Annotated in this window: 46 protein-coding genes; 29 read left to right on the forward strand and 17 right to left on the reverse strand. The window is 32.8% G+C overall.

Annotation, left to right across the window (positions count from 1 at the left end):
• Positions 1-204: 204 nt before the first annotated feature.
• From Z053_RS0125485 to Z053_RS0125500, 3 genes are all read right to left on the reverse strand, one after another.
• Positions 205-414: a hypothetical protein gene (locus Z053_RS0125485; protein WP_025667785.1), complete on the reverse strand. Its 210-nt coding sequence runs from the start codon at positions 412-414 to the stop codon at positions 205-207.
• Positions 415-638: 224 nt separating this feature from the next.
• Positions 639-1,856: a lanthionine synthetase C family protein gene (locus tag Z053_RS0125495; protein ID WP_025667787.1), complete on the reverse strand. Its 1,218-nt coding sequence runs from the start codon at positions 1,854-1,856 to the stop codon at positions 639-641.
• A gap of 136 nt (positions 1,857-1,992) precedes the next feature.
• A complete protein-coding gene (locus Z053_RS0125500; RefSeq protein WP_025667788.1) occupies positions 1,993-4,404 on the reverse strand; it encodes a zinc-dependent metalloprotease in 2,412 nt (803 codons plus the stop codon).
• Positions 4,405-4,508: 104 nt separating this feature from the next.
• Here Z053_RS0125500 and prfB point away from each other — a divergent pair.
• From prfB to Z053_RS0125515, 3 genes are all read left to right on the forward strand, one after another.
• A protein-coding gene (prfB, locus tag Z053_RS0125505) for a peptide chain release factor 2 (RefSeq protein WP_152538397.1) occupies positions 4,509-5,607 on the forward strand; the annotation gives its coding sequence in 2 pieces (ribosomal slippage) (positions 4,509-4,571 and positions 4,573-5,607; 1,098 coding nt in all).
• 14 nt (positions 5,608-5,621) lie between these two features.
• Positions 5,622-5,963, forward strand: coding sequence for an arsenate reductase (glutaredoxin) (gene arsC, locus Z053_RS0125510; protein WP_025667790.1), 342 nt, complete (start codon positions 5,622-5,624; stop codon positions 5,961-5,963).
• A 190-nt stretch (positions 5,964-6,153) separates the two neighbouring features.
• Positions 6,154-8,598 carry a TonB-dependent receptor domain-containing protein gene (locus Z053_RS0125515; RefSeq protein ID WP_025667791.1) on the forward strand — a complete coding sequence of 815 codons (2,445 nt, stop codon included), beginning with the start codon at positions 6,154-6,156 and terminating at the stop codon, positions 8,596-8,598.
• A gap of 67 nt (positions 8,599-8,665) precedes the next feature.
• Here the strand turns inward: Z053_RS0125515 and Z053_RS31795 are convergent, their stop codons facing one another.
• The gene (locus Z053_RS31795) at positions 8,666-8,842 is read right to left on the reverse strand and encodes a hypothetical protein (protein ID WP_165583327.1); all 177 of its coding nucleotides are present in this window, start codon (positions 8,840-8,842) and stop codon (positions 8,666-8,668) included.
• A 190-nt stretch (positions 8,843-9,032) separates the two neighbouring features.
• On the opposite strand from Z053_RS31795, the gene fumC reads away from it, so the two are divergent.
• The 3 genes from fumC to Z053_RS0125535 all read left to right on the forward strand — a co-directional run bounded on the left by fumC (position 9,033) and on the right by Z053_RS0125535 (position 11,754).
• Positions 9,033-10,430: a class II fumarate hydratase gene (gene fumC, locus Z053_RS0125525; RefSeq protein WP_025667792.1), complete on the forward strand. Its 1,398-nt coding sequence runs from the start codon at positions 9,033-9,035 to the stop codon at positions 10,428-10,430.
• A 140-nt stretch (positions 10,431-10,570) separates the two neighbouring features.
• On the forward strand, positions 10,571-10,990 hold the full coding sequence (locus Z053_RS0125530; RefSeq protein WP_025667793.1) for a DUF2147 domain-containing protein: 420 nt from the start codon (positions 10,571-10,573) through the stop codon (positions 10,988-10,990).
• A 221-nt stretch (positions 10,991-11,211) separates the two neighbouring features.
• Positions 11,212-11,754: an SRPBCC family protein gene (locus tag Z053_RS0125535; protein ID WP_025667794.1), complete on the forward strand. Its 543-nt coding sequence runs from the start codon at positions 11,212-11,214 to the stop codon at positions 11,752-11,754.
• Between the two features lie 103 nt (positions 11,755-11,857).
• Here Z053_RS0125535 and Z053_RS0125540 read toward each other — a convergent pair whose 3' ends face one another.
• Complete coding sequence (locus Z053_RS0125540; protein ID WP_025667795.1) at positions 11,858-13,123, reverse strand: cystathionine gamma-synthase family protein; 1,266 nt, start codon at positions 13,121-13,123, stop codon at positions 11,858-11,860.
• Between the two features lie 240 nt (positions 13,124-13,363).
• On the opposite strand from Z053_RS0125540, the gene Z053_RS0125545 reads away from it, so the two are divergent.
• Positions 13,364-13,819 carry an Lrp/AsnC family transcriptional regulator gene (locus tag Z053_RS0125545; protein ID WP_035096872.1) on the forward strand — a complete coding sequence of 152 codons (456 nt, stop codon included), beginning with the start codon at positions 13,364-13,366 and terminating at the stop codon, positions 13,817-13,819.
• A gap of 79 nt (positions 13,820-13,898) precedes the next feature.
• Positions 13,899-14,627, forward strand: coding sequence for an SDR family oxidoreductase (locus tag Z053_RS0125550; RefSeq protein WP_025667797.1), 729 nt, complete (start codon positions 13,899-13,901; stop codon positions 14,625-14,627).
• A 1-nt stretch (position 14,628) separates the two neighbouring features.
• On the opposite strand, the gene holA is transcribed toward Z053_RS0125550, so the two are convergent.
• Entirely contained in the window at positions 14,629-15,633 is a 1,005-nt protein-coding gene (gene holA / locus Z053_RS0125555; protein ID WP_025667798.1) for a DNA polymerase III subunit delta, read from the reverse strand.
• 26 nt (positions 15,634-15,659) lie between these two features.
• Between holA and Z053_RS0125560 the strand changes: the two genes are divergently transcribed.
• The 3 genes from Z053_RS0125560 to Z053_RS0125570 all read left to right on the forward strand — a co-directional run bounded on the left by Z053_RS0125560 (position 15,660) and on the right by Z053_RS0125570 (position 18,207).
• Positions 15,660-16,103, forward strand: coding sequence for a type I restriction enzyme HsdR N-terminal domain-containing protein (locus tag Z053_RS0125560; protein WP_025667799.1), 444 nt, complete (start codon positions 15,660-15,662; stop codon positions 16,101-16,103).
• 150 nt (positions 16,104-16,253) lie between these two features.
• A complete protein-coding gene (locus Z053_RS0125565; protein ID WP_025667800.1) occupies positions 16,254-17,246 on the forward strand; it encodes a glycosyltransferase family 2 protein in 993 nt (330 codons plus the stop codon).
• Positions 17,247-17,346: 100 nt separating this feature from the next.
• Positions 17,347-18,207 (forward strand): OmpA/MotB family protein, encoded by an 861-nt coding sequence (locus tag Z053_RS0125570; protein WP_025667801.1) that lies wholly within the window; start codon positions 17,347-17,349, stop codon positions 18,205-18,207.
• Between the two features lie 81 nt (positions 18,208-18,288).
• On the opposite strand, the gene Z053_RS0125575 is transcribed toward Z053_RS0125570, so the two are convergent.
• From Z053_RS0125575 to Z053_RS0125585, 3 genes are all read right to left on the reverse strand, one after another.
• On the reverse strand, positions 18,289-19,440 hold the full coding sequence (locus Z053_RS0125575; RefSeq protein WP_025667802.1) for an NAD(P)/FAD-dependent oxidoreductase: 1,152 nt from the start codon (positions 19,438-19,440) through the stop codon (positions 18,289-18,291).
• Positions 19,440-21,542, reverse strand: a complete 2,103-nt coding sequence (locus tag Z053_RS0125580) for a LodA/GoxA family CTQ-dependent oxidase (protein ID WP_152538398.1) — start codon at positions 21,540-21,542, stop codon at positions 19,440-19,442. The genes Z053_RS0125575 and Z053_RS0125580 overlap by 1 nt, the downstream gene beginning before the upstream one ends.
• A gap of 149 nt (positions 21,543-21,691) precedes the next feature.
• Positions 21,692-22,558, reverse strand: a complete 867-nt coding sequence (locus Z053_RS0125585; RefSeq protein ID WP_025667804.1) for an AraC family transcriptional regulator — start codon at positions 22,556-22,558, stop codon at positions 21,692-21,694.
• Positions 22,559-22,642: 84 nt separating this feature from the next.
• Between Z053_RS0125585 and Z053_RS29350 the strand changes: the two genes are divergently transcribed.
• The gene (locus Z053_RS29350; RefSeq protein ID WP_025667805.1) at positions 22,643-23,365 is read left to right on the forward strand and encodes a phytanoyl-CoA dioxygenase family protein; all 723 of its coding nucleotides are present in this window, start codon (positions 22,643-22,645) and stop codon (positions 23,363-23,365) included.
• Positions 23,366-23,382: 17 nt separating this feature from the next.
• Here Z053_RS29350 and Z053_RS0125595 read toward each other — a convergent pair whose 3' ends face one another.
• Together Z053_RS0125595 and Z053_RS0125600 are read right to left on the reverse strand one after the other, a co-directional pair.
• A complete protein-coding gene (locus Z053_RS0125595; RefSeq protein WP_025667806.1) occupies positions 23,383-24,003 on the reverse strand; it encodes an L-threonylcarbamoyladenylate synthase in 621 nt (206 codons plus the stop codon).
• Between the two features lie 75 nt (positions 24,004-24,078).
• A complete protein-coding gene (locus tag Z053_RS0125600; protein ID WP_025667807.1) occupies positions 24,079-26,409 on the reverse strand; it encodes an ATP-dependent helicase in 2,331 nt (776 codons plus the stop codon).
• 428 nt (positions 26,410-26,837) lie between these two features.
• Here Z053_RS0125600 and Z053_RS0125605 point away from each other — a divergent pair, with 428 nt between their 5' ends.
• From Z053_RS0125605 to Z053_RS0125625, 5 genes are all read left to right on the forward strand, one after another.
• Positions 26,838-27,125, forward strand: coding sequence for a hypothetical protein (locus Z053_RS0125605; protein ID WP_051473707.1), 288 nt, complete (start codon positions 26,838-26,840; stop codon positions 27,123-27,125).
• A gap of 269 nt (positions 27,126-27,394) precedes the next feature.
• Positions 27,395-29,770 (forward strand): PKD domain-containing protein, encoded by a 2,376-nt coding sequence (locus tag Z053_RS32100; RefSeq protein ID WP_025667808.1) that lies wholly within the window; start codon positions 27,395-27,397, stop codon positions 29,768-29,770.
• A 137-nt stretch (positions 29,771-29,907) separates the two neighbouring features.
• Entirely contained in the window at positions 29,908-30,447 is a 540-nt protein-coding gene (locus Z053_RS0125615) for a DsrE family protein (RefSeq protein WP_025667809.1), read from the forward strand.
• A 140-nt stretch (positions 30,448-30,587) separates the two neighbouring features.
• Positions 30,588-31,841, forward strand: a complete 1,254-nt coding sequence (locus Z053_RS0125620; protein ID WP_370540764.1) for an amidohydrolase — start codon at positions 30,588-30,590, stop codon at positions 31,839-31,841.
• 10 nt (positions 31,842-31,851) lie between these two features.
• Positions 31,852-33,414 carry an FMN-binding glutamate synthase family protein gene (locus Z053_RS0125625; RefSeq protein WP_025667811.1) on the forward strand — a complete coding sequence of 521 codons (1,563 nt, stop codon included), beginning with the start codon at positions 31,852-31,854 and terminating at the stop codon, positions 33,412-33,414.
• Positions 33,415-33,464: 50 nt separating this feature from the next.
• On the opposite strand, the gene Z053_RS0125630 is transcribed toward Z053_RS0125625, so the two are convergent.
• Together Z053_RS0125630 and Z053_RS0125635 are read right to left on the reverse strand one after the other, a co-directional pair.
• Positions 33,465-34,556 (reverse strand): trypsin-like peptidase domain-containing protein, encoded by a 1,092-nt coding sequence (locus tag Z053_RS0125630; protein ID WP_035096876.1) that lies wholly within the window; start codon positions 34,554-34,556, stop codon positions 33,465-33,467.
• 19 nt (positions 34,557-34,575) lie between these two features.
• Positions 34,576-35,733 (reverse strand): type III secretion system chaperone family protein, encoded by a 1,158-nt coding sequence (locus Z053_RS0125635; RefSeq protein WP_035096878.1) that lies wholly within the window; start codon positions 35,731-35,733, stop codon positions 34,576-34,578.
• A gap of 379 nt (positions 35,734-36,112) precedes the next feature.
• Here Z053_RS0125635 and Z053_RS0125640 point away from each other — a divergent pair, with 379 nt between their 5' ends.
• Positions 36,113-36,631, forward strand: coding sequence for a DUF7935 family protein (locus Z053_RS0125640; protein WP_025667814.1), 519 nt, complete (start codon positions 36,113-36,115; stop codon positions 36,629-36,631).
• Positions 36,632-36,666: 35 nt separating this feature from the next.
• Here the strand turns inward: Z053_RS0125640 and Z053_RS0125645 are convergent, their stop codons facing one another.
• Genes Z053_RS0125645 through Z053_RS0125655 form a run of 3 tightly spaced genes read right to left on the reverse strand, consistent with a single transcriptional unit; the run spans position 36,667 to position 40,614 of the window.
• A complete protein-coding gene (locus Z053_RS0125645; protein ID WP_025667815.1) occupies positions 36,667-37,590 on the reverse strand; it encodes a patatin-like phospholipase family protein in 924 nt (307 codons plus the stop codon).
• A 1-nt stretch (position 37,591) separates the two neighbouring features.
• The gene (locus Z053_RS0125650) at positions 37,592-38,485 is read right to left on the reverse strand and encodes a patatin-like phospholipase family protein (protein ID WP_025667816.1); all 894 of its coding nucleotides are present in this window, start codon (positions 38,483-38,485) and stop codon (positions 37,592-37,594) included.
• Between the two features lie 8 nt (positions 38,486-38,493).
• Positions 38,494-40,614, reverse strand: a complete 2,121-nt coding sequence (locus Z053_RS0125655; RefSeq protein ID WP_025667817.1) for a M1 family metallopeptidase — start codon at positions 40,612-40,614, stop codon at positions 38,494-38,496.
• Positions 40,615-40,716: 102 nt separating this feature from the next.
• On the opposite strand from Z053_RS0125655, the gene recG reads away from it, so the two are divergent.
• The 6 genes from recG to Z053_RS0125685 all read left to right on the forward strand — a co-directional run bounded on the left by recG (position 40,717) and on the right by Z053_RS0125685 (position 46,278).
• Positions 40,717-42,819, forward strand: a complete 2,103-nt coding sequence (gene recG, locus Z053_RS0125660) for an ATP-dependent DNA helicase RecG (RefSeq protein ID WP_025667818.1) — start codon at positions 40,717-40,719, stop codon at positions 42,817-42,819.
• A 121-nt stretch (positions 42,820-42,940) separates the two neighbouring features.
• Positions 42,941-43,468 (forward strand): hypothetical protein, encoded by a 528-nt coding sequence (locus tag Z053_RS0125665; RefSeq protein WP_025667820.1) that lies wholly within the window; start codon positions 42,941-42,943, stop codon positions 43,466-43,468.
• 146 nt (positions 43,469-43,614) lie between these two features.
• Entirely contained in the window at positions 43,615-44,145 is a 531-nt protein-coding gene (locus Z053_RS0125670) for a GNAT family N-acetyltransferase (protein ID WP_025667821.1), read from the forward strand.
• Positions 44,146-44,190: 45 nt separating this feature from the next.
• Complete coding sequence (locus Z053_RS0125675; RefSeq protein ID WP_025667822.1) at positions 44,191-44,850, forward strand: LysE family translocator; 660 nt, start codon at positions 44,191-44,193, stop codon at positions 44,848-44,850.
• A 106-nt stretch (positions 44,851-44,956) separates the two neighbouring features.
• A complete protein-coding gene (locus Z053_RS0125680) occupies positions 44,957-45,733 on the forward strand; it encodes a glycerophosphodiester phosphodiesterase family protein (protein ID WP_025667823.1) in 777 nt (258 codons plus the stop codon).
• 14 nt (positions 45,734-45,747) lie between these two features.
• The gene (locus Z053_RS0125685; RefSeq protein ID WP_025667824.1) at positions 45,748-46,278 is read left to right on the forward strand and encodes a hypothetical protein; all 531 of its coding nucleotides are present in this window, start codon (positions 45,748-45,750) and stop codon (positions 46,276-46,278) included.
• A gap of 63 nt (positions 46,279-46,341) precedes the next feature.
• On the opposite strand, the gene Z053_RS30530 is transcribed toward Z053_RS0125685, so the two are convergent.
• Positions 46,342-48,915, reverse strand: a complete 2,574-nt coding sequence (locus Z053_RS30530; RefSeq protein WP_241459857.1) for an endonuclease — start codon at positions 48,913-48,915, stop codon at positions 46,342-46,344.
• A gap of 443 nt (positions 48,916-49,358) precedes the next feature.
• Between Z053_RS30530 and Z053_RS0125695 the strand changes: the two genes are divergently transcribed.
• The 5 genes from Z053_RS0125695 (at position 49,359) to Z053_RS31685 (ending at position 50,936) form a co-directional block, all read left to right on the forward strand.
• Positions 49,359-49,544 (forward strand): hypothetical protein, encoded by a 186-nt coding sequence (locus Z053_RS0125695; protein WP_025667826.1) that lies wholly within the window; start codon positions 49,359-49,361, stop codon positions 49,542-49,544.
• Positions 49,545-49,697: 153 nt separating this feature from the next.
• The gene (locus tag Z053_RS31675) at positions 49,698-49,874 is read left to right on the forward strand and encodes a hypothetical protein (protein ID WP_160111903.1); all 177 of its coding nucleotides are present in this window, start codon (positions 49,698-49,700) and stop codon (positions 49,872-49,874) included.
• Between the two features lie 184 nt (positions 49,875-50,058).
• Positions 50,059-50,235 (forward strand): hypothetical protein, encoded by a 177-nt coding sequence (locus Z053_RS31680; RefSeq protein ID WP_160170149.1) that lies wholly within the window; start codon positions 50,059-50,061, stop codon positions 50,233-50,235.
• A gap of 185 nt (positions 50,236-50,420) precedes the next feature.
• A complete protein-coding gene (locus tag Z053_RS0125705; protein ID WP_131248769.1) occupies positions 50,421-50,606 on the forward strand; it encodes a hypothetical protein in 186 nt (61 codons plus the stop codon).
• A gap of 153 nt (positions 50,607-50,759) precedes the next feature.
• A complete protein-coding gene (locus Z053_RS31685) occupies positions 50,760-50,936 on the forward strand; it encodes a hypothetical protein (protein WP_160111903.1) in 177 nt (58 codons plus the stop codon).
• The last annotated feature ends 94 nt before the right edge of the window (positions 50,937-51,030 follow it).

Raw genomic sequence — 51,030 nt, forward strand, 5'->3', positions numbered from 1 at the left:
ATTTTGTTTTTTCATAAAAAAATGACTGAAAACATTTCAAGTATTATTTCTCTAAAAAAAGAAAGTATTTTATCGTCTAATAATCATAAACAAAAAATCGTCTGAAATATATTTTTCAGACGATTCATCTCAACTTTCGAAAAACTGTGTGTTTACAAATCAGCTAAAAATGTATTAGCAAAGAATCTCGATAAGTATTGTTATTTACTTGTGAGCATTAACACATACCTGGCAGCTCATAGGTGTTTGTGAGTATTGACATGCCAATCCTTGCGTACCATTTCCACAACCAAATGGATCTGCTGTTGGTAAACCAGGTCCTGTTATTGGATGAGGCCAGTTTATTCCCCCCTTAATGCTATCTAATTGTGCAACATTCATTTTCTTAAGACTCAATTTCTTTTTACTTTTCATGATATCTAATTTTAAGTTATACAAATATCAAAGCGCTTTGATAGAAACAAACATAGCTTGCTCTATAAGCTTAATGCAAATAGTAGTATTGAGTATTCTGGAAAAACGAACGATTTTCCAGAATTTCGACTTTGTTTTTAGATTAAATGGCAGAAAATCTTATCATGAGGCGGTTAAAATGCCTCTATGAAATTGTAGTTTTTGAAATTATAAAGGAAAAAGAATTAGCTAATCAAAAGGCATTCGTCCCATTTGGTGTCAAAAGGAGCCAAATAGGATATTATAGATAACCCGATACCCGCAACACCTTCAAGCAAACTTACTTCGGTTTTCCATTTTTCTTCATCTGTTCCTCGCCATACCATATATCCCGCGTATCCTTGTTCATGTATCGCCATACCAAGTGCTTTCTGGGCCCAAAAATCAGAAGCTTCCTTAAATGCTATATCGTTTGTTTTTCTATATAAATAATTATAAATATGAAGTACTCCATATGCTCCATGGCACAATCCAGCATCCTGAATTCCTGCTTCTTCAATATTTTTTCGTTGCGTAGAATATTTTAAAATAGCTATTGCTTCATCACTAATTTGGGTATCTCCTAATATTGTACCCGCTCTAAATATCGATATTCCTATCCCTAAATCTCCATAGCACCACGCTAATCTCGAATTATTATCCTCTACATTCTCTTCAATAATCCAATTAGGAAATGTAGCGGTTAGTGTTTTATCTTTATTTTTACAATGCAATATATAGCGCACCGACTGTTGTAACATCTCTCTAACATCATCATAAAATTCTTTATGTTCGGCTATTCGGGATAGGAAATTAACCATACTTGATATTCCGTGAGACAAACTTAAATTACACCCCTTAACTCCTTCTTCCTGCCTTAGAACAGACTCCCACCATACTCCGTGGTCATTCTTTTTTGATGATTTTTTTAGTGCTGCAATTAATTCATCAAGGTAGTTCTTATAGTGCTTTTTTGACTCTTCTGAAGCCAGATTTTGATAACGCTTTAAAAAATAATATCCATATCCCATTGCACCATGTAGAAAATCATAATTCTCTGTTTTTATATCAGCTCTCATTGCTTCTAACAAATAAGAATCTAAATCAGACGAAAGGAAGTCATCATCTAACTCTACAAACTCTTCTTCTTTAAGAATTTCGAGCACCCAACATGCTCCTGCAATTCCAGTACAAAAAGTGGGAAAAGTAAAACCATTATTAATAAGTTCTACAGCTCTTGTAATTGTTTCTGCTCCTTTATCTGCATGAATATCCTCATCTAAAAATTTTGAATAATAAAACTGAAATAAAGCAACTCCAGAAACTCCTGATAAAACCCCTACTTCCTGATTATTTTTTGCTTTAGCATCTAAAACCTCACTTATTTCCTTTAATTTATTCCTTAGTTGAATTTCAATAGTCATGTAGTGTTTAGTATTTCGAATTTGTAAAGTGGTAAAGATAAAAAGTAAAATAGTAGGGCTTCAAACAATATCAGTCTAAATTCTAGAATTTAGACTGATATCTATTTTATAGTACCCAAAATGATAAGGTATATATTTAAAAACCACAACTAAAACTACCTATAGGAGACCCATCTGGTATTTTGGGAGATGGTAATACTTTAAAATCCTCTGGCTTCTCTATAAATTTATTAATTTGATTGAGATAATATTCATTATACATTTTATCTGTAACATCGCCAGTCTTGCTTTTAAGAAGGGGAATTAAACCTTTAATTTTTGCATATGCGATAGCGTTAACTTGCGAATACGTTTGTGTATTCTTACTAAGGTTCATTAAATATTTTAAAATATTAGCTTTTACCATATGTTGAATTTCTTTATGGTAATTATTTTTAGCTTTGGTTTCAAAAGAGAATCTTAATAATTCATCTAGAGTTTCTACTAATCCTAATTGATTTTGATCTAAACTTTTTTGCTGTACCAGTCGAGATGCTCTCTCGGGATGCAATAACAAAGAAAGACTCATATCACTTGCTGTAGAAGCTACGCTTAGAGCATCAAAACCAACTCCTGTTTTTCCTTTAAAAGATTCTCTGGTTCTACCATATCCAAAAGCTCTTGGTGGAAATAATTTTAATTTATCTTCTGGAATAGCCAAAATTTCAGGAGATAATGTCTTTAAAACTGCTTCAAGTGCTTCTTTTTGTTTTTTTGAATTAACTGTTTCTACAATCGTTTGTTGATCACCCTTAACTGCATAATTATAATTTAGTCCTCCAATAAGCTTTACTGTAGCCTCCGTTTGATACCTGTGGAAAAAATACAATGGTACAAAAACATCTTCTAAAACCGAATATGGTTCATTACTTCTTATGTTATCTGAAGAAAAATTGCGTATCGCAACTTCTCTAATTTTCAGCATATTATCTAGTTCTTCGGTAACACTTTTACCATTATCCCATAAATGAGCTAATTCATGTGCTCCTCCTTGAGGTCTGGCATCACTATCTGAAATAAAACGAAGACCCGATTGATAAGCGGTATTCAAAATCTTGTTAAGTGCTTCTTTTTCATTAGTATTTTTATCAAATTCTGAATAACTGTATGCTACTGTTACCTTATCCCATTCTCCTATATTGGTATCATAAGCATTCGACAAATCTATTTTGCCATTCTTAAGTGCCACTGTTGGGTGAGGATAATCCATTACCGATGCTCTTCCGTTTGTACTTGCGGTAAAATTATGCGCAAAACCAATAGTATGGCCTACCTCATGCGCAGATAATTGGCGAATACGAGCTAGTGCCATTTTCAACATAGGTTCATAATTATCATCACGAGTAGCAAAAGGTTGATTTAGTAATGCCTGAGCTATTAGAAAGTCCTGACGTATTCTTAAACTCCCTAAACTTACATGTCCTTTAAGAATCTCTCCTGTTCTGGGATCAACAACACTTGCACCATAACTCCACCCTCTGGTAGAACGATGTACCCATTGTATTACATTATATCGTAAATCCATAGGATCTGCATCTGCAGGTAACATCTTAACCTGGTACGCATCTTTAAAACCAATTGCTTCATATGCCTGATTCCACCATCTTGCTCCATCCAATAATGCAGATCGCACCGGTTCTGGGGTACCAGGATCTAAATAATAAACAATAGGTTCTTTTGCTTCACTTATATCTTGATTTGGATTTTTTTTCTCTAATCGATGTCTAATAATATAGCGCTTCTTTATAGGATCTTGTACAGGTGTTGCATAATCCAGGTAGGAAACAGATATAGCTCCACTTCTGGGATCAAACTCTCTTTTCTTATATCCATCATCTGGTAGTTCTACAAACGAATGATGCTGAATAACAGTTAAGAATTTTGAGTCTGGTGCTACGGATCTAATATTTTGCCCCGTAGGTGAGCCTTTATAGGTAATCAAAGCCTCAAATTCTACATTTTTAGGAAAAGCTTTGGTTCTTTCGAGACTCAAACTGCTTCTGGTTTTGTCAACACTGTACGTTCCTTCTTTTTGATACTTTAATCGATTAATGATGTTATGAGTATCCTGTAGAAGAAAAGGAGTTAAGTCAATAATATATGTATTAGACTTCTCTTCTTTAATAGGAAATCCAAACAGTACAGATTTTGCAAAAGCCTGTTCTACACTTCTTTTCTCTAGTGTATTGTCTGTTATAGCGCGGTATCGTTGATTGGGTTGCACCAGTAACAGCTTACCACCTGCTTTTTGAAACTTTACTACTACGCCGTCTCCAATCTGTCCTCTATCTAATCCTATATCATTTGATCCTAACCCTGTAGCCAACGAATGTACATATAAAAACTCTGAGTCGAGCTTATCTACTTCTAGATAAATCTCATCTTTTGATTCATTATAATAGAACTTAAAATAGCCATCAAAAGATGCCAAATTTTTCTGTTTTTCTAAAAATTGAGCCGAAATGATATTCCCCGCTAGAAAGAATAAACAAATGAAGCGTAGTTTCATAGACTGATGATTTATGTGATAAAATTTCTAAATCTATAAAATAACACAAAAATTACTTCTTACTGAACTGTTAAATCTTATTTTTGTCAAAAATAAATTAGATTATGATCAATACTGAGACTTTACAAGATCTTAGGGAGCGCCTGGTTGCGTTAAGGAGGTATCTTTGACATTGATGCCAAACTTATAGAAATAGCTAATCAGGAAGAAAAAACATTTGCTCCGGATTTTTGGGATAATGCCCAGGAAGCCGAAAAACTAATGCGCATTCTAAATGCTGAAAAAAAGTGGGTTTCTGAATACGAAAAAGGAGTTACACTGGTTGATGACCTCGAAGTACTTTATGAATTTTATAAAGAAGGTGATGCCACCGAAGCAGAAGTTTCTGAACGTTATGATGAAACCAAATCGTTAATTGAAGATTTGGAATTTAAAAATATGCTTAGTGATGAAGGGGACAATATGAGTGCCGTACTACAAATCACAGCAGGCGCAGGAGGTACCGAAAGTTGTGATTGGGCTAGCATGCTCATGCGCATGTACCTGATGTGGGCAGAAAAACAAGGCTTTAAAATTAGAGAGCTTAATTATCAAGGAGGTGATGTAGCAGGTATAAAAACAGTTACTCTCGAAATTGAAGGAGACTATGCATTTGGATGGTTGAAAGGAGAAAATGGTGTGCATCGATTAGTACGTATCTCTCCATTCGATAGTAATGCAAAACGTCATACTTCGTTTGCTTCTATTTATGTGTATCCTCTTGCCGATGATAGTATAGAAATAGATATCAACCCTGCTGATTATGAAATCATCACATCTCGTTCTAGTGGAGCAGGTGGACAAAATGTAAATAAAGTAGAAACCAAAGTACAGCTCACCCACTTCCCTACCGGAATCCAGATTTCATGCTCAGATACAAGATCACAACAAGAAAATAGGTTAAAAGCATTACAAATGCTTAAATCACAATTGTTTGAAATTGAACTTAAGAAGCAACAAGCGCAACGTGATGAGATCGAGGCCTCAAAAATGAAAATAGAATGGGGATCTCAAATTCGTAATTATGTCATGCACCCTTATAAATTGGTTAAAGATGTAAGAACTGCAGAAGAAACAGGTAATGTAGATGCTGTAATGGATGGTAACATCAATCAATTCTTAAAGGCTTACCTTATGGCAATGGGACAAAAAAATGACGATTAAAAAACAAAACCAAAATGATCACAATTTATCATAATTCGAGATGTAGTAAATCAAGAGGATGTCTTGCCATACTCGAAGAGCAAAAAAAAGACATTACTGTGGTTAATTACCTACAAAATCCACCTTCAGAAAAAGAATTAAAAGAAATACTTAAACTTTTAGATATCTCTCCTATAGACCTGGTTAGAAAAAATGAAGCCATCTGGAAAGAAAATTTTAAAGGTAAAGATTATACCGATTCTGAATTGATCACTATACTCTCTAATAATCCAAAATTAATCGAACGCCCTATTGTTGTTAACGAAGGTAAAGCAATAATCGGACGACCACCAGAAAAAGTTATTGATATTATATAAGTAATCCCTCTCTTATAAAATATTTTTTGCTTAAGATTAAACCTTTTACATTTCTTCATGTCTAAATGCAAGTAATTGAATTAGGTGATACTACGTATCATCCATTTTAAATACATCACATTTAACACATCATTAACCGCCTTCTCGTATCTGCTTCGATACTTTTGGCCAGAATTATTCAATTTTAAAAATGAAGAAATTTTTATTCTTACTATTTTCGGCATTAACACTTACACTATCTGCTCAAAATCGAAACTTTACAAAGGGGCCTGTAAACATTACTGGTTTAATCTTAGATCAAGACACTAATAAACCCCTGGAATATGCTACAATAGCTTTTTTTAGCCCCAGGCTACAGAAAATTGTTACTGGCGGTATTACCGATAAAAATGGAAAATTTGCTATCGAAGTAGATGCTGGAGTATATGACGTAAGTGTCGAATTTATCTCATTTAAAACCAAAAAGCTTCCCAGGCAAAAGTTATTCAAAAACACAAACTTAGGTACAATTACTCTTGGATTAGATACCGAAACACTAGACGATGTTGTCGTCATAGCAGAAAAAACTACTGTAGAAATCAAATTAGATAAAAAGATTTATAATGTAGGCAAAGATCTCACAGTGAGTGGCGGTACGGTGAGTGATGTTCTGGATAATGTACCTTCTGTTTCTGTAGATGTCGAAGGAAATGTTGCACTTCGTGGTAACGATAATGTAAGAATCCTTATTAACGGAAAGCCATCGGGTTTAGTTGGTTTAAACAGTACAGATGCATTAAGACAACTGCCTGCAGAATCTATAGAAAGAGTCGAAGTAATCACCTCGCCTTCTGCTCGTTATGATGCAGAAGGAACTGCAGGGATTTTAAATATTATTCTAAGACGAAGTAAATTACAAGGTATGAACGGAGCCATTACAATTAATGGTGGTTATCCCCTATCTGCTGGTATTTCGGGAAATCTAAATTATCGATCTGGAGATTTTAATTTTTTTACAACTTCAGGATATAACTATAGAGAAGTCCCAGGGAATTCTTTTTCACAAACTCAATATCTTTTTAGTGGCTTACCTAGCTCTTTTTTAAGAGAAGAACGGGATTTTGATAGGATACGTAAAGGATTAAATTCTAATATAGGAGTCGAATGGTATATCAACGAAACTTCATCTGTCACAACATCTTTTTTATATAGATCTAGTGATAAAGAAAGTAATACAACAAATAGAATTACAGAATTAAATTCTAATGGAGATATTTTAAGTCAAAATATTCGTTTTGATCCAGAAATCGAAGATGATATTACGAAACAATACTCTCTTAATTACACTAAAGATTTTGATACCAGTGGTCACAAATTAACTTTCGATTTTCAGATAGAAGATAGTAATGAAGATGAAAGATCAAAAATTACACAAGAAAATATAACTGCTGTAGAGCTTGTAGAAACAATAGAAGAACAAAATCGTATTCTGTTGCAAGCTGATTATGTATTACCTATCGGTGAAAACACTCAATTCGAATTAGGATATAGAGGTAATTTTAATGAGTTGGATACTGATTATCTGGTACAGTTAGAAGATAATGGATCCATAACAACAAATTCTGATTTATCAAACACCTTATTGTATACAGAACAAGTAAATGCTGGGTATACACAATTAGGAAGTAAATGGGGAAAACTATCTTATTTATTAGGACTTAGAATGGAAAGTACTCGAATTACCATTGATCAGCAAACTAGTAATGATTTAAGCAAAAAGAATTATACCGACATATTTCCTACGGTTAATCTGGGATACGAAATCTCTAAAAAACAAAGTTTAACTCTTGGTTATAACCGTAGAATACGTAGGCCTAGGTCCAGATTTATTAACCCTTTTCCTTCTAGATCTAGTGCTACTAATTTATTTCAGGGAAATCCAGATCTTGATCCAAGTTACTCTAATGCATTTGATTTAGGATATTTAAATAGAATGGGAAAGCTTACTTTAAATACATCTATATATTATAATCACTCTACACAAATATTCACTTTTATTTCTGAAGATACAGGTGATACTACAACTATTGGAGCAGATGCAAATAATCCTGGTACAGAAGTTCCTGTTATTAGAAGAACACCTATAAACTTAACTAGTTCTGATCGATATGGTTTTGAGTTTACTCTTACTTATAACCCAAGTAGAAAATGGAGAGTGAATGGTAATTTTAACGCATTTCAGAATAGTGTTCGAGGAGAGAATAATGGAGAAAATCTTGATGCAGATAATTTTAGTTGGTTTGCAAGACTTAATAATAAAGTTACACTACCAGCAAAAATAGATTGGCAAACCAGTATGTTTTATAGAGGGCCAAGTGAAAATGCACAAACAAAAAGTGATGGTATTTTTAGTATGAACTTTGCATTCAGTAAAGATCTTTTTAAAGAAAAGGCTTCGATAACTTTTAATGTTAGTGATGTATTTAACTCTCGAAAGCGAATAAGCACCTCTACTACTACTACATTTATGTCGGATAATGAATTTCAATGGAGAGAACGTAGCTTTAATCTATCATTTACCTACAGGTTTAATCAGAAAAAGAAAAGACAACGCCCTCAAAGAGGTATTAACGGGGATGAAGAATTCGAAGGATAATACTTATAGAATTAAAACAAAAAAAGGAAGTCAAAATGACTTCCTTTTTTTATAATGTTATAAACAATTATGCTTCTTCTTTCGCTTTGCGTTTAGCTTCTCTTCTCAATTTGAAGTTCTCAACATTAGCTCCTATAATCCAATAAGGAATAACAAAAGTTAACAAAAAGATCATTAACCAAAATCCAATGGTAAGGATAGTTAAGAACGCTAAAAAACCAAGGTACTGATCGAATTCAAACATAACAATATTCTAATTTTCAAATTTTGTCAAAGATAATAACTCTTACTTATATCTCATAGCAGAAATATAATTTATTTTTAAATCTCTTATGATCTCAATTTATCTACTAAAAAGTAGCTACTTTATTCAAAAATAGTGAGGCAAATGCTTAAATTTGCACTCTTAAAAAAAACAAATCATCTTACCACAAATGGAATATAGAATAGAGAAGGATACGATGGGCGAGGTAAAAGTACCTGCTGATAAGCTTTGGGGAGCACAAACAGAACGCTCCAGAAATAATTTTAGAATTGGTGCATCAGCATCTATGCCATTAGAAATTGTATATGGTTTTGCTTATTTAAAAAAAGCTGCAGCATATACAAATTGCGAATTGGGCGTATTACCGATAGAGAAAAGAGATCTTATTTCGCAAGTATGTGATGAAATACTAGAAGGAAAACATGATAACCAATTTCCTTTGGTAATCTGGCAAACTGGTTCTGGTACTCAAAGTAATATGAATGTGAATGAAGTTATTGCTAATAGAGCACATCAATTAGCTGGTAAAACAATTGGTGAAGGAGACAAAACATTACAACCAAATGATGATGTTAATAAATCTCAATCATCAAATGATACTTTTCCTACAGGAATGCATATTGCAGCCTATAAAAAAATAGTAGAAATAACTATTCCGGGGATAATTCAATTAAGAGATACTCTTAAGAAAAAGTCTGAAGAGTTTAAAAATGTAGTAAAAATTGGTCGTACTCACTTTATGGATGCTACACCACTTACGATAGGACAAGAATTATCAGGGTATGTTTCTCAATTGGATCACGGAATTAAGGCTTTAGAAAACACCTTACCTCACATGGCAGAATTAGCCTTAGGAGGAACTGCTGTAGGAACTGGGTTAAATACTCCAAAAGGATATGCAAAACGAGTTTCAGAATTTATTGCACAATTTACCAGTTTACCATTCATTACAGCTGAAAACAAATTTGAAGCGTTGGCTGCACATGATGCCTTTGTAGAGAGTCACGGTGCTTTAAAACAATTGGCCGTTTCATTAAATAAAATAGGAAATGATATTCGTATGCTGGCTTCTGGGCCAAGAAGTGGAATTGGTGAACTAATTATTCCTGCCAATGAACCAGGGAGTTCTATTATGCCTGGTAAAGTAAACCCCACACAATGTGAAGCATTAACTATGGTATGTGCACAAGTTATGGGTAATGATGTAGCTATTAATGTTGGAGGAATGCAAGGGCATTTTGAATTGAATGTATTTAAACCTGTTATGGCTTCAAACTTACTTCAGAGTGCTCAACTTATTGGAGATGCCTGTATTTCTTTTGATGAGCATTGCGCCCAGGGAATCGAACCTAATCAAAAGAGAATTACTGAATTATTGAATAACTCATTAATGCTGGTTACTGCTTTAAATACTAAAATCGGATATTATAAAGCCGCCGAAATCGCTAATACTGCTCACCAAAATGGAACAACTCTAAAACATGAAGCTGTAGCTTTAGGATATGTAACCGAACAAGAATTTGACGAATGGGTAAAACCAGAAGATATGGTAGGTAGTTTGAAATAACAACACCTTATCTATTTCAAAATAAGAAAGCCTTACAATTTGCTATAAAACAGAGAGTAAGGTTTTTTTTATGCAGTATATTATAAATCATTTTAGTTTTTTTTAAGGATTAATCTAATTTAATTGCTAAGTTTACGTTAATGAAATTTATCATATTCTTAGTATTACCCCTTCTTTTTCTAACATCTTCTGTAAGTTCTGATACTTATATTGGAAAATGGAAAATTAAAGGAGGATCGATTATCGAAATCTATAGAGATGGAGACTATTTTTTTGGAAAAATTGATAAACGAGCAGAACGCCCCTTATCCAATCTTAATGGTTTGGATAATAAAAACCCTCAAAAAAAGCTTCAAGGTCGTCCTTTACTTGGGATGAATATTTTAGAAAACTTAAGATATAAAGATGGGGCATTATCTGGCGGAACTATTTATAATGCAGATAGTGGTAAAAGCTATATTGTAAAAGTTTGGATTAATAGTGACAATACTGATCTTTGTTTTATAAGAGCATATAAAAGTTTTCTATTTAAAACCTTTGAAGCCAGAAGAGTTAAATAAGTATAAATATTCTATTATGGCATTTCACTTATTCTTCATCAAAATGCTAATTAGATGAACTTATAGAATCCTACTGGTTTTTAAAAACATACATATTTATAAAAAACTTTTAAATTTGTATACTCCCCTTTTTCAGAACTAACAAACTATGAATCTAACTGTATGTTGCTATACGTATTATATTCTGAATTTAATTTTAACTATAAATAAACAGCAACAACATGAAAATTTTAAAAAAAATAGGAATTCTGCTTATTGCACTTATCGCTATTATCCTTATAGCGGCAGTCTTTGTTTCTAAAGAAGTAGTTTATGAAAAATCTATTGGTATCGATGCTCCTATAGAGGTTGTGTGGGAAAATGTAAATAGTCTCGCTGATTTAGATAAATGGAGTCCATGGAATGATTATGATCCAAACATGGCAAAAGAATTTACAGGTACAGATGGGAAAATTGGCGCAACAGCTAGCTGGGATAGTGATGTAAAAGAAGTAGGCAAAGGCAGTCAAACTATTGCCAAAATTGAAAAGCCAAATCTTTTTGAAACAGATCTTAAATTTTATGAACCTTATGAAAGTGAAGCAAAGGGATATATTAAAGTACTGAAAGAAGGCAATACCACAAAAGTAACATGGGGATTTCAAAGTGAAATGCCTTATCCTTTTAATCTTATGAATTTATTTACCGATATGGAAGAAATGATGGGTAAAGATTGGAATAAAGGTTTATCAACGCTCAAAAATATTTGCGAAAATAAAGGGTAATATATTAATCAATAATACAGAGTATTTACTTATAAAAAGCACAGTTAAAAATTAACTGTGCTTTTTATAAGTAAAATTCTAATTTTTATAATTTTTCTAGCTCTCATTTAGAATTGATTTTTACTTTTTCTAATGCCTGTTCTAAATCCCAGACCAAATCTTTGGCATGCTCTACTCCTATAGACAACCTTACCAATTGATCTGTAATATTCATTTGTTGTCTTTGTTCTTCATCTACACCTGCATGTGTCATAGTTTTGGGATGTTCGGCTAAACTTTCTGTACCTCCCAAACTTACTGCTAGTTTCATTAGTTTAAGGTTGTTAAGGAATATAAATGCTTCTTCTTCTCCACCTATGATATCAAAAGACACCATTGCTCCAGGAGCAGAACATTGCTTTTGAAATGTTTTATACCCTTCTGTTTCTTCTTCTAATAATCCCAAATAGTATACGTTTTCAATCTTAGGATGATTATTTAAATAATCAGCAATGATCTGAGCATTTTTTGTTTGCTGATCCATTCTTACTTTTAAAGTTTCTAAACTCCTAAGCATTAACCACGCTGTATGAGGGCTTACCATATTTCCTAGAAAAGTACGAAGGGTTTTTACTCTTAACATTAGTTCTGCATTCCCTAAAACTGCTCCTGCAATAAGATCACTATGTCCTCCTATATATTTTGTAGCAGAGTACAGTACCAAATCTGCTCCACATTGTAAAGGGTGTTGCCATAATGGTCCCATATACGTATTATCTACAGCTACCAAAGCTTTTCTGTCATTAGTACTAAATTGTTTAGCAACCTGGCTATATTTTTCGATATCAACAATATCATTAGTTGGATTGGCGGGAGTTTCGAGATAAATCATTGCTAATCGATCTGATTTTCCAGAATCTTTGATCATTTTAATCACTTCGTCTGTACTTTGATTTGGCATTACTCCTATCGTATGTACTCCTATTTTATCTAAAAAATGATGGATAAAATGATCTGTCCCTCCATATAATGGATTACTATATACTAACAAATCTCCAGGTTTAAGAAATTCTAACAATACTGTACTTATTGCAGACATTCCACTTTCAAAAACTGCACAATCATCTGCTTTATCCCACAAACATAGGCGGTTTTCCAGGATTTCAAGATTGGGGTTATTAATTCTACTATAAATAAGACCAAGTTCTTCTTTTGGAGATTTCTCCCTTAAACCATAGGCTAATTCAAAAAAAGCTTTTCCCTCTTCTGCAGTTTTAAAAACAAAGGTTGATGTTTGAAAAATAGGGCACTTTATGGCTCCTTCTGATAATTCTGGCTTATAACCATGAGTCATCATTAAACTCTCGGGGTTAAAATCGTGTTTCTTCATCTATACTATTTTATTCTTTTTTTAGTAGTAGAGCTAATGCCAATATAGATCAGCATGTTTACTATTATTTTCAATATTGAATTGATATCCTAAATACTCTTTTCAATCTTTAAAACTACACCTAAAAGAATTAAAAACCTTATTCTTATCAATTTTAAGAAAAAATAATCTTCATTTATTATTCAAATAGAATTTTATTCTATATTTGATATAATATCAAGCTTTATATAGAAAATTATTATGGATAAAATAGATCGGTCAATATTATTGTTATTACAAAAAGAGGGTAAAATCACGATTAAAGAAATTGCAGAAAGATTAAACCTAACTACCACTCCGATTTTTGAGCGTGTCAAAAAATTAGAACGTGAAGGCTACATAAAATCATATAAAGCTATTTTAGATCGTAAAAAGACTGGATTACAATTGATGGTGTTTTGTAATGTTACCTTAAATCTTCATCAAACCGATTACCTAAAAAAATTTGAAAAAGATATTCAACAATTCCCCGAAGTTGTAGAATGTTATCATGTAGCGGGTATGTTTGATTACTTAATTAAAATCTATGCAGAAGACATGGAACGTTACCAAGATTTTTTATCTAATAAACTAGCTTCTCTAGAAAATATTTCTAAAGTACAAAGTTCTTTTGTGATGACCGAAGTAAAAGATTTCTCATATCTGCCAATTCCATAAAAAATATATTTAGGCTTAACAAAAGATTTAGAATACATACTGTATTTTTGATATTCAACTAAAGAAAATTGCACAGATTATGAATATTAAAAATGCGAAAGTATTAATCACAGGTGGTAATTCTGGAATAGGAAAAGCTACTGCTAAGCTTTTAAAAGAAAAAGGGGCTCAAGTAATCATTTCTGGAAGAAACGAAACTACATTACAGGAAACTGCAAAAGCATTAAACATTGAGTATATAAAAGCAGATGTAACCGAAGAAAATCAAGTTCGGAATATGGTGCAGGAAGCCAAAAATAAAATGAATGGACTTAATGTATTGGTTAATAACGCTGGTTATGGATATATTTCTAAACTTGTTGATATCGAAGCTGATAAATTTATCGATCAATTTAAAACTAATATCCTAGGTGCTACACTATGTGCCAAAGAGTCGGCAAAGCATTTTGTTTCACAAGAATATGGCAATATTATTAATATAGGATCTACTTCTTCACTAAAAGGTTCACCAACGGCGTCGCCATATGTTGCTACCAAATTTGCTCTACGAGGTATGACCGAAAGTTGGAGAAACGAATTACGTCCTCATAATATTAGAGTTATGCAGGTAAATCCTAGTGAAGTTATGACTGGTTTTGCAGATAATAGAGTAGATCATAATTCTAAAACAAAACAATACACCGAAGCAGAACAGCAAACCAAACTTAGAGGAGAAGAAATTGCCCATACTATTAGTAGTCTTTTAGAAATGGACGATCGAGGGTTTATTACCGAGGCTACCGTTTTTGCAACAAACCCCAAGGTATAAGCTACCTCATTATTTTTACCAGAAGTTCTTTAAGAATATCACCTTGTGGAAGATTTGTTGCTCCTACTCCTTTACTTTTTACATCGGCATCTCTTAGGTAAGCAATAATCCCACTAACTTTTTTCATAGGATAATTATGAGCTGCTTCTGAGTAATCTTTTACAAAATATGGATTGATCTTTAAAGCACTGGCAACATTACGCTGCGATTTATCGGTCAAGCCATGATATTGTAATACTTGAGAAAAAAAGCTATACAGTAAAGAAATCGTAACAACTAATGGGTTGTCTTTGGGGTTTTGTGCAAAATAATTTATAATAAGATGTGCTTTAACTCCATTTCTGGTTCCTATTGCCTTTCGAAGTTCAAAATTATTAAACTCTTTACTAATCCCGATATTCTCTTCAATTTGATCGGCGGTAATCTGAGTACCTGAAGGAATAATTAATTTTAGTTTTTCTAGCTCATTATTTATTTTGCTAAGATCGGTTCCTAAAAACTCTACCAGCATTTGAGACGCTTTGGGTTCTATAGTATATTTAGCTCCACCAAGAACCCTTCTTATCCAATCAGAAACCTGGTTTTCATATAGTTTTTTACTTTCAAAAATAACCCCATTCTTCGCAACTACTTTATAGAGTTTCTTTCTTTTATCTATCTTTTTATATTTATAACATATCACCAAAACAGTAGAAGGTTGCGGGTTTTCTACATAATCTGCAAGTTTTTCAATCGTTCTGGATAATTCCTGAGCTTCTTTAACAATAACAACCTGTCTCTCTGCCATCATCGGAAAACGTTTTGCATTAGCCACAATATCTTCTATACTTACATCACGACCGTACAATACCATTTGATTAAATCCTTTTTCTTCTTCGGCAAGTACATTCTTATCAATAAATTGAGAAATCCTATCTATGTAGTATGGTTCTTCTCCCATAAGGAAATAGACAGGTTTAATATTTCCATTTTTTATATCACTTACGATTTGTTTTACTTCATCCATTCAGAAAAAATCATCAAATTTGTGTTATGCAAAAGCTTAACTTTCCAGGGTATCAGTTCAGGTTCAAAAATAGCGAAAATAAAGTTTCTATTTTTGACAGAATTCGTAAAAAATTTATCATTCTTACTCCAGAAGAATGGGTACGACAACATACTATCCACTTTCTTATTGAAGAAAAGAAATATCCCGAAAGCTTAATTAATGTAGAAAAATTAATACAACTCAATGGACTCAACAAACGTTATGACATTATTATATTTAATCCAGATGGTAGTATTTTTCTTATTGTAGAGTGTAAATCTGCTCGTATAAAAATCACACAAGAAGTATTTGATCAAATTGCGAGATATAACCTTGCTTTAGACTCAGAGTATTTAATGATCACCAATGGTTTAGAACATTATTATTGTCAAATGAATTATACCGATCAACAGTATACTTTTCTAAAAGATATCCCAGATTATAAATAGTTGCTTCCTTCATTACTTATGGTAATACAGTTACTTAACTCAAAAATTTAATATTTCATATACATAACCAGACATGGTACTAATTTAATAGGATATACTTTATTCTTTTTTATTTGAATTTATCTCAATTATTCCTTTTACTTTGCAGACGTGAATATCGCAGTCGTCATATTAAATTGGAATGGAAGATCTTTATTAGAGCAATTTTTACCTTCGGTGATCAAAAATTCTAAGGAAGCTACTATTTATCTTGCTGATAATGCTTCTACAGATGATTCTGTTGCTTTTGTAACGACTACTTTTCCTGAAGTTAAAATTATTCAAAACAAAGTCAATGGAGGCTATGCTAAAGGATATAATGATGCTTTATCAAAAATTGATGCAGATATTTTTTGCCTTCTAAATAGTGATGTTGAAGTTACCAAAGATTGGTTAGTTCCCATTCTTAAAACGTTTAAATCTCATACAGAAGTTGCAGCTATACAGCCTAAAATCCTTGATTATAAAAAGAAAACTCATTTTGAATATGCGGGAGCTGCAGGTGGGTACATCGATAAGCTGGGATACCCATATTGTCGAGGAAGAATATTTGATACTCTTGAAGAAGATAACGGACAATATGATGATACTACTACTATATTTTGGGCGAGTGGAGCGTGCATATTTATAAGAAAGCAGGTATTTGAAGAGGTTGGAAAACTAGATGAAGATTTTTTTGCTCACCAGGAGGAGATCGATCTTTGCTGGCGTGTGCATAGCAATGGCTATACAATACTTTATGAAGGTACGTCGACAATTTATCATCTAGGAGGAGCAACTTTGGATGCTATGAATCCTAGAAAAACATTTTTAAATTTTAGAAACAACCTATACCTTCTGATTAAAAATGTACCTGGAAACAACGTTTGGTTTTTGATTTTTATACGAATGATTCTAGATGGGCTTGCTGCAATTAGATTTATTACACAAGGAAAATTTTCTCATTTTGCAGCTATTTTCAAAGCACATATTAGTTTCTATACTAATTTTAACACTTTTAATAAAAAACGTAAAAAACTTTTAAAAACGGGGAAATATTATTCTCTTTTTTCCGTTGTATGGCAGTATTTTATTTTAAAACGTAAACATTTTGATCAATTATAAGGAGATATAATAAATTATTGTTAATGTGACCTAGCATTACGTCACATTTTTAATAATTTTGAGTTATATAACCAGAATAAGACTAAAAACAAATTTTCTAATGAAAAAAGCAATGATTATTGGGGCCTCTCTAGCAATTCTACTATCTTCCTGTGTTTCACAGAAGAAGTTTTCAGAATTAGAAGCCAAACACAAAGAAACTGAAGATTTATTAAACTCCGCAACGGTTAAATTAAATAGCTGCCTTGAAGAAAAAGCAAGCTCGACTTCGCAACTTAAAGTGCTTCAAGATCAAGTATCTAATCTTAAAAATCAGAATTCTGCTCTATTAAACAATGTAGGTAACTTAGCCACCCTCTCTACTAAAGAAGCAGAAAACCTAGAAAAATCTTTAGAAAGTATTAAAGAAAAAGATTTACAAATTAAAACTATGCAGGATGCTATTACTAAAAAGGATTCTGTAACCTTAGCACTTGTAACAAGTCTTAAGGGAGCTTTAGGAAATCTTGCTGATGAGGATATCGAGATTAATGTAGAAAAAGGAGTAGTTTATGTTTCTATTTCTGATAAGTTACTTTTCAAGAGTGGTAGCTATAATGTTTCTGCAAGAGCTCGCGAAGTATTAGGTAAAGTAGCAAAAGTTGTTAATGATAAGCCAGATATAGAATTCTTAGTAGAAGGTCATACAGATAATGTGCCTATCAAAAACAAAGTACTTTTGGATAACTGGGATTTAAGTGTAAAACGTGCTACTTCTGTAGTAAGAGTATTACAAAATGACTTTAAAGTTGATCCAAAACGTATGACTGCTGCAGGAAGAAGTTATTATGTACCAGTAACTGATAATAGTTCTGCTGCAAACAAAGCAAAAAACAGACGTACAAGAATCGTAGTATTACCAAAACTTGATCAATTTTATAATATGATTGAAGATGGTATGAAAAAAGCTTCAGGGAAATAAAATAATATTTTTCTAATCATACAAAAAGGGAGATCATTTTGATCTCCCTTTTTGTATTTCATTGGGTAGTATTTTCTTTGATTAATCCAAAATAATACCTGTACCATTCTGTCTGGGAAAATTATGAGTTTTGTCCTTACCCCTCTCTTCTCCTTGTTGGAAAAACTTCTTCCAAAAAGAAGATTCTTTCCATCTGGATTCTGCTTTGTACAATTCATTTTTCACCAAATAATAACTATCAAAAACAGAAAATAATGTTTTAGAATATGTTACGAACCCTCTTCTCTCACCTGTTAAGATATAGGATTCTATAGCATCTGAAGCTTCTCTAACTGTATAAATTGCATTAGCTATACCATGAGAAGAAAGAGGGTCAAAAGATAAAGCAGCATCACCTACTGCCATCCAATTTTCTCCTGATAAGTAATTGGCTATAGATGAATTTGCATCTGATCCTATAATTTTCACTTCAGATTGTTCTACCAGAAAATCTTTTAACAAAGTTGTTTTAGATAAAACCGATTGCCAATCAGAATACTCTCTTAGTTTTAGCTGAACAAGGTTTTCTCTATTTGTAAAAATCGACAACACATTGGTTTTCTCATCTAAACCAGAAACAATCCCCCACCCGTCTTCAAAAGATTCTACAAATACATCATATGTCAATTTTGGATGTTCTACTTTTGGTAAATGACAACTAAAAGAGATAAGGTTGTCATATAACCGAATAGGGATATTTAACTTCTTAAGAATAGCACGATTTCTACCTGTTGCATCAATAATCATTTTTGCAGTAATGGTTTGTCTTTGATGATTATTTTCTATTTCTACACTAACTTCTTCTTTAGAAATTACCATATTCAACATTTTTTCATAACGCATCACATTCTCATCGCATAGTTGTTCGAGATCATCTACTACAGCTTTCTTATTAATTTTTAAACCATTTTTATATGACAATTGAGAGAAAAAATTGTTATTCGATATTCTTGTATTTCCCCACATTGAATGATACCCATATGTTTTCTTGATCGCATTTTTTTCAAATACCTTTAGGAGATCAAGAGAATGTAATAAAGGCATTGAAGAAGGAGGTAATGTTTCTGCCAAAGCAAAGTGCTTCTTCTTACTTTTACGATCCAAAACCAAGTGTTGTATTCCTTTTTTCTTCAAAAGAAATGACAACACTAATCCTGCAATACCCTTACCTACAATAATAACATCTGTATTCATTATTTTTTATCAGCTTCTTTTCCGCTATAAGAAACATATACCGTTTTGGGTAATCCTTCTATATCTATATCTAATTTTCTACCAGTGACTATTCCTATTTTATCCCATTGATATACCATATTAATGAGTCCGTTAAGGTATCCACCTTCTGCATGATACCCTATAAAACCTGTATCTGCAGTGTGCAACCAAGCCAAGCGATTTGCATAAATATTACGTTTGGTATCCTCCAAAATATTGGGGTCGAGAAGCTTTTGGTAGCTTTCCTGAGGAAACACATGTACAGGTAAATTAGCTGCCCACCATGACGGAATAGGATATTGTTTCTCTACAAAAACTGCCTGACAACTACCTGCATCAGATTGCCACGGAATCCCCATCCATTTGGTAAGATCACCAGGTGTAAGTTTCCACAACCAATTTTTCTCACTTTTGGGATTCATAGATTCACGAATATCTTCAGAATTCATCTGAAATCCAAAATCATTATAAAATATATCGTTTTGTTCTTTACTGGTAGCAGCATTAAGACGCACTTCTCTTAATCCATAAAACCCATATTTAAAAGCTCCTTCGGTTATCCATTGATATATTATACTATTCTCTGCATAAATAAGATTATGCCGCATAGGCCAGGTTAACTCTACTCCTGGATGAAAACCTCCACCATATAACGTTTCTAATACAGTTCTGGTCATCAATAATGGCTTTTTAGATTCATCTTTGGCAGCTTCTAAAAATTGACTTTGATAAAATGCTCCCATCTCATCTATAGTCTGAAAATCAAAATCAGGAGGTGTTTCAAATTTACCATCTTTCCAGTTTTCAAGTTGTTCATAGAGCATTGGCGGAATAGCAAACCACTGGGCCGGGCTTCCTGGATAGTCTATAGCATCTCCCGGATAATAAGGAAGTTTTAATTCATCGGTACCACTACCTCGATTTACAACATCAGTTTTATCTTTGCTTGGTATTATAGGCTCATTATTATAATGATATGAAGGGTCTCTAAAGAGATCGAATATTTGTTTTCTCACAGCATCTGCTTCTTCTTTTGGTTCTTTTTTATAGATATATTTAAACTTCCCATCTGCCATAAGTTTATCGATCGTTTCCTTAAATGATGGAGAAAGGAAATCTCCTAGATTAACCCATTGCATCCTGTAGAGACGATAAAATATCGGAAATACCAGACTTAACTCGGGAGCATAGCTCTCATTAGCTGCTCCGGCAATTAAATCAAACATCGTAGATATTGGCTGAATCTGTGGTGCATAATCTGGCGGTGCAGTGGCTACCCAAGCAGAAGATAGTGCATCATCCAAATGATATGTATCTCCACTTTTCTTAGAAACAATAGATGCTGTAACTCTTCCATCACATATATCATCATACCAATTAGAGTTGTCTGCAAAATCATTATTAAGATCAGATGGGTTTAGAGAAGCCGAAATACCATCTGCTCCATAAAAAATTAATGTTCCTTCATCATACTCGATAGTACCAAGGTCAACAGATTTAGAAGAAGTATTCATACTAGCCGCTAATTTACTAACTCCACCATTATCCGAAGGAAATTTCCCTCGAATTACCTCACGTTGATCACTAGCATTAACTTTTGTTTTTCCTGGGTGATTCACCAATTCTTTACGATAATCATATCCTCCTTCTACTCTCATGGATTGGTTTAGTACATTAGGATTTCTTCGTTTTGCTCCAATACCAGGTGCCAACTTGTTTTTTACAAAATTTGGAGATAAGTTTTGATTTTCGGATAGCACAGAGAGGTCCAGACTATTATTAAAATCATACCAAAACGGCTTCTTATTAGCTACTTCTACCGTCCATTCAATATCATAATCACTAGCATCTATTTGCTTAACAGGTACTCCATTGTCATCACATTCATAAATATAAAATCGCTGAGCTTGCTTTTTTAAAGCTCCCTCTTCGGTAAGATAATGTTGATCTGTATCAAACAAATTAGCCCAGGGAATCTCTGGACTAAAAATAACCTGATCTTTTGTAGCGGGACCGTTTCCTAATCGCGCAATGCCTATAGATGGGTAAATTCTGAATTTAGGTAGTTTCCTAGTACTCATTTTATTGGTTTTAAGTTTTCTTAAAGTTAATAAAAATCCTACGGCATTATACACGTATTTATACGTGGTTTTATACTAAAATCAGATACAATTCATACTTTATACCAATTATAGATTAGTTGTCTAAAGAGGTATTACTAAATCAAAAACTATGCTTTATTACTTTGTATAGAAATATAGGTTTTTGGAGTATGCCCCGTAAACTTTTTAAAAGTAGTTGAAAAATATTGTGATGAACTAAATCCTAAGTCAAAAGCTACCATAGTAATACTATCTTTCTTCAATAAATCAACTTTTGACTGCTCGATTTTTAACCTATTTATATATTCTTTAGGCGGAATACCCTTGATGTTTTTAAACCAAAATTTAAAATATCCCTCAGAAACGTTACAAATACTTGCTAGTTCATCAACATAGATGATACGGTGTAAATTATTCAAAATATAAGTATCGATATCATTTAATCTTTTTAAAGGAGGACTATCTTGTTTTCTCTTTGAAAGGATCAATATTTCTAATATAGCCTGAACAATAAGTTGATTTATGGTAATTTCTGATAAAATAGTACTACTTGATTTCAGTTCATTTAAAAGTTTTTCGAGGATAAATTTGATCTGAAATGCTCCCTTAAAAACCTGTTCTGAAGTTTTCTCTAACTCTTTTAGAAGGTATTTTGAATGCTCTTCTGATAAATTACATAATCTATCTCGCTTATCAGAACAATTGATTTGTAGCCAGAATAGCTCTCCTTTATCCTCAGGATATTCGCCAGTACCATGTTCTTTATTAGGAGGAATAATAAGAATATCATTGCCGTGCAACTGAAATAATTCTTCACCAATTACATAATGTTGCTCTCCCTTAATGCAAAAACATAGCTCTATAGCATTGCGATGTTCATGTATCGGTAATTGGGGTTGTGCTTTAGAATATTTATAATATCCAAACTGCAAACAACCATTAATACCATAATCTGGTAAAAAATGTACTATACGTTCTTCTGCATTTATATTCATTTTGTATAAAAAAATAAGGTAGTACAAATTTAGAAGATTTATTAAGATGTTTTATTCATCTTTGGATAAAATCAATACTATAAAATGGACACTATAAAAAATGAATTTTTAACTAACGGGTATACCAAAATAGATCAACTTTTTGATAACACAGAAGCCGAAAAATTATTAGAGATCTACAATGGTGTATTGAATGATAAGGAAAAAACAACACACTTAAGAAGTGATTTGGCAGGATTGGATGAAACTAGTAAAGCAATTGAACGGATCACCCAGATCATGAGGCCAAGTTTGGTAATACCAAAAATACTAGATCATATCGCATATAAAAAGGCATTACACTACGCAAAAAAATTACTGGGAGATGATATGGAATTAGATTTTGACATGCTTATTAATAAAGCACCTCGTACTAATACTCCAACCCCATGGCATCAAGATGCTGCTTATTGGATAAATTTGCCCGATAAAAGAGCTGTAAGTTGTTGGATTGCTTTAGATAATGTGTATGAGAGTAATGGTTGTATGTGGTTTCTTCCGGTACCAGATCAACACATATTAAAACATAACAATTTACCAAATGGAGGAGCTTTATATTGTGATACTGATACAACTAATGCGATACCTGTTCCTTTACAGGTTGGCGGATGTACTTTTCATGATGGTTTTACACTACATTATAGCAAAGGAAACACTACAAATAGTCAACGAAGAGCTTTAATACTAAATTTTAGACCAAAAGAAATGATAAAATTAGAACGAAACCAGGGAATAGACCATACTGGTGTAAGAAAGCAACGTTCATAAAAAGCTTTTTATCTAAGCTAGATAATATCAATACTCCCCTTACCCTCTCTAAGTAATATTGGCTCTCCGCTGGTAAGGTCAATAACTGTAGATGGTATATTATCACCATATCCACCGTCGATCACCATATCCACCAGATTATCCCATTTTTCTAATATCAATTCTGGGTCTGTAGTATATTCTATTACTTCATCTTCATCATATATCGAAGTAGATACAATAGGATTTCCTAATTCTTCTACGATAGTTGTGCAAATGGTATTATCAGGAACACGAATACCAACCGTTTTTCTTTTTTTAAAAACCGTAGGTAAATTATTACTCCCCGGAAGAATATAGGTATATGGTCCCGGAAGTGTTCTTTTTAATAATTTAAATGTTGCATTATCAATTTGCCTTACATAATCAGAAAGGTTACTTAAATCTTTACATATAAAAGAAAAGTTAGCTTTTGCTAGTTTTACACCTTTGATCTGTGCAATTCGTTCCAAAGCTCTATTATTTGTAATATCACACCCTAAGCCATATACCGTATCTGTAGGATAAATAACCAATCCTCCATTACGTAAACAATTAACTACTTGTTGTATTTCACGTGGGTTTGGGTTTTCATTGTATAATTTTATGAACTCTGCCATATAAAGTGATTGTAAATAAAGATACTATAAAATACAGTATAAAAAACTAATCCTTAGCTTAAGCAATTAGCAATATTATAAAATCTTCAACTTTGCAAAACGAAGCAATAACTTTTTAATCCCTCCCTTTTCAAAATGAATTTCGGCTTTCTTATCTTGTCCAACTCCTTCAATTTTAATAATTTTTCCTTTACCAAATCGCATATGTTCAACTGCCGTCCCTGGTATAAGATCATTATCAAAGAGATTTGTATTAGATGATACATCGGTCGTGTCACTAGATGTAGGTCTAAGTTTTCTTAGTTTACGTAATTGTTCTTCTGTAGGTTTATGTGCTAATGGTGGTGACCCGGAAACCGGTTTTTTAAGTCTTAGTTTACTCTTATCGACTTCTCCAAAAATATCAGAATCAATTAATGGTTTATATCGATAACTTTCTATCGGTGTAATATATTCTAAAAATTGCTCATCTATTTCTTCAATAAATCGACTAGGTTCGGCATCTACCAGTTTACCCCATCGATAACGAGATTGAGTATAGGTGAGATACGCTTGTTTTTCTGCTCGTGTCAATGCTACGTAAAACAGGCGCCGTTCTTCCTCGAGCTCGCTTCGAGTATTCATACTCATTCCAGATGGAAAAAGATCTTCTTCCATTCCTACGATATACACATATGGAAACTCTAGACCTTTTGCCAAATGAATAGTCATCAATGCTACTCTATCATCATCTCCTGTATCCTGATCCAGATCTGTGGCCAAAGCTACATCTTCCAAAAATTCTGCTAATGCCCCTCTTACATCCGCTACTTCTTTCTGTCCTTCTACAAAATCACGTATACCATTAAGCAATTCTTCTATGTTTTCGATCCTGGCAATACCTTCTGGAGTACCATCTTTTTTAAGTTCTTGTAGCAATCCTGTTTTTTTAGCCACCATTTCTGCTAACACAAATGCATCAGAAGTCTCATTAGTGATTTGAAAACTTTTGATCATGTTAATAAAGTTTTCTAATCGAGTTTTAGTACCACTATTAATCTTTAAATTAATACGATCTAAATTTTCGATCACCTCAAAAATAGAACGATCATAGTGATTTGCTGCAACTATCAGTTTATCTACGGTTGTTGCACCAATTCCTCTGGCTGGATAATTAATTACTCGCTTTAAAGCCTCCTCATCTTTAGGATTAATTACTAATCGTAAATACGCCAATACATCTTTAATTTCCTTTCTCTGATAAAAAGAAAGTCCTCCATAGATTCTATATTTTATGTCTCGTTTACGTAACGCGTCTTCTATAGCCCTGGATTGTGCATTGGTCCTGTACAATACTGCAAATTGCCCATTACCTAACTGATGTTGCATTTGGTTTTCAAAAATCGAACTCGCAACATATCGACCTTCATCTCCATCTGTTAATAATCGATTTACAATTATCTTAGGTCCGTCATCATTAGCAGTCCAAACTACTTTATCCAGTTTGGTTTTGTTTTTATCTATAATAGAGTTTGCTGCTTCTACAATATTTTTAGTAGATCTATAATTTTGTTCTAATCGATATTGCTGTACATTATCATAATCTCTTTGGAAATTAAGAATATTATTAATATTCGCTCCACGGAAAGCATAAATACTCTGCGCATCATCTCCTACCACACAAATATTCTGAAACTTATCAGATAATGCTCTTACTATAAGATATTGAGAATGATTTGTATCCTGATACTCGTCTACCAAGATGTATCTAAATCGGTTTTGGTATTTAGCAAGTACTTCGGGAAAACGGTTCAATAACTCATTCGTTTTTAATAAAAGATCATCAAAATCCATCGCACCAGCCTTAAAACAACGATCTACATAATGCTCATAAATCTCTCCTAACCTAGGGCGTTTTGCCATAGCATCGGCTTCTACCAGTTCTGCATTCTGAAAATATGCTTTTACAGTTATTAAACTGTTTTTATATGAAGAAATACGGGAGTATACCTGTTTATATTTATAGATATCCTTATCGAGTCCCATTTCTTTGATTATAGAAGCTACTAATCGCTGGGAATCCTGAGTATCATAAATTGTAAAATTAGACGGGTAACCTAATTTATCAGCCTCAAACCTTAATATTTTTGCAAATATTGAATGAAACGTACCCATCCAAAGATTTTTAGCCTCGCTTGAACCAACAATACTTGCGATACGCTTTTTCATTTCGCGGGCCGCTTTGTTAGTAAACGTTAAGGATAGTATATTAAAAGAATCTACCCCCTTATGCATCAAATAAGCAATACGATATGTAAGTACTCTCGTTTTACCCGAGCCAGCACCCGCAATAACAATCATAGGACCATCTACCTGAAGTACAGGCGCTCTTTGTGCATCATTTAATTCTGCTAAATATTCTTCCAAAGTAACATTATATTTAAAGGCGAAATTTAAGGAAAGAACTACGGTTATGGAAACGTACTTTGCATTTTTTGTAAACAAATCATAGTCAATAACTTTTATCGAACACCAATATCTTTTCAACATTGATTAATTATCATGTATATCGTTAACAATCAATTGGTAAATGAAAAATGAATTTCACCTAATATCTTATAATTAACAGCGATATATAATACAATATCTATTATTCATTAGAATTAAAACACAAATGAAATTAGTATCTATCTAACTAAGATTATCAACAATAAGAATTCTTACAAGTTGATATCTTTTTAATAAAAAATATAGATTAAATGCATTTTTTTAGGATAAAATGTACTATATTTAGCAGAAACGAAAAGTAAACACTAGTTTTTATTAAAATAAAAATTCAACCAAACTCAGCACTTATGGCCCCAAACATGAATGTACAAATGGTACAAAAAGAGCAAATTAAATTTTTAAAATTCCCCAAAGAAGATGTTTTAAATAAAAGAAAAGATCAAATAGATCGATTCTTAGAATTACAAAGAGCTCTCTCTTTAGGAAATCTAGAACATCATAAAGTAAGAATTGTCTTCGTAGATGATAAAGGTTTAAAAAGAGTAGAAACTACTATATGGGGAATAACGGATAAAGAAGTTATTTTAAAACAGTCTACAATCATTCCGTTAGAAAGAATCATAAGCATTTCATAATTATGTATTATGTATAGACGCCACTATTTCTAAATCTAGATATACAGTTAATTTTTAGCATTCTAAATTTAGATCCCGAAAATGGTATATACGTATTTTGAATATAGAAATACGTGTATGCTGTTTTTATTTTACCTAAATGCATAGATATTATAGCTTTATCCTATTGATATTTTTGATCTATATTACGCCTTATTATACTAAAACTAAGAATATTTAGTTGTAGTAGAAATTGCAGTCGAAATAATTACTTAATAATCAAACTCAACATGAAAAGAAAATCAGTACAGTATTTTCTTCTTATTATAATGATAATAGGAGGATATAATACTTACGGTCAGTCTGATAAATCATACCTCATATCAGATAATCAACAAAATTTTATAAATGACCTGATTAACCCAAAAAAAAGTAGGTCTTCAGTAATTAAAATTGCTAATAACCAGTCTTTTTCTTTTAAACTTAATGTTCAAAATCAGACTGATCAGGATCTTACATTAATAGGTACTGTTAATAATCATTCATTATCTTCATTTTCTTTTACCAAAACGAACAATTCGTTAAAAGGAAATATCATACTTCATGATTTAAAAAAAGCATATACTTTATATTCTGAATCCAATGGTCAGGTATTTGTAAAAGAAACCGATATCAATACAATTCTTTGTGTAGATTTTGAAAAAGCAAACACAAAAGACATTGACCCCGGAGCTACATTTTCAAAAGCAGCGCCTCAATTAGAAAGCCTTCCGGGAGCACCTGGTATTATTTATCTTGATTTTGATGGAGAATTAGTTTCTAACACAAGTTGGCTTGGTGGTGCTACAATTGATGCACAATCTCCTAATTTCTCTGACGAAAAAATAATCAAAGTTTGGAAAATCATGGCCGAAGATTTTCGTCCATTTAATCTAAACGTTACTACCAGAAGAGATCTTTTTGATGCAGCTCCCAGAAATCGTAGAATGATGTGCATTTTTACGACTACAAAAGATGCTGCTCCAGATTCTGGAGGAGTTGCTTACTTAAATTCGTTTTCGTCGAATAGCAATAACCCTTGCTGGGTTTATAATTTAGGAACAAGATCTGCTGGAGAGACAGGATCTCATGAAGTCGGCCATACGTTGGGACTATCACATGATGGCAAACCAGGTACAACATACTACTCAGGACATGGAGAATGGAGCCCAATTATGGGATGGAGTGCTAGTAGAACATTAGGGCATTGGAGTAGCGGAGAATATCCCGATGCAACAAATACTCAGGATGATATCGCAATCATTTCAAATAATAGAAACGGTGTTGGTTTTCAAAATGATGACCATGGTAATACCTTCAATGAAGCTACTGCACTTAAAGTAGCTCCTTCTGGGGCAGTAAGTGCCGATCAAAATTTTGGACTAATTAGTACTAGAGATGATAAAGATGTTTTCTCCTTTGCAGTAGAAACCGGAAATGTATCCCTGACTTTTGATCCCGATCCCGATTATCCCAATCTAAACATCCAGGTAAGAATTCTAAATGAACTTGGCCAGGAAGTAGCACTTTCTGATCCAAACGGACTTACAGCATCGATTAATCAAAACCTTACAGAAGGAATTTATTATATTGAGATTGACGGTGTGGGTGAAGGAACATTAGCCAATGGGTATTCTGATTACTCTTCGTTGGGTAATTATTCTATATCGGGTAATTATATACCCGGAGACGATAAACAACCTCCATTATCAGATTTCGAAGCAACTACAAACTGTTCGGTAGTAGAATTTCAAAGCACTTCTACCAATAGAATAAGTTCTTATTTATGGAATTTTGGAGATGGTCAAACATCTACAGAACAAAACCCAACACATACTTATGCAACTAATGGAAACTATACTGTATCCCTTACGACAACCAATGATTCTGGAAATAACATTAAAGAAAAATCAGATTTTATTTCTATAAATCTTCCTAATCTCCCTGTTGTAACAAATCAAAATGTTTGTGCTGGGGAATCTGTAACTATAACTATATCAGGAAATAGCGAATATAAGTGGTATACCACTGCAACCGGAGGTACCAGTATCGCATCTGGATTATCCTTTGAGACTCCTGCACTAGACGCTACTCAGGCCTATTACATAGAAGGAGCTATTGGTAACTGTACTACAACAACAAGAACAGAAGTAAAAGCAATTGTATCAGAAAACCCAGAAGAACCAGCGATAGCGGTAAATCAAAACCATATGCTATTTGTACCATCTCAATTTTCTTCTTACCAATGGTATTATAAAGGCGAACCTATTAACGATGCCAATCAAGCAGAATATTTACCCACAGAAGTAGGAGAACATACTATAAAAGTATTTAACGAAGCTGGTTGCAGTATAACTTCTAAAGCATTTGAAGTTGATCAATCCTTACTTAATTTGGGTCAGGAGAACAAAACATTTACCTACTACCCCAACCCGGTTAATGATGATGAAATATTACATATAGATGGCATAACGATAAATGATCATTCTGTAAGAATTGTTAACATACAAGGGCAAGTACTAATTGATACTACACCTACTCCCGAAATGGATATATCAGAACTTTCTCATGGGTTATATATCATTTTAATTAATAACAAACCTCTTGGTAAATTTGTAAGACAATAGACCTATAAATAATAAGAATTATTAAAGCATATCTTCATTAGTTTGGGGGATATGCTTTTTTTGCATAAAAAATCAAAATAATATTTTAACTTTCCGTTAATAGATTTTTGAATATCTTTAGAAGCAAAAATTAAAGCTTGAAAAACAGAATAGCATCCTACATTTTTATTTTATTTCCTTTTTTTATTTTTTCTCAACAAAAATCTAAAGAAGGTAAAATAATAACTGAATACGGTAAAACCTATACAGTTAGTGAACCGGATTTTAAAACTAAAATACAGCATGATTTAAAAGTTGTATTTGATGTTGGAAGAACGTTTAAAGACAGCTCAAAAGTAAATCCTCTTTTTAATACTGCTGCAAGATATCTTAATATGCATGCCGATGCTGGTGTACCACTCGAAAAGTTAAAGGTTGCATTAGTAATTCATGGTTCGGCAGCAAATGATATTGTAAACAATACAAAGTATAAAGCCAAATACCATATTGATAACCCCAATGCTCCACTTCTTTCTGCTTTAGCAAAAAAAGGAGTGCAATTAATTTTGTGTGGGCAGACTGCTGCATATCGGGATATTTCTAAAGACGATACGCTACCCGAAATACAGATTGCATTATCTGCAATGACAGCATTGGTACAACTACAAAACGAAAACTACAGACTTATTAATTTTTAAACTTAATGAAACTAATATGATCATAACCCTCATATCACAACATGATTATTTTAATCGCCTTAGGTTATCTGTGACCCTCTTTTAAACACTAAAACAAGCGCATGAAAACACAACCATCATCTCTTTTATTTATTTTTTTAATGATCTTTTGTTCCATACAGGCGCAACAAATTGATCCAGATATTAATACTGCTGCAGAAAAAATAGAATCCAAAGTAATTGAATGGAGACGAGATTTCCATCAAAACCCAGAGCTTTCTAATCGAGAATTTGAAACTGCCAAGAAAATTGCAAAACACCTAAAAAGTCTTGGTTTAGAAGTAACCGAAAATGTTGCTAAAACTGGTGTAGTAGCTCTTCTTAAAGGAGAAAAAGAAGGAAAAACTGTAGCACTAAGAGCAGATATTGATGCATTACCAGTAACCGAACGAGTAGATATACCTTTTAAATCTGTTGTAAAGACTACTTTTCTGGACACCGAAGTTGGCGTTAGTCATGCTTGTGGTCATGATACCCATACTTCTATATTAATGGGAGTAGCAGAAATCCTAACAAAACATAAAGATAAAATAAATGGTACGGTTAAATTTATATTTCAACCGGCAGAAGAAGGACCACCACCGGGAGAAGAAGGTGGTGCCAAATTAATGATCAAAGAGGGAGTTTTAAAAAACCCAGATGTAGATGCAATTTTTGGTTTGCATATCAATTCAGGAACAGAGGTTGGAAAAATTCGTTACAAACCGGGAGGAACCATGGCTGCAGTAGAACGATTTGTTATTAATGTAAAAGGAAAACAAACGCATGGTTCGGCTCCTTGGACAGGAGTAGATCCTATCCTGATTTCGGCCAAAATTGTTGATGGTTTACAAACTATTATAAGTAGAGAATCTCCTCTGGTAAATGAAGCTGCAGTAATCACGGTAGGTAAAATTACTAGTGGTGTACGATTTAATATTATTCCTGAAAGTGCTGAAATGATTGGTACTGTACGAACTTTAGATCCAAAAATGAGATCCCTTATTATTCGTCGTATGAATGAAATGGTGCCTGCTATTGCCAAAGCATATGGTGGCGAAGCTATTATTAAGTTTCAAAATAATACTTCTATAACATACAATGATCCCGAACTTGTAAAAAAAATGTTACCAACTATTGAAGGTATTGCTGGTAAAGAAAATGTTATCCTATCAAAGGCTACTACAGGAGGAGAGGATTTTTCTTATTTTCAGGAAGTAGTACCGGGGTTTTATTTCTTTTTAGGAGGAAAAACACCTGGAACCAATAAAGCCGCTTCTCATCATACACCTGATTTTTTTATAGACGAAAGCGGGTTAATATTAGGAGTTAAAGTAATGTCACAATTAACTATTGATTATCTTAATGCGCAATAGATAAAATAAAATGGAAAGTGTATTTAATTTTTTAGGTTCAATATCCTGGTGGATGTGGATCATTATTGCGCTTGTACTAGTTGCAATTCGCGATGTATTTTTTAATAGAAGACATACAGTAAGCCATAATTTCCCTGTTATAGGTCATCTAAGGTATTTGTTAGAAAGTATAGGTCCAGAGATAAGGCAGTATTTTGTTGCTAATAATAGAGAAGAACTTCCATTTAATAGAATTGAAAGAGGTTGGGTATATGCTTCTTCTAAAAATGAAAACAATTATGAAGGTTTTGGTACAGATAGAGATATTTATTTGCATCAGCATATTTTTGTAAAAAACTGTATGATCCCATATAAGATGGAGAAGGATCACCCCAATAGAAAAGATAAATCTTTTCTTCCTTGCGCAAAGGTGATGGGTTTATACAACCAACGAGAAAAACCTTATCGACCTGGATCTGTTATTAATGTTTCTGCAATGAGTTTCGGATCCCTTTCTGCACGAGCTATAGAATCTCTTAATATAGGCGTACAAAAAGGGAATGCCTATCATAATACAGGAGAAGGTGGACTTTCGCCTTATCATAGTAATGGTGGTGATGTTATTTTTCATTTTGGAACAGGATATTTTGGGGTGCGCGATGAGAATGGTAATTTTTCAATGAAAAAAATGAAAGATCTGGTAACCCGAAACCCTTTTATTCGAGCTATTGAGATCAAATTATCACAAGGAGCAAAACCTGGAAAAGGAGGTGTATTACCTGGCGCTAAGATTACTCCTGAAATTGCAAAAATAAGAGGTGTAGAAGTGGGTAAAGATGTATTATCTCCTTCTGCACATAAAGCCTTTTCTGATGTCCCAGAACTATTGCAACTTATTGAGGATATTGCCAAAGAGACGGGGCTTCCTGTGGGGATTAAAGCTGCAATTGGTAAAACAGAACAATGGGAACTCCTTGCAGAACTAATGGTAAAAACCAATAGAGGTCCGGATTTTATTACTATTGATGGTGGTGAAGGTGGTACTGGAGCTGCACCACCAAGCTTTGCTGATCATGTGTCTCTTCCCTGGGTATATGGATTTACAGCGATTTATAAAATTTTTCAAAAACATAATCTTACAGATCGAGTAGTTTTTATTGGTAGTGGCAAACTAGGTTTTCCTGCAAAAGCAGCAATGGCCTTTGCCATGGGTGTCGATTGCATCAATGTTGCTCGTGAAGCTATGATGAGTATTGGTTGTATCCAGGCACAAATATGTCATACTAATCGATGTCCCAGCGGAATAGCTACTCAGAGCAAATGGTTACAGAAAGGAATTGATATCCCATTAAAATCTGATCGTTTGGCACAGTATTTTAAAACATTTAGAAAAGAATTTACAGAGATCACTCATGCTGCTGGATATGAGCATCCTTGTCAGTTTACAATGCAAGATGTGGATCTTAATGTTGATGATGGAGAACTCACCAAAACATTAGAAGATTCGTTTAAATATGCAAAAACTCCTGTTGAATATACCTGTGCTAAAGATTTAAAAGAATGTACATACCTTGGTGGTTTTAACCAAAAATAGAATTCTTTTATCATCTAAACTAATACAAACCAGAAAATAACATTAGATGATTAACTTACTTTTTTAGCATATGTACTCATAGTACACCCATATTCCTCTACAAAGAAATCATCAAGATCATCGGCTTTTAATGCGAGTTCCTTTATTTTTAATTTAATATCATTTTTGGTAGCTTCATCCTGAAATATATCGGTGATACTAATTCTATAAGATATAAAAATAGTATTCTTATATACCCCTAATGAAAATTGTCCTTGGTCACTAGAAATTAAATATTCATATAACTTTTCAAGGTTTTGTTTTGGTAAATTATTTAAAGGAGAAGTTAGATAGAGATACTCTCTATTCATTACAAAAATCCTAATTTGAGAACTTCCTTGATGAAATTCCCAAAACTCTTGGCCCGTTCTTGTTAAAACAGGATTAATATCTAATTGTTTCAAAGAATCTTCAATAAAATTTGAAAATTCGTTGAGTTCCAATTCATCAAATACATCCTTAGATAATGTTGCCCCACAATTATTACAGTAATCTTGTGCGACATATGTGAGACCAGAACAAGATGAGCACTGTAGGGAAAACTTAAATTCAGGGTTATTTTCAATACTTTCGATAGCCTGCTCAATTTCAGAAATCGGAATCGCAAACCCCATATTATCTGCATTATTGAATTTTGAAGAATTAATACCTGCCAATCTTCCATCCTGCGTCACTAATGGGCCTCCACTATTCCCAGGGTTTATTGCTGCATCTGTTTGCACAAAATACCTCCCGTTCATATGTTGCTCTGGATTCGAAACAATACCTTCTGTAATAGTAAATGGCATTCCGAATGGATACCCAAGAGCAAATACTTTTTCTTGCCTGGTAAGTTCTAAAGAATTATCTACAGAAAAACCATGATCTATATTCAACTCCCCTTCTACTTTGAGTATTGCAATATCAATATCTGGATTTGTCATAATAACTTTTGCCAGCATTCTGTTATGATGATCATCTTCGACAGCGACCTCTTTACAACCGCTAATAACATGATGATTAGTAAGAATAATATTTTTACTTTTTATATAAAAGCCACTCCCCGTACCTCTTGAGGTAAGTATTTTAAATGTTGCTTCTTTTAAAGAATCTAAATTGCTCATAATTTTTTTCATTTATAATCTAACCAAATAACTTAGAAAAGAATCCTTTCTTAGGAGTCGAAGTTTGTACTGCTTTACCATTTAAAATACTTTCCATCCCATTAAACAGTGATATCGCTGATGCCTCCCACTCCTTACCAGCTGCATTTTTAAGTGAATTCACCATTTTTAAATTTATATCTTCTGGGATGTTGTTATAATAGTAAAAATCATAAAAAGCAACAAGTAGTGTTAATGTCGCTGCTGTATATTGTTTATTCTGAATTTCCTTTTTTGCATTTTCATAAGGTCGTTCCCAGCTTTGTTTTATATGCTCTAATTCACTTCGCATCTTAGTGGGAACGAATGATTCTGAAATATAGAAATCTGCTAAAAGTTCTTCTTTATTTTTATTTTTCAATGTATCCAAAAACTTTTTTCCTCTCTGAATTCGATTTTGCATATCATCTTGCGAATACAAATCATTTACTTGATTTTCGATATCTGTTCTCAACTTACCATGAGGAGCCATGAGATAATCTATACGTTTTAATGTAATATTAATAATATCCCAATTATAGTACCCCACCCTGGTCTGATCAAAGTATTCTATATATTGGTCTGCTTCTTTTAAATAAGAATTGATTTTTTCCCAAATCGTATCCAAAACTTCCTGACTATAATTCTCAATATGTGGATCATGTAATTGTTCTACATCAAACAAACTAATAAATTCATCATCAAAGTTATCTGCATTATGGCATATTTCTTTTAAAACATAATATATTTTTAAAGGCTCACAAAGGTGTAAAGGAGTGCTATATAAAAAATTAAGCTGATCATTATCTAGCTTGATTTGCGATAAATTAAGGGGAGAAAAATTAACCTCAGCAATTTTTCTATATAGTGGGATTTTTTGATTTTCACCTACTTTTAGAAAAGGTGCTTTAACATTAAAATGTGTATCTGTAATACTAATTTCTACAATTATAGAGCCATGAGGTATCTTAAAATAGGTTTCATCTGCATTGCCATATTTTTTTCTAATATCTAAATCCAGATAATCAAACAAGTTTAAAACAACATCTTTGTATCGTTTTTGATTATATGCTTCCTTGGTGTCATCCCATTTTGAAACGGTAATCTTAGTATCTAAAGATGACATAAGGGTCTCGTCAAAACTTAAAGTTTCCTTCATAAGAACAGATTAATAATTAATATTTATGTTATTCTCCCATTAGTAAAGAGTGCAACAAGTCTCTATTTTCTAAGAATTTAAATGTAAACAAAAAAACAAACCTAACAAAAGAGTCAAGAAAGCTTTATTTTTTTCTAAAAAGACATTGATATATGAAAATTTGCTGTACTCTTTCTTACGGAACAAACTTAGAATTTATCTTTAGCATACACATCCCTATTTTCAGTGAAAAAAATGCCTTTTGATTTATTTGTTTCAGGAAGCAAAGTATAAATTTTATGGAAAAAATAAATTTATTGTAAATCTAGATAGATAAATCAAAAAAGTTTGATTTATTTGTCTAGAGATAGTAATCTACACTTATATTTAATAACAACATATGGAATCCAAAATAGTTGATCTTCTTTTTAATATTATTCCTGCAGTGATTGTAGGGGTTATTTCATTCTATTTTTTTAGTCTTCATACTCGTAATGAAGAAAAACGTCGTAGATTTCTTTTGCATAGAGAACATCAAAAGCAATCGTTACCACTTAGGCTTCAAGCATATGAACGTATGGTTTTATTTTTAGAAAGAATTTCACCTGGTAATCTATTAACAAGAATAGCTCCGGTTGCAGAAGACAAAAAAAGCTATGAGTCTTTATTAATTCATACAATTGATCAGGAATTTGAACATAATCTTACCCAACAGATCTATGTTTCTGATGAATGCTGGAATACACTTAAGGCATCTAAAAATGCAACTATCGCTTTAATTAGAAAAACCGCACTAAAAGAAGACGTAGATTCGGCCATTAAGATGAGAGAAGTAATTCTTACAGAGCTTATAGAGAAAGGTGCTCCTAGTGATACTGCAATTGCAATTATCAAAGAAGAAATTGGTGATTTGTTTTAAAAATTTGTCTTATTTAAGAATCTACTTCAAAAGAATTATCCTGCAAGATCTATATCTTTAAGTTTATTTTCTTCTGCAGTTTTTGCTTTCTGAGCTGCGTATTCATAACCTTGTCTCCACCAGCTACTCATTAATTTTTTATTAAAAATCAATGAGTTCTCTGTAAGTTTAGATGGTGTGTAGTATAGATTTAAAGGAACTTCTTTGTTAATCGCTGCTAATTTACCTAATACCGTATCATGGCCTTCGACCTGGTCTAACATATAACTAAATAGGTTTACCATAAGCGAAAATGGATTTTTACCCAATACTTTATTATGCTCCATGTTTTCTGACTCCAAAATAATGGCATCAACTTCTGTTGCTCCTCTTCGTATTGCTTCTCGAATAGGTACCATACACCCAAAACCACCATCTGCATATTCACAACCGTCTTTGGTTACCAAGCTCATAAAAGGAACATAGTTACAGGATATCCAAACCCAATCACAGAAATCTTCATAAGAAAAATCCTTAATCGATTTATATTCTGTACTATTCTTGGTGAGGTTAGAAACGGTAACTACAACATCTTCAACTTTTGTACGTGCCAGTTTAAATTCTTCTTCAGAAAAGTTTCTGCGTATAGCACGTCGTAAATTTTTACTTTCTCCAAATGTTCGTTTTCTTTTAATAAATTGCCATAGTGAAGAAAAAAAGTTAATCGATACAAATTCTCTATTTCCTTTTTTTCTAACTACAAAAGGATTTACATTAAAAATTGTATGTTGGTTAACATTGGTATAGATATCATACATTTTCTCGATATTACCCAAAGCCAATTGCGAAATTAAAAGACTTCCGGTAGAAGTCCCGAGAAACAGGTCATATTTCTTACCTTGCTCCTGAATTAAATATTGCGCTACACCACCGGCATAAGCTCCTTTACTTCCTCCTCCTGATATTACTAGTGCTCGCATATTATAGTGGGTTCGAAATGTTCTTTTTCTTTGCAAATTTATAACCTTTTGTCCACCATTGTGTCATCTTTTCCTTATCAAAAATTAATGAGTTCGTAGTCAGTACAGTAGGAGTATAATACAGATCCATTGCTACATCGTGTTCTATTGCCTTAAATTTACCAATTCGAATGTTTTGATGTTCTATCCTATCCATCATAAAATCAACCATACTTGTAATTAAGGTAAAGGGGTTTTTGGTAGGCATTCTATTTAAATAATTAATTTCTGTTTCGAGTATAATAACGTCGAGTTCTGTTGCTCCGCGCTTTATTGCTTCTTCAATAGGTACCATTGATCCTAAACCACCATCAACATAATCACAATGGTTTTTTCTCACCAAACTCATGAAAGGCGGGTAATTGCAAGATATCCATATCCAATCTAAAAAATCCTGATATGTACATTCTTTTATTGATTTATATTCTACTTCATTAGCAGAAAGATTAGTTACTGTAATAACAATATCTTTTTCTCCCGTTTTTAGTTCTTCAAAATACGATTCAGAAATAGCATTCTCTATCAGATTCCTAAGATTTCTACTATCACCAAACGATTTTTTTCCTTTAATTAAATTATATAGTACATTAAAATGATTAATATTGATACTGGTATATCCTCTTTTCTTTTTAATAGTAAACGGGCAGCTTTTAAATATTGAAGATTGGTTTACTGAAGTATAAAAAGTTTTGATCTCCTCGATTTTTGATAATGCCAGATGTGATACCAAAAGACTTCCGGTAGATGTACCTATAAACAGGTCATATTTTCTACCCAAATCCTGAATTAAATACTGTGCAACACCACCTGCAAAAGCTCCTTTACTACCACCACCAGAAATTACTAATGCACGCATGTTTTATGTTATGGGGTTAATTTTTTTTCCAAAAAATCTTGTTGATTCTTTGGTAAACTACCCAATAAAACTACGTATTTCTTTTTATATTTTTCATCCTTGAGTATTTTATCCAGAATTTTTCTACAAGAGTTCCTAAAACGCCAATTATGATGCGTAGCTCCATCAACAAGGTCTATTAAGGATTGATCAGAAAAAGCTTGTAAACTTTCTAAATAAGTAAACGCATTCTCACGAGTACTGAATCCAAATTTTGACGATGTGTAACCCGATAGTTCCAGATAAAATTTTTGATGTTCGCTGGTATGGTAATCCTTTGTGTTTAATGCTAAAACTAACCATAACATTCTAATATTTTTAGTATTAAAACCTACAATTTCTTTGGTAAGATCCAAATATTCTTTTCTTTTTTCTGGGAAACTAGTCCATAAATGATAAAGCGCCGGCTCTATGGTAGCATATGAGGTATCTTTTAGCAAAGACTCATATTGTTCTTGTAAATCCTTAGGAACTGCACTTAATGTATTGGCAATAGCCTGGCGTACAAAAATGTTATTTGTCTCAAAAGCTTTATCATACAGGGCTATAATCTCTGGAGAGTTTTTCCCTTCTAATTGATATACAGCTTCCTGACCAATGTAATCATTTGTAGGAAAATCTAATGCCTTAGCCAAAGTCCCCCATTTTCCAGCCATAGGTTGAGTACGCTCTTGTGCCAGACCCAGGTAATTTTTAATGAAATCTGATTTTGCAAGTATATCTAATGCTTCTTGCGAAGGGAATTTTATATTCTCTAACCATAATTGCCTAAATGCTTTCAAATCTTTACCACTCACGGCCGAAGCCATTGCAATAAAATCATTAGTTGTAACATTTTGAAATTTGTGCTTTTCGAGATAATTATGAATTGTAATTTTAAAACTAGTATCACCAATCAAATTTCTTAATGCATGAATGGCCCACGCTCCTCTTTGATAAAATGTTAGAGAGCTTGCTTTGGGATTCAAAAGTGATGTTGCGTTCTTTGTTTTGGATAGCTCGGTGAGTTGTTCTGCACTTTCATACAATTTGTATTGAAAATAATCATCTCCAAAAATTTCTTTTTCTGCTAATAATGCATAATATGTTGCAAATCCTTCTTGAAGCCAATGATGTGTTCCTTCGGTTTCAGTTACCAAATCTCCAAACCATTGATGTGCCAACTCATGTGCATTGACATTAATATAGTTTTGATCAATGAATGCTGTTTCATCAACCATAAAGGCATCAGAAAAAATAGTTGTTCCTGTGTTTTCCATACCTGCATATAAAAAATCTTTAACAGGAATTTGCTTATAATTTTGCCAGGGAAACGAAAACCCAATCTCTTTTTCTAAAAAATCAAAAATCTGTTTACTATGCTTATAAGTTGCCTCGAATTTATGCTTATCCTTGGGGTAATAATACATTTCTAAAGGAGTTCCATTTGCCGAAGTTTCTACTACTTTATCATATTTACCTATGGCAAAAGCAACTAAGTAGCTACTCATGGGACGTTGCATATCATACTGCCAACTTTGGATAGAATCATTAATCGATTCTGTTTTAGTGAGTTTTCCATTAGCAATAACTTCGTACCCCTTATTAAAATTAATCGTAAGATCATATTCAAGCTTCTCATTCATATCATCAAAACTGGGAAGCCAATTAGAGGTATATTTTCCTTGCCCTTGTGTCCATACCTGATCATTACCTTCATAATCTTTAACAAAATAAAGTGCCTTTTTAGGTTTAGCTTCATAGTAAATCACTAGTTGATACTCGTTTTCTCTTTTAAAGTTAGAATTTATGATAATCTTCTTATCATCATACTTAAAATCTACATTTTTATCATCTAAAGACACTTTGCTGATTACCATATGCTGAGCATCTACAAAAACAGATTTCACAGACTTTATTATTTTAAAAGTATATGTTACTTTTCCTTTTATTTTTTTTGATTTAGCATCTACAGTCACATCGACTTTACCATTTTTAAAATCAACATCAGCTTGTTCCTTTTTAGAATTATGGGGTTGCACAGAAGCTACTTCCTGAGCATTACCGATCGAAGAAAAAACAAGTATTAAAAAGCTTAAAATAAATTTCATACTACACGTAAATCAAATGTTCTGCCAAAATAACGAAATTAGTCTGTTTATGTTACAAATTTTAGATTGACAATATTTCTATAATATAGTATATTCGCTATGATGAATCCTAATATTTTACAAACTCCCATAGATTATCTAAAAGGTGTTGGCCCATCCCGTGCTACCTTACTTCGGTCAGAACTGGGGATTCATACATACCAGGATTTGGTTAACTTTTTCCCGAATCGATATCTTGATAAAACACAATATTATAAAATCAACCAATTGCAACGCAATTCGGCAGAGGTACAAATTATAGGTAAGATTATTAATATTAAAACGGTAGAGCAAAAAAAAGGAAAGCGATTAGTTGCTAAATTTGTAGATGATACAGGTTCTATAGAGCTAGTTTGGTTTAGAGGACAGAAGTGGATTCGTGAAAATTTAAAAATCAATACTCCTTATGTCATTTTTGGAAAAACCAAATACTATAATGGTTTTAGTATGCCACACCCCGATATGGAGCTATTGACAGAGCATCAAAAAAATCTAAGAACGGTAATGCAACCCATATATCCTTCTACCGAAAAGCTCTCTAATAAAGGTATCACCAACCGCGTGATGAGTAAAATGATGCAACAATTGTTTGTAGAGACCAAAGTACGTTTCTATGATACATTGTCTCAGGAAATTCTTGAGGATCTTAAACTTATTTCAAAAAGTGAAGCTGTTTTTAATATTCATTTTCCTAAAAGCCAGGAATTATTATCCAAAGCGCAATATCGGCTTAAATTTGAAGAGCTATTTTATATTCAGCTACAGCTGATCACTAAAAAACTAATTCGAAAACAAAAAATAAAAGGGTTTCCATTTACTGAAGTGGGTAAGCATTTTAATAATTTCTATAAAGACTACCTTCCTTTTGATCTTACCAATGCACAAAAACGGGTGATCAAAGAAATTAGAAATGATATTGGAAGTAGTGCTCAAATGAATCGTCTTTTGCAAGGAGATGTAGGATCGGGAAAAACAATTGTGGGATTGATGACAATGTTATTGGCTATTGATAATGGATTTCAAGCTTGTTTAATGGCTCCAACGGCAATCCTGGCAAATCAACATTATCAGGGGATTACTGCACTTACCAAAGATCTTGATATTAATGTAAAATTATTAATGGGTAGTTCTACAGCCAAAGAACGACGAAAAATCCACGAAGAACTAGAAGAAGGGTCATTACATATCCTAATTGGTACTCATGCTGTATTAGAAGATAAAGTGCAGTTTAAAAATCTGGGGTTAGCTATTATTGATGAGCAACATCGATTTGGAGTAGCACAACGTGCTAAGTTATGGCATAAAAACACTTATCCACCTCATATTCTGGTAATGACAGCAACTCCGATTCCCAGGACATTAGCGATGAGTTTATATGGTGATCTGGATATTTCGGTAATTGATGAACTTCCGCCAGGTCGTAAAGCTATTAAAACGGTACATCGATACGATAGTAACCGATTAAAAGTATTTAAATTCATTTCTGAAGAAATACAAAAAGGAAGACAAATTTATATTGTTTATCCATTGATACAGGAATCAGAAGCTATGGATTATAAAGATCTTATGGATGGGTATGAAAGTATAGCTCGCTCTTTTCCCCCTCCCGAGTATCAAATTTCTATTGTTCATGGTAAAATGAAACCTGCTGATAAAGATTATGAAATGGAACGCTTTGTAAAAGGTGAAACCCAAATTATGGTTGCTACTACTGTAATTGAAGTTGGAGTTAATGTACCAAATGCCAGTGTAATGATTATAGAAAGTGCAGAACGTTTTGGGTTATCACAATTGCATCAGTTACGAGGACGTGTAGGTCGTGGAGCGGAACAAAGTTTTTGCATTCTTATGACTAGCTTCAAATTATCTGCAGACAGTAAGACCCGATTAGAAACTATGGTACGTACCAATGATGGTTTTGATATTGCCGAAGTAGATCTAAAGTTACGAGGCCCGGGAGATATTATGGGTACCCAGCAAAGTGGTGTGCTTAATCTTAAAATAGCAGATATCGTAAGAGATAATGATATTCTGAAAACAGCAAGGCACTATGCTATGAAAATACTAAATGAAGATCCTTCGCTATCTTTAGAAAAAAATAAAGTATTACTCTACACCTATCAGCAACTTGCCAAACATAAGAATATATGGAATTACATTTCTTAATACATAATAAATACTATACTATCATATTTAGTTAATTTATAATCTAAAATAAGAACTGTATTACGATATCTTTGAAATCTCTAAACAAAGTAGTTAAAAAATAAATAAAGACTTCTTAAAAATGCCATATCAACAGATACCAGAATATCCAGAGAATTATTCATCTGGTAACATAATTTCTAGACTTATAGATGGTCTTGGATATCGTTATTATTGGGCTACAGATAATCTTACAGATATCGATCTAAAATATAAGCCATCTGCCAAAGGATTTAATACATATGAAACCATAGAACATATATATTGGCTTTCAATAATGATTACGAATACTGCGCAAAATTTACCTAGTATCAGACTTACTCCAAACGATCTATCTCCTCTGAATTTTGATATCTTAAGAGAAAAAACGCTGTACAATCTAAAGAAGGCAAGTGAATTATATGCAAAAAATACAAAAGACGATATGGATAACTATATGGTCGTTATACAAAGTGATGGATACAAAGGAGAATTCCCTTTCTGGCATATGATCAATGGTCCAATATCTGATGCGCTCTACCACACAGGACAAATAGTATCGTTTAGGAGGACAACTGGTAATCCAATAGATCCAAAAGTTAATGTATTTACAGGAAAAGCAAGGAGTTAAATTTTGGTTAAGAAGAGATTTAAACGATTTTTTCATTCATATAATCATATTTTTATCTCTTGTAATCCTAAGTTTTCAGGTCTTTTAGAGCCTTTGGGTTACCTATTATTAGTTTAGTGCTTTACTATAAATTTTTAGTATTAATTATGAGTCATGAGGAATATATTATAAAAGAAGCTGCTCCAGATGAGTTTGCAAAAATTGGAGAACTAATGGTTGATGTATATTCACAGTTAGAAGGTTTTCCTTCTAAAAAGGAACAACCCAACTATTATAAAATGTTGGCTGATATCGGAAGTTTAACAAAGAATCCTAAAACTAAGTTGTTGGTCGCTATTTCTTCAAATAAAAAAATAGGAGGCGGTGTTGTTTATTTTGGTGACATGAAATATTATGGTTCTGGCGGTACGGCTACAACAGAAAAACATGCTTCTGGATTTAGGTTACTGGCAGTCGATCCAGCTACCAGAGGTAAAGGTTTAGGCAAACGTTTAACAAATGCTTGTATACAGATTGCAAAAAATGAAAAACAAAATCAAATGATAATTCATTCTACAAAAGCTATGCAGGTAGCATGGAAAATGTATGAAAACATGGGGTTTAAAAGATCAGAAGATTTAGACTTTATGCAAGGAGAACTTCCTGTTTTTGGTTTTAGATTAGTACTTCAAGAATAATGAATTTCATTAAAATAATTAGACATAATACACTACGCTACTACTATGATACTACCAGATTTTGAAAATATTGTATTTTTCTTGGCAGCTGCCTCTATATTAATTCTTATACCCGGCCCGTCTGTTCTTTATATTATGGCCAAAAGTGTCGAACAGGGATATAAGGCAGGTATTGTTTCAGTTTTAGGAATAGGTATTGGAAGCATGATTCATGTTGCTGCCGCTGCAATAGGGATTTCTTCTATATTGCTAACATCTTCTACTGCATTTTCGATTGTAAAGTATCTAGGAGCTATCTATCTTATTTATCTAGGTATCAAGAAATTATTAGAAAAAACACCTAGTAAGCAACCAGTAATTACAAATAAAGACAAGCGATTAGACAAAATTTTTTATGAAGGTATTATAGTGAATACTTTTAATCCTAAGACAGCAATATTCTTTTTTTCTTTTTTACCGCAATTCATAAATATTGATAAAGGAGGTAATGCCAGTCAAATATTATTTCTTGGTATTTTGTTTACTGTTTTTGCAATATTGAGCGACACCTTATATGTTTTACTTTCTGTAAAAATATCAAAATGGTTTACTAGCTCAAAAAAATACCTCAAAAGACAAAAAAATATTACAGGTTCTATTTACATAGCTCTTGGTCTAATAACGCTAACCATTAACCAGCCTACAACACATTCTAATACTAAATAATTAGATATTCATATCATTTAATACATTCATCACCAGTTTTTTTGTCACTACACCCTGAAAACGAAGTCCTTTTACCGAATCATATGATACAAAATAATAGTTAGGTATGGAAATAGTATGTTACGGTTGTGGAAGAGGTGAAAATCCTGAAAATACAATTGAAGGAATACACCATTGTCAATCAATAAATCCAGATTGGTGGGTAGAAATGGATATTCAGATTACTAAAGATCAAAAATTAGTGCTATTTCATGATTATCAAACAAAACGAATCACTGGGGTAAACAACAAAATTCACTTACTTACTCTAAAAGAAATACAGCAGTTAAATGCAGGGTATAATTTTAATGTTGAAAATGAATTTATATACCGTGAGAACCCTATACAAATCCCAACTGTAGAAGAGGTGTTTCAAAAATTCCCAAAAGCTAAATTATTACTCGATCTTCATACAAATAACCTCTTGGCGGTTACTCGACTGATTACATTAATTAAAAAATATGCTATGGCTAACCAGATAATTATAGTTAGTCGATATGATGAAGTAATCTCTTCTTTCAAAAAGAAACGCCCCAAATGGAGGTATGGTGTACCTACCAAAGAAGCAAAGAAAATGATCTACAGTAGTTTCCTTTATTTAGATAAATTCTTTCCTATTACATCAGATATACTAATGCTTCCTAAAAAAGCTGGTAAAGTAAATGTTTTAACAAAAAGAGTGGTCAAGCATGTAAAAAAACGAAACAGAACACTTTGGGCCTGGATGTATGAAGGAGAAATAATAGAAACTGTAGATAATGAAATAGAACTAAACGAAATGAAAGAACTTGGGGTTAATGGAATATTTACTGGTTACCCAAAAAAGCTTATGAATCAATTATAGTGAATAAAGATCTCATGAAACCAAAACTAATCATTTTGTCTGATCTATGGGGAAAGAAAAAATCAGATTGGGTTGCTTATTATATCAAAGAGCTTCAAGATCATTTTGTGTTGCAATATTATGACTGCTGTGAATTAGGAGCATTAGATACATCAACATACACCGAAGAAAACCTTCATAAACAATTCACTAACAGAGGAATTGATCGGGCAGTACAAAACTTGCTTACCCTAGAAAAAGGAAAAATACATATCCTTGCGTTTAGTGTTGGTGGGGTCATTGGCTGGAAATCGGCTATAAAAAACCAGAATATATTATCATTATACGCGGTTTCATCAACAAGGTTACGATATGAAACAAATAAACCCAAAACAAAAATAAAACTCTATTTTGGAGAAAATGATATATATTCTCCAAAAAACAAATGGTATACTCTAATGGGTATTACTCCCATTATAGAAAAAGGAAAAAAGCATCAACTATATATCGAACCAGAATTTGCTGTACAATTAAGCAATAGAATTAAAAATAGCATAAATCATTAAATAAAAAAAGCCTCACAATACTATAATACTGTAAGGCTTTAGTAATTACACTTGCAAAAAAAATTATTTAATCATTATTTTCTCTGAAACACTTCGGTTTCCATTGGATATTGTTATAAAATAAATACCAGATGTTATTCCCTCCAAAGAAATTTTGTTATCGTTTACTACTCCAGATTTTATTACACGACCTTGCATATTTGTCAATGTAAAACTACTGTCATGCTTATTTCTCAAGCTAATTTGAATATAGGTTGTAGCTGGATTAGGGTATACTTTGGCCAAAAACACTTTATCTTCCTGTTCTAATTTTCTATCAACTTTTATTGATGATGCTCCTTTAGCTCCCGTGGTTGACCCTATATTTACAGTATAATCTTCTACTTCTCCATATCCAAAAGTTTCACAAGATGTTGGTACTCCGTTCCATTTCATAGCAACTCGCATTCGAGTATTTCCTAATGCTGCTGTAGATGGTATATCAAAATTATATGATAGGTTGCCTGTCTCTGATGTAGATGCACTAACTACTTTTTCTGCCCCTTCAAAAGTTCCATTTTTATTAAAATCAATCCATACCGCCCAATGTTCTGTATAAGATGCGCTTGCAAACCCAACACTTAATACAATAGTATTAGCTCCATAGTTAAGATTTGCTACCTGAGCTGTAAAATCTCCATAACCGCCATTAGCCAATGTGGTGTTAGAGATCCCTCCTATTCCCACATAATCAATATATTCATATTTTACTGTATTCCCTTTGGACACACAATAGGAAACTACAGTATCAAGAGTAGTAGCGGTTACAGTATTACTAGATGATGAAGCATTTCCTGCTGCATCAAATGCAGATATTTTAAATGAATAGTTCGTTCCTGCTGCCAAGCCAGATACATTATACGAAACTCCGGTAGTAGTAGTTAGCACTGCTCCATTTTGATAAATCGTATATCCTGTAACCCCAATATTATCTGTAGAGGCTGTCCAGGAAAGCTGCGCGCTATTTTCTGTAATATTAGCAACTGTTACATTAGTAGGAATTGTAGGGATTTCAGTATCTGAGCCAGTATTACCTCCTCCACTGAATGTATGCTTTCCCAAGCCATCAAAAGTATTTTGAGGATATGATTCCCACTCAGATGTGTTATATGTTGCAGATGGTGATGATACATTCGCTTTTCTTCTTAGAGTAGCATCCTTAGCAAAGTTAGACGATCCTCCATTAAAGGTTCCTATCACATCTATTAGAACTCCATCCTTAAATAATCCTACAGGATCATTACCATTAAAAGTCAATTCTGAAGCTCCCGAAACCAGATCTGCTTCATTTTTTATAGTATTCGAAGCCGAACTATTGGCAGCTACATAAACATCATTAGTAGCCAAAACACCAGAAAGGTTTAATCCTCCCGACCAAGATCCGGAGCCATTAGTTTGTCTTTTGATTGTATATCCTGAAAGGTTAACCGATGCGCCTGTATAATTTGCTATTTCCAAAGCTTTATTATTCGAAGATCCTTCTATATACTCCGAAAAAAACAATGCCGTAGCATCACCACCAGTTGAAGTATCTTGAGTGGTAACATTAATCGCAGTACTAGCTGCAGATATATTACCTGCTGCATCTTTGGCTTTTACAGAAAATGCATACGTAGTGTTAGCTGTTAATCCCGAAACAACATAACTAGTTGTTGATGAAGAACTTAAAAATGTTCCATTCCTATATACATCATATCCTGTTACACCAACATTATCTGTAGATGCATTCCATGATAATGCTGTAGATGTCTGAGTTGTATTTGTTGCTACGAGATTAGCCGGAATACTTGGTGCTTGTGTATCATTACCTCCTGTATTTCCAAACCTGTCTTCGGCTTGAGGCCCTCCCCAAATCTGCGTAGCAAATGCAGGATTATCTATAAATGGGTTTCTGTTACCTTGTATATTTTCAAGAATTGGATTACGTTGTAATTCTAATGGCGAAACAGGGTCTTCTGCATTCCATTCTAAAAATAATTGTAGCATATTACTATCACCAGTAGCTGCTGCCCCTACTCCAACATTCTTCGGTAAACAACGATTATTGTAGCGTATATACATATACATCATCATACGTGCTACATCTCCTTTCCATTCATCACCAGGATACCAATGGCCTTGAGAAGTAGGTCCAGAATTACCCGTCCCATCTGCAAACTTTCTATTTCCTCTTGATGAATTGCGCTGTACATCTGCAGGTCGTAAGTGATGTGCATCTGCTCCTGGCCCTTGTGTTCCCAAGTTGGGATTACCTAATGATTTTGGATAAACGTGCTCCCTGTTCCAATCGGTAGACCCTCCTCCATTATTGTTTACTCCTCGTGTTCTGTCTGTACTAGAATTTCCATCAGCATCACTATATCCATATACTAAGACGACTTTTGAAGGATCAGAAGGTTCTAAATCAGTCTGCTTTAATGCATCCCACACTCCTGGTGTATAACTAAGAAATGTGGTATGTGTATTTGTCACCTTATCACTTAATTCATTTTTTAAAGCAGTTCCTGATAAGGTTAGGTTTACATCATTGTAATATGATGGTATCTGGCTATACCCCATAACAGGTATAAGCAGAAGTAAGAGTATTATTTTTTTCATTATGTTATAAGTTAGTTTATTAAGCATAATTATGTGATCTCGAATCTAAAATTATTTTGTTAAACTTACTATAGTAAAACGTTATCAAATAGTTACCTAGTATGTTGACAATCCACTATTTACACAATATAACATATTCAAATCACTACAATTCAATCAATTACTCCCTCTAACAATTGTTAATAAGTTATTTCTTACAAAAAATAAGAGTATCCTTTACAACAAATTTCTGCAAAAAAACACAAAACCATAAGTGTGGTTTTTGTACATAATACTACTAATCGTCAATACTCTTAGCGTTTTCTGTTATAAAATTTTATCCTCTAAGTGACTTAATCCAAAGTTATAAACAAGATCAATACCTTACTTTTTTAGCGGTTTTCATGTAACTCACTTACAATATTTTAAATTAAATTTAAACTATAACTTAAATATAATACACGATGAAAAAAATCTTGAATGTTACAGGAGTTCAGAAATTAAGTAAAGACCAGCAACAAAACATTAAAGGAGCATGGGGGCGTGCAACTTGCTGCCCAAGTGGAAGAGGATGCCTTATTAGCTTTGGAAATCAAAGTTTTTGTGAACCTGGTCGTTGTGACCGTTGGGGGCGTTGTATCTTTTTCTAATAAAACAAAAAAATCATACAAAAGGCAAACTAGAAAGTTTGCCTTTTTTTAGTGCTACATTTTTTATTAAAAATAATGTTATTTAACGTTTTAAAAAACTGACTCATACTATTTTAAAGTATATTTAAATACTAACTTAAATATATATATACAATGAAAACTATTTTAGAATTAACCGGTGTTCAGAAATTAAGTAAAGAACAACAACAGCAAATTAAAGGAACATGGGGACGTGCGACCTGCTGCGGACCTAGAAAATGTCGTATTCCTGGAACAAGTTTTTGTGACTATGGATATTGCCGATCTAACGGAAGTTGTATGTGGGCATAACCAAAATAACACTGTGTGAAAGTATTAAAAGATAATAGTGAATCTCTACGTTATTCTTTTAAAAATAGTCCAATTTATAAGTTGAAATTTATAAATATCAAGAATATGGAGTTGTATTTTACTACATGACCCAATATTTTTAATGGAGCAAATCTGAATTATTAACTTTTAAAACTTTCACACAATGAAAAACATTTTAGAATTAACCGGTGTTCAAAAACTCACCAAACAACAACAACAAAATATTAAAGGGGCTTGGGGCCGTGCCGTCTGCTGCGGACCTAAAAAATGTCGTATTCCTGGAACAAGTTTTTGTGACTATGGATATTGCCGATCTAACGGAAGTTGTATGTGGGCATAACCAAAATAACACTGTGTGAAAGTATTAAAAGATAATAGTGAATCTCTATGTTATTCTTTTAAAAAAAACCTCTATTTATAAGTTGAAATTTATAAATCTCAAGAATATGGAGTTGTATTTTACTACATGATCCAATATTTTTAATGGAGCAAATCTGAATTATTAACTTTTAAAACTTTCACACAATGAAAAACATTTTAGAATTAACCGGTGTTCAAAAACTCACCAAACAACAACAACAAAATATTAAAGGAGCATGGGGACGTGCAACTTGCTGCCCTAGTGGAAGAGGATGTCTCATTAGCTTCGGAAACCAAAGTTTTTGCGAGCCTGGTCGTTGTGACCGTTGGGGGCGTTGTATCTTTTTCTAAAAAAACAAAAAAATCATACAAAAGGCAAACTAGAAAGTTTGCCTTTTTTTAGTGCTACATTTTTTATTAAAAATAATGTTATTTAACGTTTTAAAAAACTGACTCATACTATTTTAAAGTATATTTAAATACTAACTTAAATATATATATACAATGAAAACTATTTTAGAATTAACCGGTGTTCAGAAATTAAGTAAAGAACAACAACAGCAAATTAAAGGAACATGGGGACGTGCGACCTGCTGCGGACCTAGAAAATGTCGTATTCCTGGAACAAGTTTTTGTGACTATGGATATTGCCGATCTAACGGAAGTTGTATGTGGGCATAACCAAAATAACACTGTGTGAAAGTATTAAAAGATAATAGTGAATCTCTATGTTATTCTTTTAAAAAAAACCTCTATTTATAAGTTGAAATTTATA

The organism is Aquimarina megaterium XH134 (genome assembly GCF_000520975.1).
GTDB classification, from domain to species: Bacteria; Bacteroidota; Bacteroidia; order Flavobacteriales; family Flavobacteriaceae; genus Aquimarina; species Aquimarina megaterium.

Bases quoted from the DNA above. Each gene is read 5' to 3' on its own strand.
- fumC (WP_025667792.1), top strand. From the start codon at position 9,033: ATGGAATATAGAATAGAGAAGGATACGATGGGCGAGGTAAAAGTACCT.
- Z053_RS0125670 (WP_025667821.1), top strand. From the start codon at position 43,615: ATGAGTCATGAGGAATATATTATAAAAGAAGCTGCTCCAGATGAGTTT.
- Z053_RS0125550 (WP_025667797.1), top strand. From the start codon at position 13,899: ATGAATATTAAAAATGCGAAAGTATTAATCACAGGTGGTAATTCTGGA.
- Z053_RS0125620 (WP_370540764.1), top strand. From the start codon at position 30,588: ATGATCTTTTGTTCCATACAGGCGCAACAAATTGATCCAGATATTAAT.
- Z053_RS0125630 (WP_035096876.1), bottom strand. From the start codon at position 34,556: ATGAGCAATTTAGATTCTTTAAAAGAAGCAACATTTAAAATACTTACC.
- arsC (WP_025667790.1), top strand. From the start codon at position 5,622: ATGATCACAATTTATCATAATTCGAGATGTAGTAAATCAAGAGGATGT.
- Z053_RS0125625 (WP_025667811.1), top strand. From the start codon at position 31,852: ATGGAAAGTGTATTTAATTTTTTAGGTTCAATATCCTGGTGGATGTGG.
- Z053_RS0125570 (WP_025667801.1), top strand. From the start codon at position 17,347: ATGAAAAAAGCAATGATTATTGGGGCCTCTCTAGCAATTCTACTATCT.
- Z053_RS0125705 (WP_131248769.1), top strand. From the start codon at position 50,421: ATGAAAAACATTTTAGAATTAACCGGTGTTCAAAAACTCACCAAACAA.
- Z053_RS0125495 (WP_025667787.1), bottom strand. From the start codon at position 1,856: ATGACTATTGAAATTCAACTAAGGAATAAATTAAAGGAAATAAGTGAG.
- Z053_RS0125575 (WP_025667802.1), bottom strand. From the start codon at position 19,440: ATGAATACAGATGTTATTATTGTAGGTAAGGGTATTGCAGGATTAGTG.
- Z053_RS0125585 (WP_025667804.1), bottom strand. From the start codon at position 22,558: ATGAATATAAATGCAGAAGAACGTATAGTACATTTTTTACCAGATTAT.
- Z053_RS0125535 (WP_025667794.1), top strand. From the start codon at position 11,212: ATGAAAATTTTAAAAAAAATAGGAATTCTGCTTATTGCACTTATCGCT.
- Z053_RS32100 (WP_025667808.1), top strand. From the start codon at position 27,395: ATGAAAAGAAAATCAGTACAGTATTTTCTTCTTATTATAATGATAATA.
- Z053_RS0125540 (WP_025667795.1), bottom strand. From the start codon at position 13,123: ATGAAGAAACACGATTTTAACCCCGAGAGTTTAATGATGACTCATGGT.
- Z053_RS0125595 (WP_025667806.1), bottom strand. From the start codon at position 24,003: ATGGCAGAGTTCATAAAATTATACAATGAAAACCCAAACCCACGTGAA.
- Z053_RS31675 (WP_160111903.1), top strand. From the start codon at position 49,698: ATGAAAACTATTTTAGAATTAACCGGTGTTCAGAAATTAAGTAAAGAA.
- Z053_RS31680 (WP_160170149.1), top strand. From the start codon at position 50,059: ATGAAAAACATTTTAGAATTAACCGGTGTTCAAAAACTCACCAAACAA.
- Z053_RS0125635 (WP_035096878.1), bottom strand. From the start codon at position 35,733: ATGAAGGAAACTTTAAGTTTTGACGAGACCCTTATGTCATCTTTAGAT.
- Z053_RS31795 (WP_165583327.1), bottom strand. From the start codon at position 8,842: ATGTTTGAATTCGATCAGTACCTTGGTTTTTTAGCGTTCTTAACTATC.
- Z053_RS0125515 (WP_025667791.1), top strand. From the start codon at position 6,154: ATGAAGAAATTTTTATTCTTACTATTTTCGGCATTAACACTTACACTA.
- Z053_RS0125530 (WP_025667793.1), top strand. From the start codon at position 10,571: ATGAAATTTATCATATTCTTAGTATTACCCCTTCTTTTTCTAACATCT.
- Z053_RS30530 (WP_241459857.1), bottom strand. From the start codon at position 48,915: ATGAAAAAAATAATACTCTTACTTCTGCTTATACCTGTTATGGGGTAT.
- Z053_RS0125640 (WP_025667814.1), top strand. From the start codon at position 36,113: ATGGAATCCAAAATAGTTGATCTTCTTTTTAATATTATTCCTGCAGTG.
- holA (WP_025667798.1), bottom strand. From the start codon at position 15,633: ATGGATGAAGTAAAACAAATCGTAAGTGATATAAAAAATGGAAATATT.
- Z053_RS0125580 (WP_152538398.1), bottom strand. From the start codon at position 21,542: ATGAGTACTAGGAAACTACCTAAATTCAGAATTTACCCATCTATAGGC.
- Z053_RS0125650 (WP_025667816.1), bottom strand. From the start codon at position 38,485: ATGCGTGCATTAGTAATTTCTGGTGGTGGTAGTAAAGGAGCTTTTGCA.
- Z053_RS0125500 (WP_025667788.1), bottom strand. From the start codon at position 4,404: ATGAAACTACGCTTCATTTGTTTATTCTTTCTAGCGGGGAATATCATT.
- Z053_RS0125665 (WP_025667820.1), top strand. From the start codon at position 42,941: ATGCCATATCAACAGATACCAGAATATCCAGAGAATTATTCATCTGGT.
- Z053_RS0125545 (WP_035096872.1), top strand. From the start codon at position 13,364: ATGGATAAAATAGATCGGTCAATATTATTGTTATTACAAAAAGAGGGT.
- Z053_RS0125680 (WP_025667823.1), top strand. From the start codon at position 44,957: ATGGAAATAGTATGTTACGGTTGTGGAAGAGGTGAAAATCCTGAAAAT.
- Z053_RS0125675 (WP_025667822.1), top strand. From the start codon at position 44,191: ATGATACTACCAGATTTTGAAAATATTGTATTTTTCTTGGCAGCTGCC.
- recG (WP_025667818.1), top strand. From the start codon at position 40,717: ATGAATCCTAATATTTTACAAACTCCCATAGATTATCTAAAAGGTGTT.
- Z053_RS0125560 (WP_025667799.1), top strand. From the start codon at position 15,660: ATGCAAAAGCTTAACTTTCCAGGGTATCAGTTCAGGTTCAAAAATAGC.
- Z053_RS0125695 (WP_025667826.1), top strand. From the start codon at position 49,359: ATGAAAAAAATCTTGAATGTTACAGGAGTTCAGAAATTAAGTAAAGAC.
- Z053_RS0125645 (WP_025667815.1), bottom strand. From the start codon at position 37,590: ATGCGAGCACTAGTAATATCAGGAGGAGGAAGTAAAGGAGCTTATGCC.
- Z053_RS31685 (WP_160111903.1), top strand. From the start codon at position 50,760: ATGAAAACTATTTTAGAATTAACCGGTGTTCAGAAATTAAGTAAAGAA.
- Z053_RS29350 (WP_025667805.1), top strand. From the start codon at position 22,643: ATGGACACTATAAAAAATGAATTTTTAACTAACGGGTATACCAAAATA.
- Z053_RS0125485 (WP_025667785.1), bottom strand. From the start codon at position 414: ATGAAAAGTAAAAAGAAATTGAGTCTTAAGAAAATGAATGTTGCACAA.
- Z053_RS0125685 (WP_025667824.1), top strand. From the start codon at position 45,748: ATGAAACCAAAACTAATCATTTTGTCTGATCTATGGGGAAAGAAAAAA.
- Z053_RS0125655 (WP_025667817.1), bottom strand. From the start codon at position 40,614: ATGAAATTTATTTTAAGCTTTTTAATACTTGTTTTTTCTTCGATCGGT.
- Z053_RS0125605 (WP_051473707.1), top strand. From the start codon at position 26,838: ATGGCCCCAAACATGAATGTACAAATGGTACAAAAAGAGCAAATTAAA.